This is a genomic window from Enterobacter cloacae complex sp. P15RS, assembly GCF_014895905.1.
Lineage (GTDB): Bacteria > Pseudomonadota > Gammaproteobacteria > Enterobacterales > Enterobacteriaceae > Enterobacter > Enterobacter quasihormaechei.
Genome location: NZ_JADBQL010000003.1, coordinates 3714 through 61384 on the forward strand (window position 1 = coordinate 3714; position 57671 = coordinate 61384).

General features: G+C 56.1%; 44 protein-coding genes (1 of these 44 only partly in view). 11 read left to right on the forward strand and 33 right to left on the reverse strand.

Annotated features, from left to right (window positions below; genetic code table 11):
- The 5 genes from ldtD to cmoM form a co-directional block, all read right to left on the reverse strand.
- Positions 1-887: L,D-transpeptidase (ldtD, locus tag IM267_RS21145; RefSeq protein WP_370551718.1), on the reverse strand; the 887-nt coding region annotated here is incomplete at its 3' end.
- Positions 888-1065: 178 nt separating this feature from the next.
- Entirely contained in the window at positions 1066-5514 is a 4449-nt protein-coding gene (gene mukB / locus IM267_RS01455; protein ID WP_063866284.1) for a chromosome partition protein MukB, read from the reverse strand.
- A complete protein-coding gene (gene mukE / locus IM267_RS01460) occupies positions 5514-6218 on the reverse strand; it encodes a chromosome partition protein MukE (protein WP_049132609.1) in 705 nt (234 codons plus the stop codon). The genes mukB and mukE overlap by 1 nt, the downstream gene beginning before the upstream one ends.
- Positions 6199-7521, reverse strand: a complete 1323-nt coding sequence (mukF, locus tag IM267_RS01465) for a chromosome partition protein MukF (RefSeq protein WP_041910621.1) — start codon at positions 7519-7521, stop codon at positions 6199-6201. The genes mukE and mukF overlap by 20 nt, the downstream gene beginning before the upstream one ends.
- 3 nt (positions 7522-7524) lie before the next feature.
- Positions 7525-8304, reverse strand: a complete 780-nt coding sequence (gene cmoM / locus IM267_RS01470) for a tRNA uridine 5-oxyacetic acid(34) methyltransferase CmoM (RefSeq protein WP_063866283.1) — start codon at positions 8302-8304, stop codon at positions 7525-7527.
- A gap of 120 nt (positions 8305-8424) precedes the next feature.
- Here cmoM and elyC point away from each other — a divergent pair, with 120 nt between their 5' ends.
- Positions 8425-9204: an envelope biogenesis factor ElyC gene (gene elyC, locus IM267_RS01475; protein WP_131638119.1), complete on the forward strand. Its 780-nt coding sequence runs from the start codon at positions 8425-8427 to the stop codon at positions 9202-9204.
- Here the strand turns inward: elyC and IM267_RS01480 are convergent.
- From IM267_RS01480 to IM267_RS01540, 13 genes are all read right to left on the reverse strand, one after another.
- Complete coding sequence (locus IM267_RS01480; RefSeq protein WP_193032541.1) at positions 9181-10074, reverse strand: YcbJ family phosphotransferase; 894 nt, start codon at positions 10072-10074, stop codon at positions 9181-9183. The genes elyC and IM267_RS01480 overlap by 24 nt on opposite strands.
- A 131-nt stretch (positions 10075-10205) precedes the next feature.
- On the reverse strand, positions 10206-10952 hold the full coding sequence (kdsB, locus tag IM267_RS01485) for a 3-deoxy-manno-octulosonate cytidylyltransferase (protein WP_063449160.1): 747 nt from the start codon (positions 10950-10952) through the stop codon (positions 10206-10208).
- Positions 10949-11131 (reverse strand): protein YcaR, encoded by a 183-nt coding sequence (gene ycaR, locus IM267_RS01490; protein ID WP_006174474.1) that lies wholly within the window; start codon positions 11129-11131, stop codon positions 10949-10951. Before ycaR ends, kdsB begins: the two co-directional genes overlap by 4 nt.
- Positions 11132-11176: 45 nt before the next feature.
- Positions 11177-12406 carry a winged helix-turn-helix domain-containing protein gene (locus tag IM267_RS01495; RefSeq protein WP_193032542.1) on the reverse strand — a complete coding sequence of 410 codons (1230 nt, stop codon included), beginning with the start codon at positions 12404-12406 and terminating at the stop codon, positions 11177-11179.
- Positions 12407-12449: 43 nt separating this feature from the next.
- A complete protein-coding gene (lpxK, locus tag IM267_RS01500; protein ID WP_193032543.1) occupies positions 12450-13427 on the reverse strand; it encodes a tetraacyldisaccharide 4'-kinase in 978 nt (325 codons plus the stop codon).
- Complete coding sequence (gene msbA / locus IM267_RS01505; protein ID WP_063449163.1) at positions 13424-15172, reverse strand: lipid A ABC transporter ATP-binding protein/permease MsbA; 1749 nt, start codon at positions 15170-15172, stop codon at positions 13424-13426. The genes lpxK and msbA overlap by 4 nt, the downstream gene beginning before the upstream one ends.
- Before the next feature lie 36 nt (positions 15173-15208).
- Positions 15209-17473 (reverse strand): ComEC family protein, encoded by a 2265-nt coding sequence (locus IM267_RS01510; protein ID WP_193032544.1) that lies wholly within the window; start codon positions 17471-17473, stop codon positions 15209-15211.
- A gap of 212 nt (positions 17474-17685) precedes the next feature.
- Positions 17686-17973 (reverse strand): integration host factor subunit beta, encoded by a 288-nt coding sequence (gene ihfB / locus IM267_RS01515; RefSeq protein ID WP_003858233.1) that lies wholly within the window; start codon positions 17971-17973, stop codon positions 17686-17688.
- Between the two features lie 170 nt (positions 17974-18143).
- Positions 18144-19817, reverse strand: a complete 1674-nt coding sequence (gene rpsA / locus IM267_RS01520) for a 30S ribosomal protein S1 (protein ID WP_003858235.1) — start codon at positions 19815-19817, stop codon at positions 18144-18146.
- Positions 19818-19928: 111 nt separating this feature from the next.
- Positions 19929-20612 carry a (d)CMP kinase gene (gene cmk / locus IM267_RS01525; protein WP_000125020.1) on the reverse strand — a complete coding sequence of 228 codons (684 nt, stop codon included), beginning with the start codon at positions 20610-20612 and terminating at the stop codon, positions 19929-19931.
- 185 nt (positions 20613-20797) lie between these two features.
- The gene (aroA, locus tag IM267_RS01530) at positions 20798-22081 is read right to left on the reverse strand and encodes a 3-phosphoshikimate 1-carboxyvinyltransferase (protein WP_107535052.1); all 1284 of its coding nucleotides are present in this window, start codon (positions 22079-22081) and stop codon (positions 20798-20800) included.
- 68 nt (positions 22082-22149) lie between these two features.
- Positions 22150-23238: a 3-phosphoserine/phosphohydroxythreonine transaminase gene (serC, locus tag IM267_RS01535; protein ID WP_063449166.1), complete on the reverse strand. Its 1089-nt coding sequence runs from the start codon at positions 23236-23238 to the stop codon at positions 22150-22152.
- A 162-nt stretch (positions 23239-23400) separates the two neighbouring features.
- Entirely contained in the window at positions 23401-24093 is a 693-nt protein-coding gene (locus tag IM267_RS01540) for a DUF421 domain-containing protein (RefSeq protein ID WP_063449167.1), read from the reverse strand.
- A gap of 127 nt (positions 24094-24220) precedes the next feature.
- Between IM267_RS01540 and ycaO the strand changes: the two genes are divergently transcribed.
- The 4 genes from ycaO (at position 24221) to pflA (ending at position 30524) form a co-directional block, all read left to right on the forward strand.
- On the forward strand, positions 24221-25981 hold the full coding sequence (ycaO, locus tag IM267_RS01545) for a 30S ribosomal protein S12 methylthiotransferase accessory factor YcaO (RefSeq protein WP_193032545.1): 1761 nt from the start codon (positions 24221-24223) through the stop codon (positions 25979-25981).
- Between the two features lie 406 nt (positions 25982-26387).
- Entirely contained in the window at positions 26388-27245 is an 858-nt protein-coding gene (gene focA, locus IM267_RS01550; RefSeq protein ID WP_017384832.1) for a formate transporter FocA, read from the forward strand.
- Positions 27246-27296: 51 nt separating this feature from the next.
- Positions 27297-29579: a formate C-acetyltransferase gene (gene pflB, locus IM267_RS01555; protein ID WP_015570975.1), complete on the forward strand. Its 2283-nt coding sequence runs from the start codon at positions 27297-27299 to the stop codon at positions 29577-29579.
- Between the two features lie 204 nt (positions 29580-29783).
- Positions 29784-30524: a pyruvate formate lyase 1-activating protein gene (pflA, locus tag IM267_RS01560; protein WP_003858250.1), complete on the forward strand. Its 741-nt coding sequence runs from the start codon at positions 29784-29786 to the stop codon at positions 30522-30524.
- Positions 30525-30560: 36 nt separating this feature from the next.
- On the opposite strand, the gene IM267_RS01565 is transcribed toward pflA, so the two are convergent.
- The 10 genes from IM267_RS01565 to lrp form a co-directional block, all read right to left on the reverse strand.
- Positions 30561-31082 carry an anti-virulence regulator CigR family protein gene (locus IM267_RS01565; protein WP_107535049.1) on the reverse strand — a complete coding sequence of 174 codons (522 nt, stop codon included), beginning with the start codon at positions 31080-31082 and terminating at the stop codon, positions 30561-30563.
- Between the two features lie 123 nt (positions 31083-31205).
- On the reverse strand, positions 31206-32354 hold the full coding sequence (locus IM267_RS01570; RefSeq protein WP_063449171.1) for an MFS transporter: 1149 nt from the start codon (positions 32352-32354) through the stop codon (positions 31206-31208).
- Between the two features lie 275 nt (positions 32355-32629).
- Positions 32630-33493: a dimethyl sulfoxide reductase anchor subunit family protein gene (locus tag IM267_RS01575; RefSeq protein ID WP_193032546.1), complete on the reverse strand. Its 864-nt coding sequence runs from the start codon at positions 33491-33493 to the stop codon at positions 32630-32632.
- Between the two features lies 1 nt (position 33494).
- The gene (locus IM267_RS01580; RefSeq protein ID WP_017384545.1) at positions 33495-34112 is read right to left on the reverse strand and encodes a DMSO/selenate family reductase complex B subunit; all 618 of its coding nucleotides are present in this window, start codon (positions 34110-34112) and stop codon (positions 33495-33497) included.
- A 10-nt stretch (positions 34113-34122) separates the two neighbouring features.
- Positions 34123-36567, reverse strand: a complete 2445-nt coding sequence (gene dmsA, locus IM267_RS01585) for a dimethylsulfoxide reductase subunit A (RefSeq protein WP_193032547.1) — start codon at positions 36565-36567, stop codon at positions 34123-34125.
- 211 nt (positions 36568-36778) lie between these two features.
- Positions 36779-38071 carry a serine--tRNA ligase gene (gene serS / locus IM267_RS01590; protein WP_193032548.1) on the reverse strand — a complete coding sequence of 431 codons (1293 nt, stop codon included), beginning with the start codon at positions 38069-38071 and terminating at the stop codon, positions 36779-36781.
- A 92-nt stretch (positions 38072-38163) separates the two neighbouring features.
- Positions 38164-39507: a replication-associated recombination protein RarA gene (gene rarA / locus IM267_RS01595; protein ID WP_112793205.1), complete on the reverse strand. Its 1344-nt coding sequence runs from the start codon at positions 39505-39507 to the stop codon at positions 38164-38166.
- A 9-nt stretch (positions 39508-39516) separates the two neighbouring features.
- Positions 39517-40131 (reverse strand): outer membrane lipoprotein chaperone LolA, encoded by a 615-nt coding sequence (gene lolA / locus IM267_RS01600; protein WP_003858270.1) that lies wholly within the window; start codon positions 40129-40131, stop codon positions 39517-39519.
- Between the two features lie 127 nt (positions 40132-40258).
- Positions 40259-43927 (reverse strand): DNA translocase FtsK 4TM domain-containing protein, encoded by a 3669-nt coding sequence (locus tag IM267_RS01605; RefSeq protein ID WP_193032549.1) that lies wholly within the window; start codon positions 43925-43927, stop codon positions 40259-40261.
- 135 nt (positions 43928-44062) lie between these two features.
- Positions 44063-44557 (reverse strand): leucine-responsive transcriptional regulator Lrp, encoded by a 495-nt coding sequence (gene lrp / locus IM267_RS01610; RefSeq protein WP_000228469.1) that lies wholly within the window; start codon positions 44555-44557, stop codon positions 44063-44065.
- 543 nt (positions 44558-45100) lie between these two features.
- Here lrp and trxB point away from each other — a divergent pair.
- From trxB to infA, 5 genes are all read left to right on the forward strand, one after another.
- The gene (gene trxB / locus IM267_RS01615; RefSeq protein ID WP_063449177.1) at positions 45101-46069 is read left to right on the forward strand and encodes a thioredoxin-disulfide reductase; all 969 of its coding nucleotides are present in this window, start codon (positions 45101-45103) and stop codon (positions 46067-46069) included.
- A gap of 114 nt (positions 46070-46183) precedes the next feature.
- Positions 46184-47950: a cysteine/glutathione ABC transporter permease/ATP-binding protein CydD gene (gene cydD, locus IM267_RS01620; RefSeq protein WP_193032550.1), complete on the forward strand. Its 1767-nt coding sequence runs from the start codon at positions 46184-46186 to the stop codon at positions 47948-47950.
- A complete protein-coding gene (gene cydC / locus IM267_RS01625) occupies positions 47950-49671 on the forward strand; it encodes a cysteine/glutathione ABC transporter ATP-binding protein/permease CydC (RefSeq protein ID WP_193032551.1) in 1722 nt (573 codons plus the stop codon). The genes cydD and cydC overlap by 1 nt, the downstream gene beginning before the upstream one ends.
- 45 nt (positions 49672-49716) lie before the next feature.
- A complete protein-coding gene (aat, locus tag IM267_RS01630; protein ID WP_193032552.1) occupies positions 49717-50421 on the forward strand; it encodes a leucyl/phenylalanyl-tRNA--protein transferase in 705 nt (234 codons plus the stop codon).
- A gap of 284 nt (positions 50422-50705) precedes the next feature.
- Positions 50706-50924: a translation initiation factor IF-1 gene (infA, locus tag IM267_RS01635; RefSeq protein WP_002211347.1), complete on the forward strand. Its 219-nt coding sequence runs from the start codon at positions 50706-50708 to the stop codon at positions 50922-50924.
- A 71-nt stretch (positions 50925-50995) separates the two neighbouring features.
- Here the strand turns inward: infA and IM267_RS01640 are convergent, their stop codons facing one another.
- The 3 genes from IM267_RS01640 to clpS all read right to left on the reverse strand — a co-directional run bounded on the left by IM267_RS01640 (position 50996) and on the right by clpS (position 54508).
- Positions 50996-51442: a hypothetical protein gene (locus IM267_RS01640; protein WP_193032553.1), complete on the reverse strand. Its 447-nt coding sequence runs from the start codon at positions 51440-51442 to the stop codon at positions 50996-50998.
- Positions 51443-51880: 438 nt separating this feature from the next.
- Complete coding sequence (clpA, locus tag IM267_RS01645; RefSeq protein ID WP_063449189.1) at positions 51881-54160, reverse strand: ATP-dependent Clp protease ATP-binding subunit ClpA; 2280 nt, start codon at positions 54158-54160, stop codon at positions 51881-51883.
- Between the two features lie 27 nt (positions 54161-54187).
- Entirely contained in the window at positions 54188-54508 is a 321-nt protein-coding gene (gene clpS, locus IM267_RS01650) for an ATP-dependent Clp protease adapter ClpS (RefSeq protein WP_006174393.1), read from the reverse strand.
- A gap of 267 nt (positions 54509-54775) precedes the next feature.
- Between clpS and cspD the strand changes: the two genes are divergently transcribed.
- Positions 54776-54997: a cold shock-like protein CspD gene (cspD, locus tag IM267_RS01655; protein ID WP_006809408.1), complete on the forward strand. Its 222-nt coding sequence runs from the start codon at positions 54776-54778 to the stop codon at positions 54995-54997.
- A gap of 70 nt (positions 54998-55067) precedes the next feature.
- Here cspD and macB read toward each other — a convergent pair whose 3' ends face one another.
- Together macB and macA are read right to left on the reverse strand one after the other, a co-directional pair.
- A complete protein-coding gene (gene macB / locus IM267_RS01660) occupies positions 55068-57008 on the reverse strand; it encodes a macrolide ABC transporter ATP-binding protein/permease MacB (RefSeq protein ID WP_102750845.1) in 1941 nt (646 codons plus the stop codon).
- A protein-coding gene (gene macA / locus IM267_RS01665; RefSeq protein WP_063449191.1) for a macrolide transporter subunit MacA crosses the window boundary here: on the reverse strand, positions 57005-57671 show its 3' portion. 449 nt of this gene lie beyond the right edge of the window; only the last 667 of its 1116 coding nucleotides appear in the window; its start codon lies beyond the right edge, outside the window; the stop codon is at positions 57005-57007. The genes macB and macA overlap by 4 nt, the downstream gene beginning before the upstream one ends.

Here is a 57671-nt window from a genome sequence, read left to right on the forward strand (position 1 = left end):
TCTTTTACCGGCGCCGACGGGCTGACGACCGCGTTTTGCGTCTCGTCGCCTGGCAGGGCAATTTTAGGGACGCCGTCAAGCATGCCGGACCGTTTCATGATTTCGCGGATGGCAGGCACATCGCTGCTCCACTGCCCCGGACGAAGCGTTGCTGTTCCACGCAGCTGAGGCCACGGGCGGGAATCCGCAACCAGCTCAAGGAGCGACTGATGCATCGTGGCATATTGCGGATGGGCAGGCGCAAGGCTTGCGATAAAGCGCGGCAGTTCACCGTTATCAAGCGACAGTTGCCACTGATTGATGACGGACAGCGCAGGCGTCGCCAGCTTGTACGGTTTACTGCTGTATAGCCAGCGGTTGCCGTTCACCGAAATGCCCGCCACAAACTGTAAGTAGCCCATCATGGCATCAGACAGCACCACGTCACGCGCCTGTCCGGTCACGGCAGGGTCGGTCAGAAGCTCAACCCAGGTGGTGAACTGTGGCTGAAAACCTGCAATCGCCACTTCAGCCAGCTGCTGCTGGAAGGCACGGACCGCATCGCGATTTTCCCACATCGGCTTCATGTCGCGCGCGGCGTAAAGCAGCGTAAGCTGATTAATATAAGCGGGGGTATAGCCCGAGGGCAGCCCGGTCATCAGCTGCTGGCGTAATGATTCCGTGTCGATGCCTTCCGGCAGCGGTTTGATGCCGGCCATAATGGCCGTCGCCGGAGACTGATCCAGCGGTTGTGACAGCGACGTCGGCTGCGCGCCCATCGTCGCGGAGCTGTCAGTCGGTACAATTTCAGGCTCATCGGCCTGAGCGCTAAACAGTGGAGCAAACATCACCGTCAGGCATAAACTCAGCGCAGACAGCTGATGACCACGATTCTTCTTAAGCAACATCCCTTGCCCCCTGTTTTTCACGACATGCCCATTATTCTGGAGCTTTCCTTCAGTATAGAAAGGCATACACGCTGTTGCCTTACCTTATGTAAAGAAGTTTAAAGATAACGCAGCCCTGAACACAAGTTAAGTGAATAAAAAAAGCGGCGCATACGCGCCGCCTTTTGTCTGAGCCGCCTTACGAGGCGTCAGCCGTGCCGGGTAAGGATTCCGGCGGCTGCGGTGCGAAGCCGCGCAGGCCAACAACGTGCACGTGCTCGGTGTTCTGAAACACCTTACGCACCAGCTTATAAGTCGTCCCTTTTTCCGGACTGATGTTTTCCGGCGCCGCGATAATGAGCTGCATATCAAGACGATCGCAAAGCTCAAACAGCGTGGCGATAGAGCGGGCATCGAGACGCGCCGCTTCATCAAGGAACAGCAGGCGGCATGGGGAGATGTCTTTGCCGCGCAGACGACGCGCTTCATCTTCCCAGCTCTGCACCACCATCACCAGAATCGACATACCGGTACCGATGGCTTCACCGGTGGAGAGCGCGCCGGATTCCGCGCGCAGCCAGCCGTCAGAGCCACGGTTAACCTCAACCTCCATTTCCAGGTAGTTGCGGTAGTCCAGCAGCTCCTCGCCGATGGTTTGCGGCGTACGCTGGCCCATGTCAATCTGCGGATTCAGACGCTGATACAGCTTCGCCAGCGCTTCGGAGAAGGTCAGGCGGTTGCTGTTGAACAGATCCTGATGCTGCTCGTGCTGTTCAGACAGCACGTCCAGCAGCGTGGAGTGCGCCTCGCGCACGTTCACGTTCAGACGCACGCTGTTGACCTGGCCAAACGACACGCTTTGCAGGCCCTGGTTCAGCTGACGGATACGGTTCTGCTCGCGCTGAATGGTTTTACGAATAATATTCGCCACGCTGCGGGAACTGATTGCCAGCTTCTGCTCGCGGGAGGTCAGCTCTTCCGTCAGACGGCCCAGCTCGATCTCCATCTGTTCGATCGCTTCAACCGGATCGTCGGTACGGATGATGTCCTGACGAATACGCTCGCGTAAGTGCTGATACACCGCCACGAAGAACTGGATTTTGCGCTCAGGACGCTTCGGATCTTCGGACATGCGCAGCACGTCGCGCAGGTGTTCGTTATCCGCCACCGCCAGACGCAGCGCGCCCAGCGCCTTATCCGACATAGAACGCAGTTCATCGGCCGACAGATACGCCAGCTCGCGGCGATGCAGACGACGCTCCACGTTATTGTCTTTCACCATGCGCATGACCGCGCACCAGCCCGCCTTCGCGGTCACAACCTGCTCGCGCATCTCGTGATAGTCACGTTCCAGCTTGCGCAGGCGACGCGTCAGGTTGTCCATCTCCGCTTCACAGAAGGTCAGCGCTTTTTCCAGCTGATTACGACGCGCACGGTTGTTGCTGAGCTGCGCATGCAGCTCATCGCGGCGAATACGTGCCCGCTCTTCTGCACCGCTGTCGGCGCGCACGCCAATGTCCTGTAACTCTTTATGCAGGTCGTTTAACAGCTCTTTCTTGGTGTCGAAGGAGCTTTTCAACGACGCCATCACCTGGCTGTACTGGCTCAGCTGTGCGGCGTGAGTACGCATCGCTTCGCGCGCGCGGGTACGTTCCGCTTCCGCCTGCTCAAGGCGCTGGCGCAGCTTTTCATTAAGATCGCTGTTCCCGCTCAGCATTTCTGCTGAATCGGAGTAGCCGAAGTGCGCGCGACGTTGCACCACTTCCGTCAGGGCAAAGGCCTGCTGACGCGCTTCGCGCTGCACCTGCTGTGACCAGGCGTAATCCTCTTTTAACTGCTCAAACTGTTCCGGGTCGCTCTGGAGAACGGAAACCATCGGCTCCAGCTTCGCCAGCTGATTGCCGTGCTGCTGCACAAAGCGCGCGGCTTCCTGCGCCTCGTCCAGTCGTTCCTGAATTTCATCCACGCGGTCGGCGAGCGTATCGTCCGCCAGCAGGTTAAGGCGCGGCAGGATGCGGTTAAGCGCCGCAACGCCCTCTTTCGCCTGCTCGAACTGGACGCGGCTCTGCTGGTTGTCATTTTCATGGCTGGCCAGCGCACGCTCCAGCTCACCGCGGCGGGTGTTGAGCTTGCGAATTTCGGCTTCCGGATCGGGCTCAAAGGCCACGCCCAGATGGCTGCCGATAAAGCGGCTGAACGCCTGATGCAGACGCTGGGTTTTCTGCACGTCAAACGAGAGGGTCGCAAACCGTTCGGAAAGCGTTTCGCGCTCGGCGTGCAGGCTTTCAATGCGGCTTTCACGCGCGGCGCGGCCAAACAGCGGCAGTTCCGGGAAGCGCGAGTAGCGCCACTGGCGATCGGCGATTTTCACCACAACCGCTTTTTCCAGCTCGTCGACGCTGAATACGCTGTCATCAAACGACTGCGGATCCCCTTCGATGAGGTAGAGATCTTCCGGGCAGTCTTCCAGCCCTGCAAGCTGGTCAGAAATCAGCGACAGGTCCGGCACCACAATCGCGTTACGGGACGGACCGTAAAGCGCGGAGAAGTACGGCGCATCGTCCAGGCCAACGTCGTCATAAATCTCAGACAGCAGCACGCCGCCGAAGCGCTCGGCTAAGGCATTCAGGCGCGGATCTTCAGAGCCACCTGGCTGGCTTAAACGCTCGATCTCTTCATCGACGTCACGCTTGCGCGCGCCCACTTCGTCACGCTCAACAATCGCTTCGCGCTCGCGCTCCAGCAGCTGTTGCATGTATTCGGTGACGTCCTGGCTGGACGCAAACTCCTGGCCACACTGCTCGCTGAGCTGGTTCAGGCTGCTTTGTGCCGCCAGCCAGATCGGCGCACGCTGCAAGAGCGTCTTCGAACGGGACTGAAGCTGTTCCAGCTCCTGACGCAGCGTCATACGCTGTTCGCTGGCATTTGATACGGTATCGGACAGGGCCGCAATACGCGCTTCCAGCTCCTGATGCAGGGCCTCAAGCTCGTCAAAATCGTAACGTTTACCCTGGCGTTTGCAGAACTCCGCCAGCAGACGCTCGGCTTCCTGCTGTTCGCGCAGACGCTGTTCCAGCTCGTTGAGGCGCATGCGCAGCGGCTGCACCTGCTCGGCCAGATGGCGCTGATTGACGCCATCGCGCAGCAGTTCGCGGGCAACGTCCCACGCTTCGTTACGCGCGAGCGGACCGTTAATCGCCACCACCAGCTGGTACGCCTGCTCAAACTGGCTGTGCGCGGTTTGCGCCACGCTCATTTTCTGATCGAGAGAAAGCAGTTTTTCGGTGGCTTCCTGCTCTTTGGCCTGGAAGGTATCCAGCCATTCATCAGCGCTTTCCGGGGTCAGGTCCGGCAGGTGGCACAGCTCTTTGGCGCGCTGCAACGCCTGTAGCGCCTGGTTGTACTGGATCGCACGCGTCTGCTGCACGTCCAGCGCCTGTTGGTAATCCGCGAGCTGGCTTTTCAGCTCATCCACTTCCAGCTCGGCGGCTTCAGCGCGGGCTTCGTTCTCTTCCTGCAAATCGGCGGCTTCGGCCACCACTTCATTTTGTTCTTCAAGACGAATTTGCAGCTCGTCAAGATCGGCTTCATAGCGCTCGATTTTTTCCTGCTGACGCAGCGCGGTCTGCACCAGGTTCAGATGATCGCTGGCGGCCTGGTAATCGGCTTCCAGATCCCCTTCTGCACCGTTGTGCTCGCCCAGCTCGCGCGCCATTTCGACATGCTTATACTGCTCGGCCACCAGCTGTTTACGGGAGGTAAACAGCTCGCGGCGGTACTCCAGCGCCTGATCGAGATGAATGCGGCGCTCGTTGGCGTGACGCATGTAATCCGCCGCCACGTAGTTGGTGGCTTCGCTGATCAGGTGCTTAAACAGGTCGCGGTCAGACTGCGTAACGCGAATTGCTTCCAGCGTCATGCGGTTTTCACGCAGCGCAGCTTCCATATCCTGGAAGGCCTTACGCACGCCGCTGTTTTCCGGCAGCAGGTAGTCGCGCAGGGAGCGGGTAATGGCGCTGGAGATACCGCCGTACAGGGAGGCTTCAATCAGACGGTAGTATTTACTACGATCTGACGCGCTGCGCAGTCGACGGGCAACCACGCCGAGATCGAACATCAGGGAGTGGTAGTCGGTGATGGAGTTAAACTGCTTAAACTGTACGCCTTCGATGGCTTCCAGCTTGTCCTTCAGCTCCTGAAGCGTCAGGACGCGCGCCTGGCGTTCATTCAGGGTTTCCGTCAGCAGCGCGGTCGGCTGCACGGAGGTTGGCAGCCCCTGGATCGCAAACGGCTTGATATCCACCTTACGGTCGCGGCCGGCAACCTGTTGCAGACGTACGCCCACAACCACGCGCTGATGACGGGAGTTGATCACGTCCAGCACGGAATAACAGACGCCCGCTTTTAGCTTACCGTGCAGACCTTTATCACGAGAGCCGCTCGTTGCGCCGGCTTCGGTGGTATTACGGAAGTGCAGCAGGGTCAGGTCAGGGATCAGCGCCGTGACGAAGGCCGCCATGGTGGTGGATTTACCCGCCCCGTTACCGCCGGAGAGCGTTGTCACCAGCTCATCCAGATCGAAGGTTCGGGCAAAGAAGCCGTTCCAGTTGATCAGCGTTAGTGAGCGAAATTTACCGCGTTCAATCATTACTCTTCCTCCCCGCTATCCGGCTGATTCTCTTCATGCTCGTCATTGAGCTGCAAATGGTTTTCCACCGGCATCGCTTCACCGTCACGGATCATGCGCAGCTGCGCTTCACGCGCATCGTCACCCGCGCGCACGTCGGCGCCAAAGCGGAAGACCGATTCGGTTATGCGGAATTTGCTGCTGTCGTGGCCCATGAACCACACCATCCCCAGACGGCGCAGGCGGTTGAGGGAGGAACGTACTTTTTCCTGTAATTTCTGACGGTCCAGATCGGACCCCGTCGAACGGTTGTTTACCAGCTTCAGGAGCTTGCTTTCATCCGCCAGCGACAGCAGCTCATCGTAAAGCTCCTGCTGGGTGAAGATCCCTTCATTCGCCAGACGTTCCGGGCTGAGGTAGAGGTAGCAGAGAATTTTGCCGACCATCATATCCAGTTCGGAAAGCACCGAGCGCGGAATAAGCGTGGTAGAGCGCGGGCGCAGGTAGAAAAACCCTTCCGGCGCGCGGATCAGCTCAACGTTATAGCGAGCGTAGAACTCTTCCAGATACTCCTGGAAGTCCATCAAAAAGGCGTGATTATCCAGCTCGTCAAGGCCAATGTGACGACCGGCACGCAGCTGGCTGTCCAGCGCCGGAAACAACGGATTTGCCAGCGCCTGTGCCAGCTTAACTGGCATCACGTTTTCAATATTTGTCAATGACATGCGCCTGTACCTTGGCTCCGTAATCGTTAATCGGCTGCCACTTCGGCGGCAGTCCGGTGAAATCGGCTTGTGCGATGCCCAGGCGCACCGCCTGGTCTACAACAATGCGGGCTACATCGAAGTGGCGCGCTCGCGGATACTGCGCCAGATAGTCGCGCACCACGAGGCCAAGATCCAGCGGCGCTTGTCTGGTTTTGTAGACAGCGAGCTGTTCTTCGATCATCGCCGCAAGCTGCTCGCGAATTTCGTTAAATTCCTCGTATTCCAGATCCGGCGGCAGTTCACCGGTGACCTCTTCATCGCGCAGCGCCATCTCTTCGTCGCGCATATCCAGCAGACGATCGGCGTTGGCGTAGGTCAGCGCCCACGGCGCGTCAAAGTAGGTCTGTACCGACTGGCGCAGACGCTGAGCAAAGACGCGGTTCTTATCCATATCGATAGCGGTACGGATAAATTTATGCACGTGGCGATCGTACCCGATCCACAGGTCGATCGACTGCTGGCCCCAGCTGATAATGCGGTCAAGCTTGCTTTGCAGATCGAACACCAGACGGTCGATAAAATGCAGATCGTCGTGCGCCAGCGTCGCGTCCTGGATGCGCAGCAGGTTGGCCTGTAGCTTGTCACCCGCCGCCTCCAGCGTATCCTGCAACTCACGCAGCGTACCGGACGTTTCTGACAGTAAGAGTTCACAGCTGGAAATGGCCGCGCGCCAGTCTTTATTCAGCAGCTGGGCAATATCGTCTTTCACCTGCTGCTGCTGTTCGTCCATCAGACGCTGAGTCAGATCGATACTGTCGAAAATCTCAGCGACCGAGTATTTCAGCGGCGCGTAAACGTTGCGGTGCCAGTGGAACTCGTCACCGTTTTCATCGGCCGCGTCGGCGGCACGCTTCAGCTCGCCTGCAACAATGGAGAGCTGCATGGAGAGACGCAGCGTGGAAAATTCGCGCTGGCGGATGTAGTAATCGGTAATGCCAATGCCCAGTGGCGTCAGACGATAGATGGCGTTTCCTTCCGCCTGCTCGCTGGTAAAGCGGTTCAGCAGACGTTGACGCACCATATCATTGATTGCGTTATTGGCACGCACGCTAATGGTTTCGCTGGTTTGCTCAAACGCATCACTGACGTGGCGGAACGCGTCCACCAGTTCGCCTTCACTCATTTCGCCATCCAGGCGTTCGCCGTTCAGCGTCGCAACCGCCAGCAGGAAAGAGAGTCTGTCTACCGGCAGCGAGATGGAGAAATCGTTTTTCCTGGCCCAGGCAACCAGTTCGGGGACTGTCTGGGAAAATTCACTCATAGATTATCCTTGCATCTGCGGCTTGCGCGCGGTGACGTGGATATAGCGACCAAGGCTCAGGTAAGGCTCCTGGCGGCAGTACCGCGTCTCTATTTCTGTTAAGGCGTCTAAACAGTCGTCCTGTTTTTGTTTATCACGCAGATAATCATGAAACACCCTCACGCCGGTTTTGCCGGTAATTTCCCAGCCGATCTCCTCCAGCCAGCCATAGACCTGCTGCGGTTCACGGGGGAAATCCGGTGACAGCGTGCGTCGTTTCTTTTTATACATGCCCTGCTGTACGTAGCCAAAATTGCCCACCAGCACGTTTCGCATCAGCAGGCCGTTGGCGTTGTAGAACATCAGCGATAACGCACCGCCCGGGCGCAACATCGACCACAGCGTTTTTAACATCGCCTGCGGTTCGGCGACCCATTCGAGCACAGCATGAAACAATATCAGATCAACCTGCGTTTCCAAATGCTGCGGAATGTCCTGAGCGGCGCAATGTATAAAATGCATGTTGTCGCTCACACCTTTCTCTTCTGCCGCTCGCTCGGCGCGCGCAACCATCTCGGCAGAGAGATCGCACAGCGTGACGTGATGCCCCCGCTGCGCCATCAGAATTGCAGTCTGACCTTCCCCACCGCCGGCATCAAGCACGCGCAACCGTCGGTCACCGAATTCCGCCAGCAGCTTGTCCAGATCCTGCCAGAGGATCGTCTGACGAAGCTGACCTTTGGTGGTGCCATAAATGTTGCGCGAAAACTTTTCCGCGATGTCATCAAAATTGCGATCCCGCATTGGGAGGGTTCCACTCACTGCAAAACCGCTATTTTGTCACACCCGCGCGGAGAATGAACCACTCTGGTGTAATATCACGGGCAATCACCTGCTGTATGGTTAAAAAAGGAACCAAAAAGGATGCTTTTTACCCTAAAAAAATATATCGGAGGCATGATGCTTCCCCTTCCCCTGCTGCTGCTCGTCATCGCCCTGGGGCTGGGATTGATATGGTTTAGCCGCTTTCAGAAAAGCGGTAAATCTCTCGTCACCGCGGGCTGGCTGGCGCTGCTGTTGCTCAGCCTGCAACCGGTCGCTGACGGTTTATTACGCCCGATAGAGAACACCTACCCGACGTGGCAGGGAAACCAGAAGGTGGACTATATCGTGGTGCTGGGCGGCGGGTATACCTGGGACCCTGACTGGGCCCCCAGCTCAAACCTGATCAATAACAGCCTGCCGCGCCTGAACGAGGGGATCCGCCTGTGGCTTGCCAACCCGGGATCGAAGATGATCTTCACGGGCGCTGCGGCAAAAACCAACCCGGTCAGCACCGCTGAAGCAGGGGCAAGAGTGGCTGAATCGCTTGGCGTACCGCGTTCCGCCATCATCACGCTGGATAGCCCAAAAGATACCGAAGAAGAGGCGGCGGCGGTGAAACAGGCTATCGGTGACGTACCGTTCCTGCTGGTGACCTCTGCTTCACACCTGCCACGCGCAATGATTTTCTTTGAGAAGCAGGGTCTGCATCCGCTTCCTGCTCCGGCAAACCAGCTGGCCATTGACGCCCCGCTCAACCCGTGGGAACGGATAATCCCGTCCCCGGTCTGGCTTATGCACAGCGACCGCGTCGGCTACGAGACGCTTGGCCGCCTGTGGCAGTGGCTCAAGGGTTCGTCAGGCAAGCCAGGGCAAGAGTGACGTTGCGGCAAGATCGAAACTGGCGCGATTAAAGCGCCCGGTGTTGACCAGCTGCGCCACCTCATCCCAGAGCAGATAGAGCCAGCGCCGCCAGAGAAAGGCTTCCGCAACGGGGGCGCGCTGAAGATAATGCCAGAGCAACTCTTCCGCCGCCCCGCCCTCGCTCAGCCTGAACAGCTCGTACTCGCGCGGCGCCCAGAGCATTATCCCCGGTCCGACCATCGCCAGAAGCTGATCGCTGCGCGAGTCTTTTAGCATGCTGCGCAGCGTGAAGTTGCCATGCACCAGCACACAGTTGTCGTTAAAACCCTCAAACAGCGCGGGCAGACATTCCCGGGTGCGGAACAGGATGCGTTTGTCCTGCATCGTCAAACCGGTGTTGTTGAACTGGTTGAGCGTGCCCCATAGCACTTCAACGCGCTGGCGATACCACAGCGGCCAGAGGTTTTCCTGGGTGCTGTCTACCGCGCCAACCAGACCGCGGCTGTCGTGCCGGTGCCAGCCAAGCAGGGCTTCGACAATCTGGTCCTTGAGCTGCTCCCAGCGCGCCGGCGTCCGCGTCGGGGCTTCTACAGAAACCCCGTGTAAGCGCTCAATCAGCAGAACATCCGGGCCGGGATGCTCCTCATGGGTCATTACGCCGTAAACCGTTGGCATACGGACTGTTCCTTCCCGCGCCAGCATCGACGTTTTCCAGGCCAGCTGTCTGGCGACGCCCGGCGAGCTAAAACTTCTGGCCATCAGCGGCATGGGGTTTCCCTGACTGTCATACAACGCCCAGAGCGCGGTATCAGCCTTTTCATTTACGCACTCCACCCGGCTTAGCTTTTCGCCAAGGAGATGGCTCAGTTCAGCACGCAGTTGTTCCATATGAGATTACCCCCATTAAGACTACTGCTTTTATAATGAGCGTGCGAAACCCGGATGTCACCCGGTCGAGATCAATAATGAAAAAGAAAAGGGAGAAGAACATCCCCTCAGAACGAGGGGATGGCTGCGAATTAACGCATTTCGACGCGTACGCGCTCAAGATCTTCAGGGGTATCCACGCCGGTGCCAGGGACTTCCTGGGCTACCGCAACGTGAATTTTCTCGCCGTACCACAGCACGCGAAGCTGTTCGAGCATTTCGATATGCTCCAGCGGGCTTGGCGCCCAGGCGACATAGCGGCGAATAAAGCCGGCGCGGTATCCGTAAATACCGATATGGCGCAGGAAGGTTTCGCCGATCGTCTCTTTCGACTGCGCGAAACGATCGCGATCCCACGGAATGGTAGCGCGGGAGAAATAGAGCGCGTAGCCCTCGGCATCCATGACAACCTTCACCGCATTCGGATTGAACGCCTCTTCTGCGTGGTGAATCGGCACCGCAAGTGTCGCCATGCCGACCTGACGCTGGGCCAGATTGTCGGCCACCTGACGGATAATTGCCGCCGGAATCATCGGCTCATCGCCCTGCACGTTTACAATCACCGTCTCGTCGCTGAAACCGCATTTTTCGACGACTTCCGCCAGGCGCTCGGTGCCTGACTGATGGTCGGCACGGGTCATGCATACTTCCCCACCTGCGGCCTCAACCGCACGCGCAACGTCCGGGTGATCGGTAGCGACAATAACGCGACCAGCACCCGATTCGCGCGCCCGTTCAAGGACGTGCACAATCATCGGCTTACCGTTGATATCCACCAGCGGTTTACCCGGCAGGCGCGTTGAAGCATAACGCGCAGGGATAATGACAACAAAACTCATGGTTTGCTCTCTTCTGCCACCAGCGAACGGGCTTCGTTTTCCAGCAGGACCGGAATACCGTCACGCAGCGGGAACGCCAGGCTGTCCAGTTTGCAAATCAGCTCTTGTTTATCCTGGCTGTAGTACAGTTTGCCGTTGCACACCGGGCAGGCAATAATTTCAAGTAAACGGTGATCCATAGTTCCTCCGTATGGGTAATCCCTAAAGCTTATCACATTCCCTTTTCAGGGAGTGTCTGTTTCCCAGCCACCTCGACAGGCCGTAAACAGCCCCGCAGGCACGCGGCCCAGTACAATGTTGTGCGCCCCCTGCCAGCGCGCAAAGTCACTGAGCGCGGTCGTTAATCCTTTTTCCAGGCCAGCCGTCACCTTTATGCCCTCTTCAAGCCAGAGGGCGATAATTTCAAGCATGCCGGTTTTACGGTGCATTTTAGCGTCCATGCGCCCGACCAGCTGGCCTTTATGCAGCAGCGGCAAAACAAAATAACCGTACTGACGCTTTGGTGCCGGGGTGTAGCATTCCAGACGGTAATTAAAATTAAACAGCTGCCCGGCCCGCTTTCTGTCCCAGACAACCGGATCGAACGGCGACAGCACGGTGCTGTGCGTTGCCTGTAGCTTTCCCTCAAGCGCCTGAGGCAGCAGCGGGAACAAATCCGCATGCAGCCACATATCACCTAGCGACGCTACCGAGACCGGCAAGACGCGCTGTTGGCGCTGCCACGTTTCCAGCAGCGGTTTGAGCTGCGGCTGACGCAGGCGATAATAGTCCGCCAGCCACTGTGGTCGAAATATGCCCAGGCTGCGGGCGCTGTTCTCGAGCATAACGGCTTCGGCTGCGTCCTGAGACAGCAGATCGCGCGTATCGTCCCAGTGCGGCATAACGCGGTGCGTAAGGTCATAGACGCGCTGAAAGTTGCGGCGCTCAACCACCATCACTTTGCCGGACGTAAACAGCCCTTCCAGATGGCGCTTGTGCGGTTTCCACTCCCACCATCCGCTTGCGCCTTTTCGCGGGTGCTCAAAATCCGCGGAGCGTACCGGACCGTTTTCCTGAATATGGGCAATCAGCTGCTCTATTTCAGCCGCGTGTTCCACCATCCACTCCTGACGGTATTTCCAGCCCATTTTGTCCGGGGCGAGCATTCGGTGACGCACCAGCGCAAAATCGCTGCGCGGGAGAAAACAGGCTTCATGCGCCCAGTACTCCATCAGTTCGCCCTGACGCAGCGCATCATCCAGCCATTGTGGTGGATAGTTTCCCAGGCGGCTAAACAGGACGAGATACGGGCTACGCGCCACGATGTTAATGGTGTCGATTTGCAGCAACGACATGCGTTGCACGGTAGAGAGGATATCGGCTGGCTGCGCGCGACGGCGGGGCTTTTTCAACAGCCCCTGGGCGGCAAGATGCAGGTTACGTGCGGCTGCAAGTGAGAGTTGCGGTAGAGACATGCGTTTTCCTGTCAGTCAAAGCGCCACCGGAACCGCGTTGAAGTTACTGCACTAACGCGAGCAGTTCCCTGAGCAAATGTTCCGGCTGTTCACCGCTGAGTTCAGCGTCAACCGGCAGATACCACCAGTTTTCTTTCGCAAAGGCCCGGCATTTTACCGCGTCTTTTTCCGTCATGATTAGCGTCTGCCCCGGTGCTGCCAGCCTGTCGACCTCGTCGGCCACCAGCGCCTGGTGATCGGCCAGCGGCACCCGTTTTTCAAGCCTTGCGCCACACTGCTCCAGCGTCGTGAAAAAACGCGGAGGATGACCAATCCCGGCCATCGCAACCAGACGATCCAGCTGCGCGACGTCTTTACGCTCGCCGGTCAGCATATTCACTGCCTGTCCGGGACGAAGATGCATCGGGATCTCGCCCGCTTTGGCTTCACCGCCGTTTACAATCACAGCATCAACGGTCTTCAGGCGCGACACACGCTCACGCATTGGACCGGCTGGCAGCCACCAGCCGTTGCCAAAACGCCGCACGCCGTCAATAACCACGATCTCTTTGTCACGCGCCAGCGCATAATGCTGCAAGCCATCATCGGTAATAATGATTTGTACGCTATGCTGCGCAAGCAGTGCCTTTACGGCACCACTGCGCACCGGCGATACCGCAACCGGCGCACCCGTGCGCTGGTAAATCAGTACCGGCTCATCACCGGCTTCAGCGGTTGTCGTGTCCGGCCTCAGCACCAGAGGATACTGAGCCGCTTTACCGCCGTAACCGCGTGAGACCACGCCCGCGCGGATACCGCGCTTCTGGAGCTGTTCTACCAGCCAGATCACCACCGGGGTTTTGCCGTTTCCACCCGCTGTCAGGTTACCGACCACCACCACCGGTACCGGTGCGCGCCAGGCGCGCTTGATCCCGAGGCGGTAAAGCAGACGAATAGCACCGCTCACCAGGCCATACAGCCAGGAGAGCGGGAGAAGCAGCACCCACAGGGGGGATTCACCCGACCAGATGCGTGCAATCATTGACCGAACTGCATTTTATGGAGCTGCGCGTAAACACCACGCTGTTCCAGCAGGTCCGCATGGCTGCCGCGTTCAACGATAACGCCGTCTTCCACCACCACGATTTCGTCAGCCTGTTCGATTGTCGACAGACGGTGCGCGATAACCAGCGAAGTACGGTTTTTCTGCAATTCATCCAGAGCCGACTGGATAGCGCGTTCAGATTCCGTATCCAGTGCGGATGTCGCTTCATCCAGGATCAGAATCGGACTGTTGCGCAGCAGCGCACGGGCAATCGCGATACGTTGACGCTGACCACCGGAGAGCAGCACGCCGTTTTCGCCAATGATCGTATCCAGACCATTATCCATTTTGTTAATAAAGTCCATCGCATAGGCCATGCGCGCCGCGTTTTCAATCTCTTCACGGCTGTACTCTTCGGTACGGGCATACGCAATGTTGTTTGCCACCGTGTCGTTGAACAGGTGCACGTTCTGCGATACCAGCGCGACCTGGTTACGCAGCGACTGTAGGGTATATTCCCGCAGGTCGTGACCATCCAGCAGGATCTCGCCCTGGTCGATGTCGTAGAAACGGGTAATCAGGCTGGCAATGGTCGACTTGCCCGAACCGGAACGCCCCACCAGCGCAACGGTTTTACCCGCCGGAATGGACAGGCTGATATCACGCAGTGCCGGCACTTCGCGGCCTGGATAGGTAAAGGTGACGTTACGGAACTCGAGGTCGCCTTTAGCACGTTCGATCACGCGTGTACCTTCATCTTTTTCCTGTTCGGAATCGAGGATGCTGAACAGCGTCTGGCAGGCTGCCATCCCGCGCTGGAACTGGGCGTTGACGTTGGTCAGCGATTTCAGCGGACGCATCAGCGCAATCATGGATGAGAACACCACGGTAATGGTACCCGCAGTCAGGGTCTCCATGACGCTCGGGAAGCTTGCGGCATACAGGACAAAGGCCAGTGCCAGAGAGGCAATCAGCTGAATGATCGGATCGGAAATCGACGAGGCCGATACCATTTTCATCCCTTGCAGACGCATTCTGTTGCTGACCTTGTCAAAGCGTTTGGTTTCGACTCCCTGACCGCCGAAAATCAACACTTCTTTATGGCCTTTCAGCATCTGCTCGGCGCTGGTAGTAACCTGCCCCATCGTATTCTGCATATTTTTACTGATGTTGCGAAAACGCTTGGACACCACGCGGATAGCGATGGAGACAATCGGCGCCAGCACAATAAGGATGAGCGACAGCTGCCAGCTGTAATAGAACATCATCGCAAACAGACCGATGATGGATGCCCCCTCACGCACAACGGTAATCAGTGCGCTGGACGACGATGATGCCACCTGCTCTGAATCGTAGGTAATACGTGACAGCAGCGTACCGGTTGACTGTTTGTCAAAGAAAGAGACGGGCATCCCCATCATATGGCTGAACAGCCGGCGGCGCATGGTCATCACCACTTTACCGGATACCCAGGAGATGCAGTAGCTGGATACATAGCTGGAGATTCCGCGTAAGATCATCAGCCCAATAACCACCAGCGGCATCCATAGCAGCACTGAACGATCCGTTTTACCAAAACCGTCATCCAGTAACGGTTTGAGGAGCGATAACATAAACGTATCGCTGGCTGCGTTGAGGATTAACGCTACGCCCGCCACGATCAAGCCTGCTTTGAAAGGAGCAATCATCGGCCATAGCCGGCGGAACGTTTGCCACGTGGAGAGATCTTTGTCGTTATGCATTCAAAAAACCAGCATTTGTTGAAATAGCCGCATATTCTACCCGTTATCTACGGGCGCGCCAAACCACTGATGATACCAACGCGGTAAATAGTGTTCACGTAAGCGGCGAATGTGCCGACTATGGTGCGAAAACGTCACAGATATCTGCCCTGACTGAGGGGTATCAAGCCACTGATATCCCTCAGTTCGATAGCGCCGGACCACTTTTTTGGAAGGGAAACGCCATGCGTTATAGCGGGCCATTGAGGCCAGCGAAACCTGCCCCTCTACGCGCTGTAGCAGCGGCGTTGAGGATGACGTGTTACTTCCATGATGCGGCACCTGAATCAGTGTAGACGCAAGTTGACGCCAGCGGTGGCTCAGCATTTCCAGCTCTGCCTGCGCTTCAATATCTCCGGTCAGTAAAACACTCTGTTCGCCGTCATCAATTTTTACCACGCAGGAGCGGTTGTTACCCTTCACAGCGGTGTTTTCTGGCGGCCAGTGCGCGGTGAACGTTAGCCCCTGCCACTGCCATCGCTGCCCACGAAAGCAGGGGAGATGCCCGACCCAGGCCAAAGGGCTCCTGATCCACATTGTGGGCCAGGCGGTTTTTAGCGATGCCAGTCCCCCCGCGTGATCGAGGTGTTCATGGCTGAGGATCACCCCTTCCGGGCTCAGATGATGCCAGCGTAGCCAGGGGATAATCAGCTGTTGCGCGCTGTCCCCACCGGGCCACGCCAGCCCGGTGTCATACAGAATGGCCTTACCGTGACGCTCAATGACCATCGCCAGCCCCTGCCCTACATCAAGCATATGCAGTGACCAGCTATCGGTTTTATCCCTGTGCCAGAGTGGAAATGCCAGCACCACGCTGCCTGCCAGACAGGCGGCGGGAACTGCGCTGAAAGCCCTGAATCGCCAGCCAATAATCAGTAGCCACGGCAGTAACGTCAGGTATTGCCAGCGCTCATCAACGTCCTGCCAGCCATTTGGTAAACGCATCAACAGCCAGAAAAGCCCTGCCAGAGATTTATCCGCAGCCAGCCAGACGATACTTTCCAGCGCAGCGACCGGAAACAGATGCAGAAACATGCCGAGCAGGATAAGAGGAACTGAAATAAAGGTGACCAGAGGAACGGCAAACAGGTTCGCCACCAGCGAGGATACACTGAAACCATGGAAAATCAGGACCTGAAGCGGCAACAAAAGCAGCAGCATTCCAACCTGCAAATACACTAGCGTCGCCAGCGGCCGCAGGCCCCGACTCCGTTGCCAGGATGGAAGAGGCAACCACTGATACCAAAAAATAAGCGCGGCGACCGCAAACGCGGATAACGCCAGGCTTTGTGACAGCACCGCCAGAGGATCGAAAATCAGGATCGCCGCCACGCAGGTAAGCCAGACCTGCCAGGGCGACCACTGGCGACCGCTCATCTTTAATGCGGCCAGGACCACAAGCGCGATAACCGTGCGCAGCGCAGGCGGCTGCAATCCCGTTAGCCACGCGTAAAATGCGGCAAAAAGAAGACCTGCCAGCAGGGGCATTTGCCAGATAATCCAGCGGCCCGGCAGGAAAAACTGGATGCCCCGAGCCAGTAGCCAGACAGCAGAAGCTGCCAGCGCAATATGCAGTCCCGAAATGGCCATGAGATGCATCGTTCCGGTCTCACGCATCAGGTTTTTTATCTCCCGCGAGACAGACAGGCGCTCTCCCATCCCCAGCCCCAGGATCACGGGCCCCCACTGATATGCGGAAAGCGTATTCTGTAGCGACGTCAGGTATTGCGAACGCAGGCTACACCGTTCGTCAACGATCGCCGCATGGGTAAACCGTCCGCTCAGCGTCTGGTGTCGGGCGAAGGCATTTTTCTGCGAATCATAGCCGCCATCGTTGAGCTCTCCGTGTACTGCCCTGAGCCGCAGGGTCATCGCCCAGCGTTGGCCGACGCAGACGTTTTGCGGCAGGTAATTGCCATACAGCACCACGCCCATGTTAGCCCATACGCGTTCGCCATTGAGGCTGACAATCTTTCCCTGATGCATCGTTGCGCCGTCCGTTGCGGTAATGACTACCTCGGCCTGCTGAGGCCCTTTCGTTAAATGGTTCATCGGCCACACGCTCTCCTGAGCGGCCAGAAATCCCCAGCACAAAAAGAGCACTGCGAGGCCTGAAAACGTAAGCCACTTTTTTTGCCGCAACGGTAACGCAATTCCTGCTGCAATCAGCATCCAGACAGTCTGCAAATCGGGCAAAACGGGTAACCAATAGAGCGGGATTATGGCCAGAATGGCGCAGATACTGATGACGTGGATCCCCATCTTCACCTCCATGTTTCAGGTGATTATGCGGCGGGGCTGGCGCGTCGTCAGACAGAAAAGGCGTGATTTACAGCGAGCGCTGCAACGTTTTTAAGTACTTGCAGAAAAGAGAAGCTGAGAATGCGGCGCGTATTCAGAAACGCAGAGGCGAGAGACAAAAAAAGCACCCTAAGGTGCTTTCTTTAAACTCAGTTTAACCCTGATGATTAAACTCAGTTGCCGTAAATATTGGCGCGATCGCGCAGCTCTTTACCCGGCTTAAAGTGCGGAACATACTTTCCTTCCAGCTCCACTTTATCGCCAGTCTTCGGGTTACGCCCGGTACGTGGTGCACGATAGTGCAGAGAAAAACTACCGAAACCGCGGATTTCAATGCGCTCGCCCTGGGCAAGAGTGGTAGCCATATGCTCCAGCATCTCTTTAACGGCATCTTCCACAGCCTTAGCAGGGATATGCGGTTGCTGACTGGCAAGTCTTTCAATCAATTCTGACTTGGTCATGATTCCTCCGGTTCCTTTCAAACCAATTAGCTGAACAGCTCATTAAACAAGGGCGGCCGTAGCCGCCCTTTGTTATTGATTACAGGACGAATCCTGCAATCTGTCAAGTCTGCTCTCCATCCTTCGCGCTGTAAATGCGTTACAGCTCAAATGATGGTGCGAACCTGAACTTACTCGCCTTTAGCTGCTTTGAAAGCTTCAGCCATTGCGTTGTTAGAGAAGTTTGCATCTTCCTGTTTGTTAACAGTTGCGATTGCATCTTTCTCATCAGCTTCGTCTTTAGCACGAACAGACAGGCTGATTGCACGGTTCTTACGGTCAACACCGGTGAACTTAGCTTCAACGTCGTCGCCAACGCTCAGAACCAGAGTTGCATCTTCAACGCGGTCACGTGAAGCTTCGGAAGCGCGCAGGTAACCTTCAACGCCGTCAGCCAGTTCTACGGTTGCGCCTTTAGCGTCAACAGCAGTCACTTTACCGTTTACGATTGCGCCTTTCTTGTTCAGTGCAACCCAGTTGTTGAACGGATCTTCTGCGAGCTGTTTAACGCCCAGGGAGATACGCTCACGCTCTGCGTCAACTTGCAGAACAACTGCTGCGATTTCGTCGCCTTTTTTGTATTCACGAACTGCTTCTTCGCCTGCAACGTTCCAGGAGATGTCAGACAGGTGAACCAGGCCATCGATGCCGCCGTCCAGGCCGATGAAGATACCGAAGTCAGTGATAGACTTGATTTTACCTTCAACACGGTCGCCCTTGTTGTGGGTTTCCGCGAACTGCTGCCATGGGTTGTTTTTGCACTGCTTCAGGCCCAGGGAGATACGACGACGTTCTTCGTCGATATCCAGAACCATCACTTCCACTACATCACCAACGTTAACAACTTTGGATGGGTGGATGTTTTTGTTGGTCCAGTCCATTTCGGAAACGTGCACCAGACCTTCAACGCCTTCTTCGATTTCAACGAAGCAGCCGTAGTCAGTCAGGTTGGTCACGCGACCAGTCAGTTTAGTCCCTTCTGGGTAACGCTTAGCGATAGCTACCCATGGATCTTCGCCCAGCTGTTTCAGGCCGAGGGATACACGAGTACGCTCGCGGTCGAACTTCAGCACTTTAACAGTGATTTCGTCGCCCACGTTCACGATTTCGCTTGGGTGCTTAACGCGTTTCCACGCCATGTCGGTGATGTGCAGCAGGCCATCAACGCCGCCCAGGTCAACGAATGCGCCGTAGTCAGTGAGGTTCTTAACGATACCTTTGACTTCCATGCCTTCCTGCAGGTTTTCCAGCAGCTGATCGCGTTCTGCGCTGTTTTCGGATTCGATAACGGCACGACGGGAAACAACAACGTTGTTACGCTTCTGGTCCAGCTTGATTACTTTGAACTCAAGCTCTTTGCCTTCGAGGTGCAGGGTGTCACGGACTGGACGAACGTCTACCAGTGAACCTGGCAGGAACGCACGAATACCATTCAGCTCAACAGTGAAGCCACCTTTAACTTTGCCGTTGATAACACCGACCACAGTTTCAGCTTCTTCGTAAGCTTTCTCCAGCGTGATCCATGCTTCGTGACGTTTAGCTTTCTCACGAGACAGCAGGGTTTCGCCGAAGCCGTCTTCTACTGCGTCCAGAGCAACGTCAACTTCGTCACCTACCTGGATTTCCAGCTCGCCCTGGGCGTTTTTGAACTGCTCAGCCGGGATGGCAGACTCAGATTTCAGACCGGCGTCAACCAGTACTACGTCTTTGTCGATAGCAACAACAACACCACGAACGATGGAACCCGGACGGGTTTCGATTTCTTTTAAGGATTCTTCAAACAGTTGAGCAAAAGATTCAGTCATGTTTAATCTTCAGGTTAATATTAACGTCCACCTGGCTCCGTGCCGGATGGGGTTGTTTCACATACCCGCCGTCAATCCATTGCAGCGGGGGTACTGCTAAATCGGTCGCGATTACGCGAGTGCCAGTTTTTGGCGCGCATATTGTAGCGCTTTTTCAATCACTTGCTCAATAGTTAAACTGGTAGAATCCAGCACTAATGCATCTTCTGCGGGAACAAGCGGTGCGACGGCGCGGTTACGATCGCGGTCATCGCGCTCTTTTATCTCGGATAAAAGGCGATCAAAGTTAACACTAAACCCCTTTTCCTGCAACTGAAGCATACGGCGTTGAGCACGTTCTTCCGAAGAGGCGTCAAGGAAAATTTTCACTGGCGCATCAGGGAATACCACGGTACCCATGTCGCGGCCGTCGGCGATCAGCCCCGGCGCTTCGCGGAAACCGCGCTGGCGACGTAACAGCGCCTCGCGAACGCGAGGGAAAGCCGCCACCTGAGAAGCCGCATTGGCCACTTCCTGCGTACGGATTTCACCGCTGACATCTTCCCCTTCCAGGATCACTTCAAGGTTGCCATCAGTAGAGACAAAGCGCACATCCAGATGCGCAGCCAGCGGTACCAGCGCTTCCTCGGACGCAACATCCACATGATGATGCAGCGCAGCCAGCGCCAGCACGCGATAGATTGCTCCCGAATCTAAAAGATGCCATTGCAATGCTTCCGCCATCGCTTTGCACAGAGTACCTTTCCCTGCGCCACTCGGCCCATCAATGGTGATTACCGGGGCAATTGCCGTCATCTTTTTCTCCTTAATTAAGGCATACCGTTAACATGAACGCCGCGCATTATACGCGCCAACGTGCGCAACTGTTAACTTTGCGTGCAAATTCCGAAATGATTGAAGCAGAGTGTAGAAGAAATGAAAGAGGATGACTGTCAGAAAGCGTAAGGAAATGCCGCATCGGGTGATGCGGCATAAGATCATCAGGCCAGGGTGCTAATGCGCGCCAGCTGCTCGAAGTAGTCCGGGAAGGTCTTTGCCGTACATTTCGGATCGAGAATAGTGACCGGCGTATCTGACAGCGCCACCAGCGAGAAACACATCGCCATGCGGTGATCGTTGTAGGTGCCAATTTCGGCAAATTGCAGTTTTGCCGGCGGCGTGACGCGAATGTAGTCTTCGCCCTCTTCGACCTCCGCCCCCACTTTACGCAGCTCGGTTGCCATTGCGAACAGGCGGTCCGTCTCTTTTACGCGCCAGTTGTAAATGTTCCGCAGCGTGGTGGTGCCTTTCGCAAACAGCGCAGCGGTGGCAATAGTCATCGCCGCATCAGGAATGTGGTTCATGTCCATATCGATAGCGTTCAGCTCACCGTGGGTACAGGCGATGAAGTCATCGCCCCAGGTCACCACCGCGCCCATTTTTTCCAGTACGTCGGCAAAACGGATATCGCCCTGCACGCTGTTGCGGCCAATCCCGGTCACCTTGACGGTACCGCCCTTGATCGCGCCCGCGGCCAGGAAGTAAGAGGCCGATGACGCGTCGCCTTCGACAAGGTACTGACCCGGAGACTGATACTGCTGCCCACCGCGCACCACGAAGCGCTGGTAAGACTGGTTTTCCACCTCAACACCGAAGGTATTCATCAGGTGCAGGGTGATATCAATGTACGGCTTAGAGACCAGGTCGCCTTTAATGCTGATAACGGTATCCTGTGGGGCCAGCGGTGCGGTCATCAGCAGCGCGGTCAGGAACTGACTGGAGACGCTACCGTCCACCTCAACGTTACCCCCGGTAAATCCACCGCGCAGACGCAGTGGCGGGTAATTTTCCTGCTCAAGATAATCAATCTGCGCGCCGCCCTGACGCAGGGCATCCACCAGATGGCCGATCGGGCGCTCTTTCATTCGCGGCTCACCGGTCAGCACAATATTGTTGTTCCCCAGACACAGCGCTGCGGCCAGAGGACGCATTGCCGTACCGGCGTTACCCAGGAAAAGCTCCAGCGCTTCAGCAGAACGTAACGCGCCGCCGTTACCGGTGACTTCACAACGGGTACGATCGTCGGACAACGTATAATGAACTCCCAACGCTTTCAGCGCATTGAGCATATGGCGCACGTCATCGCTGTCCAGCAGGTTGGTGAGGACGGTGGTGCCGTGTGCCAGAGCTGCCAGCAGCAGAGCGCGGTTCGAGACACTTTTTGAACCAGGCAGATTAATGGTGCCATCTACCCGCGCGATAGGTTGTAACGTCAGGGATTCCATGAAACTCAACTCTCAACTCAACATAATAAAAACCCCGCAGCAACGCTGCGGGGGTGAAAAACAGCCCGTTAACCGTGACGACGTTCGAAGTCGATCATGAAATCGGTCAGGGCTTTAACGCCTTCCAGCGGCATGGCGTTATAGATAGAGGCACGCATCCCGCCAACCACGCGATGGCCTTTCAGCGCGTGCAGACCCGCCGCGAACGACTCTTCCAGGAATACGCTGTCCAGGCTGCTGTCTGCCAGCTGGAACGGTACGTTCATGCGCGAACGGTTAGCTTTCGCCACATCGTTACGGTAGAAATCGCTCTTGTCGATCGTGCCGTACAGCAGTTCGGCTTTCTGCTGATTGATCTTGTCCATCTGCGCCACGCCGCCGTTTTGCTTCAGCCATTTGAAGACCAGGCCGGAGAGATACCAGGCAAACGTAGGTGGGGTGTTGAACATGGAGTCGTTGTCATTCAGGACGGTGTAATCCAGAATTGACGGGCAGGATTTATGGGCTTTCCCCAGCAGGTCTTCACGGACGATGACAATTGTCAGCCCCGCAGGACCGATGTTTTTCTGAGCACCTGCGTAAATGACGCCGTAGCGGCTGACGTCCAGCGGGGTGGACAGAATGGTTGAAGAGAGGTCCGCCGTCACAATGACATTGTCGCCAAAGTCTGGCTCTTCGTGAATGGCGATGCCGTCGATGGTTTCGTTCGGGCAGTAGTGGAGATACGCGGCGTTGTCAGACAGCTGCCACTCGCTCATCGGCTTCACGGCGCGCAGGCCGTCGACGGTGACCTTGGCATCGATGACATTCGGCGTGCAGTATTTGTGCGCTTCTTTTACCGCACTGGCTGCCCAGTAGCCGGCATCGACGTAATCAGCGGTGGTTTTGTCGCCCAGCAGATTGAGCGGGATACCCGCAAACTGGCCGCGTCCACCGCCGTGACAGAACAATACTTTGTAGTTCGAGGGAATGTTCAGCAGATCGCGAAAATCCTTTTCTGCCTCTTCCGCCACCTGAATAAACGCTTTACCCCGGTGGCTGATTTCCATCACCGACGTACCCAGACCGTTCCAGTCACAAAGTTCCTGTTGAGCCTGTTTAAGCACGTCTGCCGGTAACATTGCCGGACCTGAACTGAAATTAAAGACTTGAGCCATTTCCCCTCACCACGCTAAAAGCCATAAGTTATAACTGTGGATATCGGTTTTATCATTCAGTGACACGCGCCGCAATGTCTAAAACTTATGGCCGGAGAAATGTGTCCCTCGTCACACAAAACAATCTGCCGTACCGTTGTCACAAAACCGACAAAATCGCTGTCAGGTAATGCGCTTAGCCCGGCTAACCTTCGTCCATTCTGGATTCGTACAGCGAGGACATAATTGATGATCGCCCGCCTGCATGCCCACCACATGGCTACATTTTATGCAGGCATACTCGCCCGCCTCAGGTACGGTTTTGTATCGCTCGATGAGCATATCCGGCAGGATGCACAGCCCAGGCCTGACCTCATCGTCGGAATAGTAATAAATGCTGATTTGACCGTTCGTTTCCATAATCGCCAGACGCACCTGCCCCAGCTGTTCAACGCTGCTGATGCGAAGCTCCATAAAGAACTCAAACTCCGTCATATTGGCGCGTTGCACGTTCTCCCAGGCCAGTTGACCATCTTCGACAATCACCACCGGCTTCCCTTCGAACAGATCTTCTAGCTTTTCGCTTTTCGACATCAGCCACATGACCAGCCGGTAGAGCAGCGCGAGCGTCACGAAGACGACAAAGACCGGCACCATAGGCACATCGTCATAAAAGGCAACGTCCCCCGCCGCCGACCCCAGCGTCAGGATGATCAGCACCTCAAACAGCGACATCTGCCGGACGCCGCGGCGTCCGGTGATTTTCAGAAACAGGAAGACGAGAACAAAGGTGTAGAAGCTGCGCAGCGCCACTTCACCTAAAAACTCGGGGGGAACTTTATCAAACGCCATCCGCTGGAGATCAAATGCTTTCATTTTTCTATGCCTTAACAGTAGGTTACTGCTTATAAGCATAGCCCAGCCATTTATTTTCGCCGGAGATAGCACCCGTCACGCAAAACCCGTATCATTGCGCGCTTTACGTACGATAAAAGTGAACGCCATGACTCAAACGTTTATCCCCGGCAAAGACGCCGCTCTGGAAGATTCCATCGCTCGCTTCCAGCAGAAACTGACCGACCTGGGCTTTAATATCGAAGAAGCCTCCTGGCTGAATCCGGTGCCTCACGTCTGGTCCGTGCATATTCGCGACAAAGACTGTGCGCTGTGCTTTACCAACGGTAAAGGCGCAACCAAAAAAGCGGCGCTGGCCTCTGCGCTGGGTGAGTATTTTGAACGTCTGTCGACCAACTACTTCTTCGCCGACTTCTGGCTGGGCGACACCATCGCCAACGGTCCGTTCGTTCACTACCCGAATGAAAAATGGTTCCCGCTGACCGAGGACGATGAACTGCCGGAAGGTATTCTGGATGCGCGTCTGCGTGCGTTCTACGATCCGGAAAACGAACTGACCGCCAGCATGCTGATCGACCTGCAATCCGGCAATGAGGAACGTGGGATCTGTGCCCTGCCGTTTACCCGCCAGTCTGATGAGCAGACCGTCTATATTCCGATGAATATCGTTGGCAACCTGTACGTGTCTAACGGCATGTCCGCCGGTAACACCCGCAACGAAGCACGCGTGCAGGGGCTGTCTGAAGTTTTCGAGCGTCACATCAAAAACCGCATTATTGCCGAATCCATCAGCCTGCCGGAGATCCCGGCTGACGTGCTGGCCCGCTACCCGGGCGTGGTGGAATCCATCGCTAAACTGGAAGCGGAAGGTTTCCCAATCTTTGCCTACGACGGTTCTCTGGGCGGCAAATATCCGGTTATCTGCGTAGTGCTGTTCAACCCGGCCAACGGCACCTGCTTCGCCTCCTTCGGCGCGCACCCTGACTTCGGCGTGGCGCTGGAGCGTACCGTGACCGAACTGCTGCAAGGTCGTAGCCTGAAAGACCTCGACGTGTTTACGCCGCCGACCTTTGATGATGAAGAGGTCGCCGAGCACACCAACCTCGAAACGCACTTCATCGACTCCAGCGGTTTGATCTCCTGGGATATGTTCAAGCAGGACGCGGACTATCCGTTCGTGGACTGGAGCTTTGCCGGTACGACGGAAGAAGAGTTCGCCACGCTGATGGCGATCTTCAACGCGGAGGATCAGGAAGTCTATATTGCCGACTATGAACACCTTGGCGTTTACGCGTGCCGTATCATTGTACCGGGCATGTCCGACATTTATCCGGCAGAAGATCTGTGGCTGGCGAACAACAGCATGGGCGCACATCTGCGTGAAACCCTGCTGGCCCTGCCGGGCAGCGAGTGGGAAAAGGAAGATTATCTGAACCTGATCGCCCAGCTGGACGACGAAGGTCACGATGATTTCACCCGCGTACGCGAACTGCTGGGTCTGGCAACCGGAAAAGATAACGGCTGGTACACGCTACGCATTGGCGAACTGAAAGCGATGCTGGCGCTGGCGGGCGGCGATCTGGATCAGGCTCTGGCCTGGACCGAGTGGACGATGGAGTTTAACCAGTCCGTCTTCTCCGCCGAGCGCACTAACTATTACCGTTGCCTGCAAACGCTGCTTCTGCTTTCTCAGGAAGACGAGCGCGAGCCATTGCAGTATCTGAACGCCTTTGTCCGCATGTACGGTGCAGATGCCGTTGAAGCTGCCAGCGCGGCACTGAGCGGTGAAGAGCCGTTCTATGGCCTGCAAGCGGTTGACAGCGATCTGAAAGCCTTCCCGGCGCATCAGTCGCTGCTGAATGCGTATGAAAAATTGCAGAAGGCTAAAGCCGCTTACTGGTCAAAATAAGCGCATATAACATTAATGGCAGTAGGCGTATTCAATCGCCTGAGCTATATTACGGGGCAATTTCATTGCCCCTTTTTTTTTATTTTTAGGCAATGACATTTAAATGTAATAGTTAAGTTAACCATGGGTAAATATAAAAATACTTACCTGTGTTTTACTGTTACTAATTATAATAAATACTCCATTTTAATTAACTGTTTTAAGGGAGGCTGAAGGAAAAAATTCAACTCTTTTCATAACTTTTAAAATTTATTTTTATACGGATAATCAAACACTTACTCCGCTTTTGCTGTAAAACCATACACACTGCGGGCCTATAAGCCAGGCGAGATATGATCTATATCAATTTCTCTTCTATAATGCTTTGTTAGTATCTCGTCGCCGACTTAATAAAGAGAGAGTTAGTGTGAAAGCTGACAACCCTTTTGATCTATTACTCCCCGCTGCGATGGCGAAAGTTGCCGAAGAAGCGGGTGTCTACAAAGCAACGAAACATCCGATGACGACGTTCTTTCTGGCCATCACGGCTGGTGTGTTCATCTCCATCGCTTTCGTCTTCTATATCACAGCCACCACCGGCACGGCCGGGATGCCTTTCGGCATAGCGAAACTGATTGGTGGTATTTGCTTCTCACTGGGTCTGATTCTTTGCGTCATCTGCGGTGCCGACCTCTTCACCTCAACGGTGTTGATTGTTGTGGCAAAAGCCAGCGGAAGAATTACCTGGGGTCAACTGGGGCGCAACTGGCTCAACGTCTACGTTGGTAACCTGATTGGCTGTCTGCTCTTTGTTCTGTTGATGTGGCTCTCTGGCGAGTACATGACCGCCAACGGCGGCTGGGGGCTTAACGTCCTGCAAACCGCTGACCACAAAATGCACCATACATTTATCGAAGCTGTTGCTCTCGGCATCCTTGCAAACCTGATGGTCTGCCTGGCGGTCTGGATGAGCTACTCTGGTCGTAGCCTGATGGATAAAGCCATGATTATGGTTCTGCCGGTTGCGATGTTTGTTGCCAGCGGCTTTGAGCACAGTATTGCGAATATGTTCATGATCCCGATGGGGATTGTTATCCGCAACTTTGCAAGCCCGGAGTTCTGGACTGCTGTTGGTTCAACCCCGGAAAGTTTTTCACACCTGACTATTATGAATTTCATTACTGATAACCTGATCCCCGTCACTATCGGGAACATTATCGGTGGGGGTCTGTTAGTTGGGTTGACATACTGGGTCATTTACCTGCGTGGCGGCGATCATCATTAATGGTTGTCTCAGGCAGTAAATAAAAAATCCACTTAAGAAGGTAGGTGTTACATGTCCGAGCTTAATGAAAAGTTAGCCACAGCCTGGGAAGGTTTTACGAAAGGTGACTGGCAGAATGAAGTCAACGTCCGTGACTTTATTCAGAAAAACTATACCCCGTATGAAGGTGACGAATCCTTCCTGGCTGGTGCAACTGACGCAACCACCAAGCTGTGGGACAGCGTAATGGAAGGCGTTAAACTGGAAAACCGCACTCACGCGCCAGTTGATTTTGACACCTCCGTTGCTTCCACCATCACTTCTCACGATGCTGGCTACATCAACAAAGCCCTTGAGAAAATCGTTGGTCTCCAGACTGAAGCACCACTGAAACGCGCAATCATCCCGTTCGGTGGCATTAAAATGGTTGAAGGTTCCTGCAAAGCGTATAACCGCGAGCTGGACCCAATGCTGAAAAAAATCTTCACCGAATACCGTAAAACCCATAACCAGGGCGTATTCGATGTTTACACCAAAGACATTCTGAACTGCCGTAAATCTGGCGTTCTGACCGGTCTGCCAGATGCCTATGGCCGTGGCCGTATCATCGGTGACTACCGTCGCGTTGCGCTGTACGGTATCGACTTCCTGATGAAAGACAAATACGCACAGTTCGTCTCTCTCCAGTCTGACCTGGAAAACGGCGTAAACCTGGAAGCGACTATCCGTCTGCGTGAAGAGATTGCTGAACAGCACCGTGCGCTGGGTCAGATCAAAGAGATGGCGGCTAAATACGGCTGCGATATCTCTGGTCCTGCAACCAACGCTCAGGAAGCTATCCAGTGGACCTACTTCGGCTACCTGGCCGCTGTTAAGTCTCAGAACGGTGCAGCAATGTCCTTCGGCCGCGTATCCACCTTCCTGGATGCGTACATCGAACGTGACCTGAAAGCAGGTAAAATCACCGAGCAAGACGCTCAGGAAATGATTGACCACCTGGTCATGAAACTGCGTATGGTTCGCTTCCTGCGTACTCCAGAATATGATGAGCTGTTCTCTGGTGACCCAATCTGGGCAACCGAATCTATCGGCGGTATGGGCGTAGATGGCCGTACTCTGGTAACCAAAAACAGCTTCCGCTTCCTGAACACCCTGTACACCATGGGTCCTTCTCCGGAGCCGAACATCACCGTTCTGTGGTCTGAAAAACTGCCTCTGAACTTCAAGAAATTCGCCGCTAAAGTGTCCATCGACACCTCTTCTCTGCAATACGAGAACGATGACCTGATGCGTCCGGACTTCAACAACGACGACTACGCTATCGCGTGCTGCGTAAGCCCAATGGTTGTTGGTAAGCAAATGCAGTTCTTCGGTGCGCGTGCAAACCTGGCGAAAACCATGCTGTACGCAATCAACGGCGGCGTTGATGAAAAACTGAAAATGCAGGTTGGTCCTAAGTCTGAACCTATCAAAGGCGACGTGCTGAACTATGACGAAGTCATGGAGCGCATGGACCACTTCATGGACTGGCTGGCTAAGCAGTACGTGACCGCGCTGAACGTTATCCACTACATGCACGACAAGTACAGCTACGAAGCCTCTCTGATGGCGCTGCACGACCGTGACGTGGTTCGTACCATGGCGTGTGGTATCGCAGGCCTGTCCGTTGCGGCTGACTCCCTGTCTGCAATCAAATATGCGAAAGTTAAACCAATTCGTGACGAAGACGGTCTGGCTATCGACTTCGAAATCGAAGGCGAATACCCGCAGTTTGGTAACAACGACGCTCGCGTGGATGACATGGCAGTTGACCTGGTAGAACGTTTCATGAAGAAAATTCAGAAACTCACTACCTACCGTAACGCTATCCCGACTCAGTCTGTTCTGACCATCACCTCTAACGTTGTGTATGGTAAGAAAACCGGTAACACCCCAGACGGTCGTCGTGCTGGCGCGCCATTCGGCCCAGGTGCTAACCCAATGCACGGTCGTGACCAGAAAGGTGCGGTTGCCTCTCTGACCTCCGTTGCTAAACTGCCGTTTGCTTACGCGAAAGATGGTATCTCTTACACCTTCTCTATCGTGCCAAACGCGCTGGGTAAAGATGACGAAGTACGTAAAACTAACCTCGCGGGTCTGATGGATGGTTACTTCCACCACGAAGCGTCCATCGAAGGTGGTCAGCACCTGAACGTGAACGTGATGAACCGTGAAATGCTGCTCGACGCGATGGAACATCCTGAGAAATATCCTCAGCTGACCATTCGTGTATCAGGTTACGCAGTACGTTTTAACTCCCTGACTAAAGAACAGCAGCAGGACGTTATCACCCGTACTTTCACTCAGTCCATGTAAGTGGAATTGACTGAAATCACGCGTTAAAAAGCGTACAATAAAGGCTCCACGTCAGTGGGGCCTTTTTAGCACCCTCTTCTCCTCAGTCTCTTTTGTCAGCTATCTATACTTTATGGATAACAGCCAAAACAGACTTCAACACAGCCGGCTTTGAGCTGTGCATACTCAGGCCCCGGACGGGCCGATGCTGGAGATATCACCGCAATGTCAATTATTGGTCGCATTCACTCCTTTGAATCCTGTGGCACCGTCGATGGCCCGGGGATCCGTTTCATCACCTTTTTCCAGGGCTGCCTGATGCGCTGCCTGTACTGCCACAACCGAGATACCTGGGATACCCACGGCGGCAAAGAAGTCACCGTTGAGGATCTGATGAAAGAGGTGGTGACCTATCGCCACTTTATGAACGCGTCCGGCGGTGGCGTGACGGCATCCGGCGGTGAAGCCATTCTTCAGGCTGAGTTTGTGCGCGACTGGTTCCGCGCCTGCCACAAAGAAGGCATTCATACCTGCCTCGACACCAACGGCTTTGTACGCCGCTACGATCCGGTTATTGATGAACTGCTTGAGGTAACCGATCTGGTGATGCTCGATCTCAAACAGATGAACGATGAAATTCACCAGAACCTGGTCGGCGTCTCGAACCACCGTACGCTGGAATTTGCCAAATACATTGCCAACAAAGGCGTCAAAACGTGGATCCGCTACGTGGTGGTGCCGGGCTGGTCAGATGATGATGATTCCGCACATCGTCTGGGCGAGTTTACCCGGGATATGGGCAACGTGGAGAAAATTGAACTCCTGCCCTATCACGAGTTGGGTAAACACAAATGGGTGGCGATGGGCGAAGAGTACAAGCTTGATGGCGTGAAGCCGCCGAAAAAAGAGACGATGGAACGCGTCAAAGGCATTCTTGAGCAGTACGGCCACAAGGTCATGTATTAAGAAAAAGGCCCGGTGAGAACCGGGCCTTTTTATATTCTATTCAAAGACGCCGTTAATAACGGCAGTCACAATCGCGGTACTCAGGGCAATTAAGACGAGGTCGTCTCCCACCACGCGCCATTCATACCCCGGATAGGAAGGAAGCTGGCCGAGCATTGAGGCCGGCACGGTTTTCTTTGCAATGCCCGGAGGCAGCGGTTTACCGCGCGCAAGATTTTTCGCAATGCCCGGAGGCAGAGAGTCATAGCCCGTTAAGCCATAATTCAGCGCCAGATGGCGGGCGCGGTCGAAGCTCACGCGCACATCGACGTCGTTACCGACATCTTTACTGTTTTTGACGCTTTTATCCGATTTTCCTGGATTATCCTGACCCTTATTTTGCTTATTACCATGGTTGCCGGCGTTGCCGTTACCATGATTGCCGCTATTACCTTGTCCGCCACCGTTTCCGTGGCCACCGCCATTCCCGTTCCCGGGATTAGCCATGACCGGAGCCGTTGCAAACGTTAAGGACAACACTACGGCAAGTGCGGTAGTGGTAAAACGACGAGTAGACATGATGGCTGCCTTTTAGTGGTAGTACGCATTTGAATTATCGCCAGGCAGTAAAAACGCACAATAAGCAAAAGTCTTATATGTGACAGGGACAAAAAAGCCTGGCATCGACAGGCTTTTAATTCATCAGGCGTGTGCCACCGGCGTGGGATGTTCGCCGACTTTGCGAAGCAGCATTAGCAGATAGATAAACGACACGCTGGCAATCATGATAAACAGCAGGTTATCAGAGTAGTTTTGCATGAGCATGGAGGTGAAAGTCGGCCCCAGCAAGCTGCCGATGGTGTAGCTCAGCAATAAAGCCTGGTTCATCGCCACCAGCTGATGATGCTCTACTTTCTCACAGGCCCAGGCCATCGCGACGGGATAGAGTGTAAAGCCCGCTGCCCCCAGAATGAACAGCGCAGGCGCCATCGCGGCGTTACTGAGCATGGCGAGGCAGCCCATGATCACCACAAAAACCTGCACGCGCAGCACCAGCAGGCGACCAAAACGATCGGCCAGACGACCGATCGGCCATTGACCTACAATCCCAGCGCTGACCATGACCGCCATCCAGAAACCGATCCCGGAATCGCTGACGCCCTGATGGTTGAGATAGAGCGGCATCAGGCCATAGAGTGAACCCAGCACAATCCCGGAGATAATGCAGCCGTTAACGCCTAAACGCGCCTGACGAAGCCTGAGCATCGGCCAGACGTGCGTAGCTTCCTGATGCTCACTGCTCTGGTTCACGATTCGGGTAAAGAGCAGCGGCAGGACCGCAGCCAGCACCATGCCCGTTACCCACGGCAGTACGCTCATCAGGTCGGTTGGGAATTTGCTGACCATCAGTTGTCCCAGAACGGTACCGACGTAATACACCATCATGTAAGCCGCCAGCAGACGCCCGCGGTTACGCGAGGTGCCGCTGCACATCAGCGCACTTTCCACCACTACCCAAATCATTGCGCAGCCGACGCCCGCAATAAAGCGCCAGACCATCCAGCTCCAGAAGCCGACCATCAGGCCTAAACCGGCGCATCCGACGGCAAAGATCAGCGACGCCAGATAATAACTACGGTTAAAACCAAAACGTTTAATAAGGCTACCCGTTAATAAGGTGCCCAGCAGATTTCCCGTAAAAAAGGACGAGCTAACCATACCCACCTGCCAGGTCGGTAAGTTTTCATGGGCCAGCCAGAGCGGGACGAGTGTGTTTAACACCGCGATCGCCAGGGTCAGCAAAAGCAGGCCACAGAGCAACAAAAGCACCGGGCGGGTATAGGTGGTCATGGATTAAAAACCGTGAGGAAGTTCAGATTTCGTGCGCATCATGCCACTGGCAAAAACAAAGTCAATCCACCGATTCAGGCGTCACGCACGATATGCGCCACGTCGATTTAAAAAACTCATCCTGCTAATGCAAAGCCTGCTACAGATATTAATTATCTATTTGTTTTTATTTATATCCGGGAAATTCTTAAGCGAAACATCAGTTGAAAAATTTCATGAATGAAAAAAGAAAAGCCGGGCGCTATGTCCCGGCTTTATATAACAAAAAATAAAAACTAGCTGGCGATAGCCATACCGACCGTCATATGCAGACCGTAAAACACGCCGCGGCCAATCAGTTCCCCGGCCAGCACCAGTACAAACGCCAGCGACACTAACGGCAGCGCGGGCTGGTAGCCTTTAAGCTGAGGGGCAACCCAGCAGACCAGCGCCGCCGTCAGCAGCACCACGCGCCAGGCCATCAGCGAACCGTATTCAGGAACCAGGGCCGAAGCCTGTTGGATAGAGCTGTGAATCGTCGCCAGCTCCGCTCCCTGCATCAGCGCCACAACGGTACTGATGACCAGTGCCAGCAGCGAGACCGCAGGCAGCAGGCGCATCGCCCAACCCGTAACGCCGGCCACGCGGAGCAGCAGATAACCCAGCAGCGGGCCGCCAATGAACATCGTCAGGAAGAAGCTCATCGGTGTCCAGACGCTGTACCAGGTCGGAACGGTGTCAATCGTGTTGTACACCCGAATCATCATCCAGACGAATACCACGCCCAGTACCATGGTGACGATAAGCCACAACGCGCGTAACACTGACGGCAGCTTGTTCACCGCTGCCAGCAGCCACCCCAGCCCGCCTACGGCAAAGAAGATTGCGCCGCTGGCAATCTCATTACTCAGCGAAGAGGCGCCCACGCGATTCAGGGAGTTGAACGCGCGCATTGGCGAACCCAGGTGCAGCGTGGAGGCGATAAAGCCAATGCCCATCAGCACCCACAGACCAAACATACTGAGCACCAGACGCTGCTGCCGTTCTGCACTGAGATTACCTTTCATAAGCGCCAGCGCGAGGACAATAAACCCGCCCACCACGCACTGTCCAAAGACCGTGAAGATCATCAGCGGCCATTCATGCCATCCACTTCCCATCTCACACCTCCTTCGGGTTTGCCAGGTAGCCGGTGGTGTCACCCGTCGGACGGCTGTTGGCGTTAGGTTTGATCACAATACTCGGCTTCGTGAAGTGCGCAGACGGCAGCGGCGCGACGGCGGCAAGCTGGCCGTGTTTTTTACGCAGCTCCTCAATCGGGCCAAAGTCCAGCGCGCGCAGCGGGCAGGACTCGACGCAGATGGGCTTTTTGCCGTCCGCGACGCGGCTGTGGCAGCCGTCGCACTTGGTCATGTGGCCTTTAGCGGCGTTGTACTGTGGCGCGCCGTACGGGCAGGCCATGTGGCAGTAGCGACAGCCGATGCAGACGTCCTCGTCCACCACCACAAAGCCGTCGTCGCGCTTGTGCATTGCCCCGCTCGGACAGACCTTGGTACAGGCCGGATCTTCGCAGTGGTTGCAGGCAATCGACAGGTAATAGGCGAAGACATTCTGATGCCAGACGCCGTTGTCCTCCTGCCAGTCGCCGCCCGCGTATTCATAAATACGACGGAAGCTGACGTCCGGGGTCAGGTCCTTATAATCCTTGCAGGCCAGCTCGCAGGTTTTGCACCCGGTGCAACGGCTGGAATCAATAAAAAATCCATACTGGGTTGTCATCGGTTACTCCTTACGCCTTTTCAACCTGAACGAGGTTCGTGTGGGATGGGTTGCCCTTCGCCAGCGGCGATGGACGCTGCGTAGTGAGAACGTTGATGCAGCCCGCCTGATCGATGCGATTCGCATCCGGGTTATACCAGGCCCCTTCCCCCAGCGCGACAACGCCCGGCATCATGCGCGGCGTCACTTTGGCTTCGATATGCACCTCGCCACGCCCGTTGAAGATACGTACGCGATCGCCATTACTGATGCCGCGCGCTTTCGCATCCATCGGGTTGATCCACATCTCCTGCCGGCAGGCCGCTTTCAGTACGTCAACGTTGCCGTAGGTGGAGTGAACACGCGCTTTATAGTGGAAACCGGTCAACTGAAGCGGGAATTTCTCCGTCAGCGGATCGTTGTAGTTTTCGAAACCAGGCGTATAGATCGGCAGTGGATCGATAACGTCCCCTTCCGGCAATTCCCAGGTCGCGGCAATTTTTGCCAGCTCTTCCGAATAGATCTCGATTTTGCCCGACGGCGTGGTCAGCGGATTGGCTACCGGATCCTCGCGGAAGGCTTTGTACGCCACGTGATGCCCGTCCGGGTCGCGCTGTTTGTACATCCCCTGCTTGCGGAAGGTATCGAAGTCCGGCAGGTCTGGAATGGCTTTGCGGGAGAGCTCATGCAGATGGCGCATCCACCCTTCCTGAGTGCGTCCCTCGGTGAACTGCTGCTCAACGCCAAGACGTTTCGCCAGCTCGGACGTCATCTCATAGATGGTTTTGCACTCGAAGCGCGGTTTGATGGCCTGGTCAGTGAAGATCACATAGGACATGTTGCCGCAGGAGGCGTCCAGCGCAAAATCCATCTGCTCAGAGGCGGTGCAGTCTGGTAGCAGGATATCGGCATACTTCGCCGACGAGGTCATATGGCAGTCGATCACCACAATCATTTCGCACTTCTTATCGTCCTGCAAGATTTCGTGGGTGCGGTTGATTTCGGAGTGCTGGTTGATCAGGCAGTTGCCGGCATAGTTCCAGATCATTTTGATCGGCACATCCAGCTTATCTTTGCCCCGAACGCCGTCGCGCAGCGCGGTCATTTCCGGGCCGCGCTCGATCGCGTCAGTCCACATAAACATAGAGATGCTGGTCTGAACCGGATTGTCCAGCGTTGGCATACGTTCAAACGGTACTTCATACGAGCCTTCACGCGCGCCGCTATTACCGCCGTGAATGCCGACGTTGCCGGTCAGAATTGAGAGCATAGAAATGGCGCGAGTGGCAATCTCACCATTCGCGTGGCGCTGTGGTCCCCAGCCCTGGCTGATATAAGCCGGTTTGGCTGAACCGATTTCACGTGCCAGCTGAACAATACGTTCGACAGGAATGCCGGTGATAATGGATGCCCACTCCGGGGTTTTCGCCACGCCGTCGCTGCCCTGGCCAAGAATATAGGCTTTATAGTGCCCGTTAGCCGGTGCGCTGGCTGGCAGCGTCTTCTCATCATAACCAACGCAGTATTTATCCAGGAACGGCTGGTCGACGAGGTTTTCAGTAATCATCACATACGCCAGCGCATTGACCAGCGCCGCGTCGGTACCAGGGCGAATGGGGATCCACTCGTCTTCACGCCCGGCGCCGGTATCGGTGTAGCGCGGATCGACGATGATCATTCGTGCGTTGGATTTGGCGCGCGCCTGCTCAAGGTAATAGGTTACCCCGCCGCCGCTCATGCGCGTTTCGCCCGGGTTATTGCCGAACAACACCACCAGTTTACTGTTTTCGATATCTGACGGGCTGTTGCCGTCTGCCCAGCCGCCGTAGGTGTAGTTCAGGCCCGCGGCAATCTGTGCGGAAGAGTAGTCGCCATAATGGTTGAGATAGCCGCCGCAGCAGTTCATCAGGCGCGCTACCAGCGTTTTACCCGGCGGCCAGGAACGGGTCATGGTGCCGCCAAGCGTCCCGGTGCCGTAGTTCAGGTAGATGGATTCGTTGCCGTACTCTTTGATCAGGCGCTGCATGTTGGTCGCGATAATATCGTAGGCTTCGTCCCAGCTAATGCGCTCGAACTTCCCTTCCCCACGCTTACCGACACGCTTCATCGGATATTTCAGACGATCCGGGTTATAAACGCGACGGCGCATTGAGCGGCCACGCAGACAGGCACGAACCTGATGTAACCCTTCGTAGTTATCATCGCCGGTATTGTCGGTTTCTACGTATTTGATTTCACCGTCCACGACGTGCATACGCAGCGGACAACGGCTACCACAGTTAACGGTACAGGCACTCCACACCACTTTTTCCGGGGCTGAAGCGGGAGACAGAGCCTCCGCCGCCGACGCCAGTCGGGTAAAGGGGAGCGTAAAGGCGCTGCTGGCAACAGCCAGGCCGCCTATTGCCGTGGTTTTCATCAACCCACGGCGAGTGACCTCGGCAGCCATTAACGCTTCAGGCGCTTTGATTTTCATAAAGACTCACTTTGGTTGCTCACAAAGAAAAGAGAGGCGGTGCAAACCGCTATGTAGTTTTATATATAACGAAAAGCTACGTTATCGGTGTTTTATGCTAACTTTCGTTCGGAGGAGTATTACTACTTTAGAGGGAGGAGGTATTGCGTCGTATCAAATCAGGGATATAAAAAAAGCGCCCTGAGGCGCTTTTTTGTTTTGAAGCAAAATATTAACCGATGAACTGCTGGCCTTTCATGTAAGGACGCAGCACCTCAGGGATCTCAATGCGACCGTCTGCCTGCTGGTAGTTCTCCAGCACGGCCACCAGCGTACGGCCAACCGCCAGACCAGAACCGTTCAGGGTATGAACCAGACGGGTCTTCTTGTCGGACTTGCTGCGGCAACGCGCCTGCATACGACGCGCCTGGAAATCCCAGACGTTAGAGCAGGAAGAGATTTCACGGTAGGTGTTCTGCGCAGGCACCCACACTTCGAGGTCGAAGGTTTTGCAGGCGCCGAAGCCCATATCCCCGGTGCACAGCGCCATACGGCGGTAAGGCAGCCCCAGCAGCTCCAGCACTTTTTCCGCGTGGCCGGTCATCTCTTCCAGCGCATCCATCGATTCTTCCGGACGAACGATCTGCACCATCTCAACTTTATCGAACTGGTGCATACGGATCAGGCCGCGAGTATCACGACCGTAAGAGCCCGCTTCAGAACGGAAGCAAGGAGAGTGCGCGGTCAGTTTGATTGGCAGATCGTCTTCGTCGATGATCTCGTCACGCACCAGGTTGGTCAGCGGCACTTCCGCGGTTGGGATCAGCGCGTAGTTACTGCTGTCTGCTTCCTCGTCCAGCGGACGGGTGTGGAACAGATCGCCGGCAAATTTCGGCAGCTGGCCTGTACCGTACAGCGTATCGTGGTTAACCAGATACGGTACGTAGGTTTCGCTGTAGCCGTGCTGCTCGGTGTGCAGATCCAGCATGAACTGAGCCAATGCGCGGTGCAGGTGAGCAATTTGCCCTTTCATCACCACGAAGCGAGAACCGGTCAGCTTAACCGCTGCCGCAAAGTCCAGGCCCGCGTGCATTTCGCCCAGCGTCACGTGGTCGCGCACTTCGAAGTCAAATTCGCGAGGCGTACCCCAGCGTTTCACTTCAACGTTGTCGTTTTCGTCTTTGCCGACAGGCACGCTGTCGTCAGGAATGTTCGGGATCGCCAGAGCAATATCGCGAATTTCAGCCTGAAGAACGTCCAGTTCAGCTTTCGCCTTATCCAGCTCTTCACCCAGCTTGTTCACTTCCAGGCGTAATGGCTCAATGTCTTCCCCGCGCGCTTTCGCCTGGCCAATGGATTTCGATCGAGAATTACGCTCTGCTTGCAGATTTTGAGTTTGTACCTGCAAAACTTTACGACGCTCTTCGAGAGCGCGCAGCTTATCTACATCCAGCTTAAAGCCCCGGCGTGCCAGTTTTTCAGCGACTGCGTCTGGCTCATTACGCAGCAGATTGGGATCGAGCATGCTTATCCTGTGCTTATCGAATTAAAAAAGGAAAAAGTGACCACAGCCTGCGGCCACAGAGATATATTGCCAACATTACCGCAACGATTGAACTAACGGTAGCGTTTTATAGGGCTATTTTGATCCTGTCCGGCAAGCCAGGCGAGCTTTTCGCCAATCTTACCCTCAAGACCTCTGTTTGTGGGGTGATAATAGCGGGTTTGTGCCATCTCCTGCGGGAAATACTCCTCCCCGGCGGCGTAGGCATTGGGTTCATCATGGGCGTAGCGATACTCCTGCCCGTAACCCATCTCTTTCATCAGCTTAGTGGGGGCATTGCGAAGATGTACCGGAACGTCGTAATCCGGACGTTCACGTGCATCCGACATCGCCGCTTTGAAGGCGGTATACACCGCATTGCTTTTCGGTGCGCAGGCCAGATAGACAATTGCCTGAGCAATGGCGCGCTCACCCTCCGCAGGCCCGACGCGGGTAAAGCAATCCCAGGCGGAAAGCGCGACCTGCATGGCGCGCGGATCGGCATTGCCTACGTCTTCCGAGGCAATCGCCAGGCAGCGGCGCGCGACATATAACGGATCGCCACCGGCGGTGATGATACGCGCATACCAGTAGAGCGCCGCATCCGGCGCGCTGCCGCGCACGGACTTATGCAGCGCAGAGATAAGGTCGTAGAAACGGTCGCCTTTATTATCGAAGCGCGCGCTGCGTTCACCGGCAATTTCGGTGAGCAGTTCAGGCTTCAATACGCGCTTGCCCGCATCGTCCACTTCGGCCATATCGGCCATCATTTCGAGCGTGTTCAGCGCCCGACGGGCATCACCGTTCACCAGTTCGGCGATCGCACGACGCGTCTCGTCCGGCAGAACGATATCCTGCCCGCCGTAACCCCGCGCTTTGTCGTCCATCGCTTGCGTCAGAACCTTTTCGATATCTTCCGTGGTCAGCGATTTAAGCAGATACACGCGCGCACGGGACAGCAGCGCAGAGTTCAGTTCAAACGACGGGTTTTCCGTGGTGGCGCCGATGAAGAAAATCGTACCGTCTTCAATGTGCGGCAGGAAGGCATCCTGCTGGCTCTTGTTGAAGCGGTGAACTTCGTCGACAAACAGAATGGTGCGACGTCCGGCATTGCGGTTTTGTCGCGCCCGTTCGATCGCCTCGCGGATCTCTTTCACCCCCGACGTGACCGCCGAGATGCGCTCAACGTCCGCGTTGGCATAGCGGGCAATCACTTCAGCGAGCGTGGTTTTTCCGGTGCCGGGAGGCCCCCAGAGGATCATGGAGTGCAGATGCCCGGCCTCGATGGCGCGCGGCAAGGGTTTCCCCGCAGCCAGCAGATGTTGCTGACCGATGTACTGCGCTAAATTTTCTGGCCGCATACGGGCGGCCAGAGGTTGAAACGCATTATCTGAAAAATCGAGCGACAGGTTGCTCACTCATGCCTCTTACTTATTGCGTTGGTCATCCACCGTTACGCCCTGCGGCGGGGTAAAGGTGAATTTCGATGCATCAACAGCGCCGTTTTGCTGAGACTTCAACTGATAGCTGCTGCGCTGATCGTCCTGCTCAACCGCGCCAAACTGATTGATGGTGCCGTTGCTGCTCACGTTAATGGTGAACTGCTTCAGGTTACCGTTGCTGCCTTTTGGCGTCAGGACAAACTCGTCGCCGTTTTGTTTAATGTTGTACTGCTGCCAGTCGCTGGACTGGTTACGGGCAATGAGCATAAACGGCGTATTGCTGGTCGCGTCTTTCAGCCAGGTGGCGGTCGCCTGCTCAACAAACGGGTTGTAGAACCACAGGGTTTTACCGTCAGACACCAGAACGCTTTCATCCGGCTGGGTCATGTGCCAGTTGAACAGATTTGGGCGCTTCACCCACAAATCTCCCTGCCCTTCCTGCACCGCGTTGCCGCTGCCGTCAGTCACTTTTTGCGTGAAGCTGGCGTGGAAGCTGCTCACTTTATCCAGTCGGCTTTTAAGGTCGCTGGCTGCATCAGCCCAGACGCTGCTGGCAACAAAACTGGAGAGTAATGCACAGGCGATGGCGATTTTTTTCATTGTTATTCCTTAAAATACGTCTTCCCGATATGGGGGTTCCGTTTCCATTCTGTACCTGCCCGAAGGCAGGCGACAGAAGAATATGCTTAATTTTTGCTGATTTACCCTTCTTTGCAATCGCTGAAGGTTACTCAAACGGCGGTGGCGCCAGCACCTCACGGTTACCGTTGTGCCCCTGTTCGCTCACGATGCCCTGCGCTTCCATCTGCTCAATGATACGCGCCGCGCGGTTGTAGCCGATACGGAACTGGCGCTGCACGCCCGAGATGGACGCTTTACGTTTTTCGGTGACGAAATTAACCGCCTGGTCGAATAACGGATCCAGCTCTTCGCCGCCGTCAAAACCACCGCCGCCACCTTCGCTTTCGCTGTCGGAGGTGATGCCGTCAACGTATTGCGGACGCCCGCGCGCTTTCCAGTCCTGCACAACCGCGTGCACTTCCTGGTCGCGAACAAACGCACCGTGAACACGCACCGGCGAGGTGGAGTTCGGCCCGGAGTAGAGCATATCACCCATCCCCAGCAGCGACTCTGCTCCGCCCTGGTCAAGGATAGTACGCGAGTCAATTTTACTCGACACGGTAAACGCGATACGGGTCGGGATGTTTGCCTTAATGAGACCGGTGATAACGTCCACGGACGGACGCTGCGTAGCCAGAACCAGGTGGATACCCGCCGCACGCGCTTTCTGTGCCAGACGTGCAATCAGCTCTTCCACTTTCTTACCAACGGTCATCATCAGGTCGGCAAATTCATCCACCAGCACCACGATGTAAGGCAGTTTTTCCAGCACCGGATGTTGGGCATCCATGCTGTCACCCGGCTTCCAGTATGGGTCCGGAATCGGACGACCCATGCGCGCCGCCTCGGCGATCTTCTCGTTATAACCGGCAAGATTACGCACGCCCAGCGCCGACATCAGCTTGTAGCGACGCTCCATTTCATTGACGCTCCAGCGCAGTGCGTTGGCGGCGTCCTTCATGTCGGTGACCACTTCCGTCAGCAGGTGCGGAATACCTTCGTAGACGGACAGTTCGAGCATTTTCGGGTCGATCATGATGAAACGCACGTCTTCAGGCTGCGCTTTGTAGAGCATGCTGAGGATCATGGCGTTCACACCGACCGATTTACCGGAACCGGTAGTACCCGCAACCAGCAGGTGCGGCATTTTCGCGAGATCGGCAACCACCGGATCGCCCGCAATGTCTTTCCCCAGCACCACGGTCAGCGGGGAAGGATTATCGCGGAACTTGGTGTTGTCCAGCACTTCACGCAGATAGACGGTCTGGCGTTTCTTGTTTGGCAGCTCAAGGCCAACGTAAGGCTTGCCTGGAATCACTTCCACCACGCGAACAGCCACAGTCGACAGGGAACGCGCCAGGTCGCGGGAGAGGTTAGAAATACGCGCCGCTTTTACGCCCGGTGCCAGGTTCAGTTCGAAACGGGTGATCACCGGGCCCGGTGAGTAGTTCACCACGTCCGCTTTAATACGGAAGTCAGCCAGACGCGCTTCCACCAGACGGGCCATCTGCTCGAGGGCAAAAGTATCAACCGGCTCGACTTCAGCCGGCGGCGGCGTTAACAGATCCAGCGACGGCAGCGGCGTGCTTGGACGTTGCAGCGGTCGGCTGTCTCCGTTACGCATCAGCAGCGGATGAATCAGGCTCTCCTGCGGCTGCGGCTGCGGTGCCGGCTGCTGGAACTGCGGCTGTGGCGGTTGGGCAGGCGTCTGCGGCTGAGCATACGCCTGCGGCGCCGGTTGTTGCGGCTGCGCGTAAGCCTGTGGCGCTGGCGCCTGACGCACCGGCTCCACTTCCGGCATTACGCTCGGCGTGAACAGCGGTTCGCTTGGGCCATCATCCACCAGATCTTTCATTGGTGAGAATTCGAAATCCGACAGCGAGAACGGGTTTGCCCCCGAAGGCTGCTCACCGGAATAACGCTGCTGCTGCGTAGCGGCAAACTGGCGCGCCAGCTCCGCTTCGGCCGCAACGTCGTCGTCCTGCTGTGAAGGCACGTCGTGCTGATACTCGTCGCCGTAACGCTGATTCTGCTGGGCGGCAAACTGACGCGCCAGCTCGTCCTGATGCAGTTCGTCTGCATCATCTTCGTAGTCAGAACCACGCATTTTCTCTTCTGCCATACGCTGGGAAGGCAGTTTAATGCCATAAGAGGCCAGCTCCCGGCGAGTCGGTACGCGCACGCGGTTAGGGCGCGGCAGCTGTGGACCAATGCCCTCTTTCACCTGAGGACGCGGGGCGCTGTCGGTTGCCGGGCTGAATAGCGGAGCGGACGCGGCAGCGGCTGCCGTTGCCTGCTTCACGGCTTCAGTACCCGACGCAACGGCTGGCGTAGGGTCTACAGGTGGAACGCTGACCGAAGGCGCTTTTGCAACTAGCTCCTGTACCGGCTCGGGCACGGGCTGATACCAGGCGGCAAGCTGCTCGCGCTCACGGGCGCGGCGCTCTTCCACTTCTTCAAAATAGTACAGTGGCGGACGAGACGGCTTCGCTTCCTCGACCACTTCAGGTTCAGGCTCCGGCGCAACGTAGGGCTGTTCATGTACAACGGGTTCTGGCGTATAAGCCTGATACGGTTGTTGCGGCTCGGTGACAGGCTCAGGCGGCTGATACGGCTGCTGCCACTGCTCCTGCTGAACGGGAATATAGCTTTCTGGCTCAGGCGCAATGGTCGGCTCAGGCGTATGGACGCCAGGCGCAGTCTGCCAGTCTACCTGCGGTTGCTGAATCGCGGACTCCGGGGCAGGCACAGGCGAGGACGGCATCACGGCTTCAACAGGTGCAACATAGGCCTGCGCCGCCGTCGTTGCGGCAGCAGCAGCGGCTACCGGTTCAGTCACGGAATGACCATTCAGCAGCGGATCGTATTCGTCATACTCACCCGGCGTGGCGCGATGACCAGAGAACAGCACGTCATCAGGATCGACGACCGCACCGCGATACTCAATCTGCTCGTCTTCATCCATACGTTTGCCGGAGAACAGCGCGGCGTCCGTTTTACGGCCTAACGGGTTCGCAAATTTTTCAGCGACGCGCTGGCGGCGCGCCAGGGCACCGCGCAGAATACGCGCGCGACGAGACTCACGACGCTCATCAGGCGCATCGTCTTCGTCATACTCATCTTCGTATTCATCTTCATCGACCCACGTATCGTCACGACGGGTACGGTTGCTGGCGAACGTCAGTAGCGTCAGAATAAAGCTGCCGATCTTCTCAGCAATGCTCACCCAGGACCAGCCGGTAAACAGCGTCAGCCCCGCCGCCCAGATACACAGCAGCGCCAGCGTGCCGCCGCTGCTGTGAAGCATCGGTTGCAGCGCGGAGCTCAGAAGGCTGCCGATCACCCCGCCGGAGGCGAAATACCAGATATCATCGGCGTTGATCGCCGCCAGTCCACAGGAGGTGAGGATCAGCGCCAGGGCGCCAATCAGGCGCAGCGAAACGGCAAAATAATCGATGTAGTCGTCGTTCTGTCGATGACGCCAGGCAAACCAGCATCCGCCAATAATGATGACGGGCAGGGTATAGGCCATCACACCGAAAATGAAAAAGAGCGTGTCCGCAAGCCAGGCGCCGGGAACGCCACCTAAGTTATGGATAGGCTCATGCCATGCGGTTTGTGACCAGCTGGGATCTGAGGGGTTGAAACTGAGTAAGGCGGCCATCAGCCAGACGGCAAAAAGGGCAATAACAATCAGCAAAGCCTCGAGGAGACGACGTCCGCTGCTTAGCTTCGATAGTGTGACTTCTTTGTCTTCAGTGTATTCCTGGCTCAAGAAAGGCTCTCCAGGTATCAGGCATGTCCTGCCTGTGTGCTAAAACGGACAACAGCGCCGGGTATCCCCGGCACTGTTGCTGTATGGATTAACAGGAGTGTAATCAAACTACACTGATTTTGCACCTGTTCCGTGTTAGCGCGTCTTAATAACCAGACGATTGCTCTGTTTGACCTCTTCCATCACCACATAAGTACGGGTGTCGTTCACGCCTGGCAGACGCAGCAGGGTTTCACCCAGCAGCTTACGGTAGGCGGACATATCGGGCACACGGGTTTTCAACAGGTAGTCGAAATCACCGGAAACCAGATGACACTCTTGAATTTCTTCAAGTTTTTGTACAGCGGCGTTAAATTGCTCAAACACATCCGGTGCACCACGATTCAGAGTAATCTCAACAAATACCAGAAGTGAGGCATCCAGATAATGCGGGTTCAGCAGAGCCGTATAGCCCTGGATAAAACCCTGTCTTTCCAGTCGACGCACACGCTCAAGGCACGGCGTCGGGGAAAGTCCCACACGTTTTGAAAGCTCGACGTTGGAAATACGCCCATCCTTTTGCAATTCATTAAGAATGTTACGATCGATACGGTCGAGATCTTTGCCAGGGCGCTTCTTGCTATCTACCATTATTATTGTCTCTCTGTATTCCTTCCCTACTCCTGCCTGGACCCTGTGCACATCACTGTTCAGAGCCTGCACCCGTTATTCATCACATCGCCTGGTTATGTATTTGACGCGATGTGGATTCGGGTTCTGCGGTAAGAAGACCGTTGCCCGAAAGCAGTCACAGACATCACGTATGGCGTCTGTCCACACCATGCGTAGATTTCACTGACCCGGTAAAAATGGCATTTACGTGCATGTCTATTCGGCATGCAGTTCATGCGTCTTTTTTTCTTCCTTGAATGTTTTCGCAAAAGCGCAGGGGATTGTCAAAGCAAAACATCGATTTTTAGTACAAGATGCCGGATATTCATTACGGAGGGGTATTAATCCTCATTTTATTGCCTTATAAACGCGCGATTTTCAGTAGCAGACGTGATATGAACGCATCTGATTCATAGGGCGCGGCTATTGCATATATCGGAAGCAAAACTGCCGTGCTCTTTTTTTACGGCAACAAATTCCCTACAATCCAGCCCATTGCCTGCCAACAACAATGGGGATCTCATGGGCACGACCAAACACAGTAAGCTGCTAATCCTTGGTTCTGGACCTGCGGGATATACCGCAGCGGTCTATGCTGCACGCGCTAACCTGCAACCGGTACTGATCACCGGGATGGAAAAAGGCGGTCAGCTGACCACCACCACGGAAGTGGAGAACTGGCCGGGCGACCCGAACGACCTGACCGGGCCGCTGCTGATGGAGCGCATGCACGAGCATGCCGCCAAATTCGAAACCGAAATCCTGTTCGACCACATTAACAAAGTGGATTTGCAGAACCGTCCGTTCCGCCTGACGGGTGACAGCGGTGAATACACCTGCGATGCGCTGATCATTGCCACCGGCGCCTCTGCCCGTTATCTCGGCCTGCCGTCTGAAGAAGCGTTCAAAGGCCGCGGCGTGTCAGCCTGCGCAACCTGCGACGGTTTCTTCTATCGCAACCAGAAAGTTGCGGTGATCGGCGGCGGTAATACCGCGGTCGAAGAAGCGCTGTACCTGGCGAACATCGCCTCGGAAGTGCACTTGATCCACCGTCGCGACACCTTCCGCGCCGAGAAGATCCTGATCAAACGCCTGATGGATAAAGTGGCGAGCGGCAACATCGTGCTGCACACCAACCGTACGCTGGAAGAAGTGACCGGCGACCAGATGGGCGTGGCGGGTCTGCGTATTCGTGATACGCAGAACACCGACACCGTCGAAACGCTGGAGGTGGCGGGCCTGTTCGTGGCCATCGGCCATAGCCCGAACACGGCTATCTTCGAAGGTCAGCTGGAGCTGGAAAACGGCTACATTAAAGTGCAGTCCGGCATTCACGGCAACGCGACCCAGACCAGCGTTCCGGGCGTCTTTGCGGCAGGCGACGTCATGGACCATATTTATCGTCAGGCGATCACCTCTGCGGGCACCGGCTGTATGGCCGCGCTGGACGCAGAACGCTATCTGGACGGACTGGCTGAACAAGGTAAATAATCTTTACAAGTCAGTAACAAACGTAAATAAAGGCGGCCATTGGTCGCCTTTATTTTTGCTCACGTGTAACATGCAGAGGTCTAATTTCTTATAACGTCACCTGCAAAGTACGCAATGGAAAAAACCCGTCAACAAGAGTTAACACGCTGGCTGAAACAGCAAAGCGTTCTATCCCGCCGCTGGCTTATGATTTCCCGCGTTTTGGGATTCATCAGCGGTCTGTTGATTGTTGCCCAGGCATGGCTGCTGGCCCGCATTCTCAATCATATGATCATGGAGAACATTCCGCGCGAAGCACTGCTGTTGCCGTTTATCATTCTGGTGCTGGTTTTCATTCTGCGTGCGTGGGTGGTCTGGCTGCGCGAGCGGGTTGGGTTCCACGCCGGGCAGCACATCCGCTATGAGATTCGCCGCAAGGTGCTCGATCGGCTTTCGGAAGCCGGGCCTGCGTGGATCCAGGGTAAGCCAGCCGGCAGCTGGGCGACGCTGATCCTTGAGCAAATCGACGATATGCACGATTACTACGCGCGGTATCTTCCCCAGATGGCGCTGGCGGTATTTGTGCCCCTGTTGATTGTTATCGCCATCTTCCCGGTTAACTGGGTGGCAGCGCTGATCCTGCTGGGGACCGCCCCGCTGATCCCGCTATTTATGGCGATGGTCGGCATGGGCGCGGCAGATGCAAACCGCCGCAACTTCCTGGCGCTGGGCCGGTTAAGCGGTCATTTCCTGGACCGTCTGCGCGGCATGGAAACCCTGCGTATCTTTGGTCGCGGTGAAGCGGAAACCGAAAACATTCGCCTGGCGTCGCAGGATTTTCGTCAGCGCACCATGGAAGTATTGCGCATGGCCTTCCTCTCGTCCGGCGTGCTCGAGTTCTTCACCTCCCTGTCGATTGCGCTGGTGGCGGTTTACTTTGGCTTCTCCTACCTCGGCGCGCTCGACTTTGGCCACTACGGTACGGCGGTCACGCTTTCCGCCGGGTTCCTGGCGCTGATCCTCGCCCCGGAATTTTTCCAGCCGCTTCGCGATCTCGGCACCTTTTACCATGCTAAAGCGCAGGCGGTTGGCGCTGCCGACAGCCTGAAAACCTTCATGGAAACGCCGCTGGCGCATCCTGAGCGTGGTGAAGTGACGCTGAATACGAACGATCCGGTGACCATTGAAGCACAGGATTTTTCTGTTCTGTCGCCTGAAGGCAAAGTGCTGGCAGGTCCGCTGAACTTTACCCTGCCCGCCGGGCAACGTGTGGTGCTGGTGGGCACCAGCGGTTCAGGTAAAAGCTCATTGCTGAATGCGCTATCAGGCTTTATGGCCTACACCGGATCGCTGCGTATTAACAAAACGGAGCTGCGCGAGCTTGATCCTGATGCCTGGCGTAAGCAGTTGAGCTGGGTGGGTCAAAACCCGCAGCTGCCTGCCCCGACGCTGCGCGAGAATGTGCTGCTGGCACGTCCGGATGCGCGTGACGATGAGCTGCAATCGGTCCTCGACCGCGCCTGGGTCAGCGAGTTTCTGCCGCTGCTTGCGCAGGGCGTCGATACGGTCATTGGCGATCAGTCTGCCGGGCTGTCGGTGGGCCAGGCACAGCGTGTCGCGCTTGCCCGTGCGCTGCTGAACCCCTGTTCGCTAATGCTGCTGGACGAACCCGCGGCCAGCCTGGATGCACACAGCGAGCAGCGCGTGATGGATGCGCTTAACGCCGCCTCACGCCAGCAAACCACCCTGATGGTGACCCACCAGCTGGAAGGTATTGCCGACTGGGATCGGATCTGGGTGATGGAAAACGGACACATTGTTGAGCAAGGCGATTACGCCGCGCTTGTTGCCGCGCAGGGGCCGTTTGCGAACCTGCTGGCGAATCGTCAGGAGGACATCTGATGCGCGCCCTGCTTCCCTATCTTGCACTGTATAAACGCCACAAATGGATGCTGACGCTCGGGATTGTGCTGGCGATCGTCACGCTGCTCGCCAGCATCGGCCTGCTTACGCTTTCCGGCTGGTTCCTCTCCGCGTCTGCGGCCGCAGGCTTTGCCGGGCTGTACAGCTTTAACTATATGCTGCCAGCCGCCGGGGTGCGCGGCACGGCGATTACGCGAACTGCCGGGCGCTACTTCGAGCGTCTGGTCAGCCACGACGCGACCTTCCGCGTGCTGCAACACCTGCGCATTTATACGTTCAGCAAGCTGCTGCCCCTCTCCCCTGCCGGACTGGCACGTTTTCGTCAGGGCGAATTACTCAACCGCGTGGTTGCGGATGTAGATACGCTGGATCACCTCTATCTCCGCGTCATTTCGCCCATGGTGGGCGCGTTTGTGGTGATTGTCGTGGTCACGCTGGGGTTGAGTTTCCTTGATGTTCCTATCGCGCTGACGCTCGGCGGCATCATGCTGATGACGTTGATTATTCTGCCCCCCCTGTTTTATCGTGCAGGTAAAACCACCGGGGAAAACCTGACGCGTCTGCGTGGAGAATACCGCCAGCAGCTCACCTCCTGGTTGCAGGGACAGGCCGAGCTCACCATTTTTGGCGCCAGCAAACGCTACCGCGCCCGTATGGAAAATACGGAACTTAACTGGCATGAAGCCCAGCGTCGCCAGTCTGAGCTGACCGCGTTTTCCCAAGCGCTGATGATGTTAATTGGTGGGATTGCCGTCATCGCCATGCTCTGGATGGCCTCCGGTGGCGTGGGCGGTAACGCGCAGCCCGGTCCGCTCATTGCGCTGTTTGTTTTCTGTGCCCTGGCTGCCTTCGAAGCCTTGGCCCCGGTCACGGGCGCGTTTCAGCATCTCGGCCAGGTCATCGCCTCTGCGCTGCGCATTACGGACATTGCCGAGCAGGAGCCGGAAGTGAAGTTTAGCGCCGGTCAAACCGCCGTGCCGGAGCAGGTCGCGCTGACGCTCAGCAACGTCACCTTCGCCTACGACAAGCAGGCGCAAAACGCGCTGGAAGACATCAGCCTGTCTGTTGATGCCGGGCAGCGCATTGCGATCCTTGGCCGTACGGGATGTGGCAAATCGACGCTTCTGCAACTTCTCACGCGCGCGTGGGATCCGCAGCAGGGCGAGATTCGGCTTAACGACATTCCGCTTCCTCGTTTTAGCGAAGCGGCCTTGCGTAAAACGGTCAGCGTCGTGCCTCAGCGGGTGCATCTGTTCAGCGCTACGCTGCGCGATAATCTTCTTCTGGCGGCACCAGACGCCTCCGACGATACGCTGCGGGCGATGCTGGAACAGGTTGGGCTGCACAAGCTGCTTGAGGACGACGGGTTAAACAGCTGGCTGGGTGAAGGGGGTCGACAGCTTTCCGGCGGCGAACTGCGTCGTCTGGCCATCGCGCGCGCCCTGCTGCACGATGCGCCGCTGATGCTGCTGGATGAACCAACAGAAGGTCTGGATGCGACAACAGAGAGTCAAATTCTTGATTTACTCACAAATGTGATGAAAGGCAAAACCGTGCTGATGGTCACTCACCGCCTGCGCGGGCTGGTGAATTTCGATCGGATAATTGTGATGGACAACGGACACATAATTGAGCAAGGTAATCACGCAGAGCTGCTGGCAAAACAGGGTCGCTACTACCAGTTTAAACAGCGCCTGTAGACTATATTTGTAGCGTCCTCTCTCGCGTACTGGAGTTCTGTTGTCATGCGCCTGGTGCAGCTTTCTCGCCATAATATTGCGTTCCCTTCTCCGGAGGGGGCGCTGCGTGAACCTAACGGATTGCTGGCTCTGGGCGGCGATCTCAGCCCGGCGCGTCTCCTGATGGCTTACCAGCGCGGCATCTTCCCGTGGTTTTCCCCCGGCGACCCGATTTTATGGTGGTCTCCCGACCCGCGAGCCGTGCTATGGCCTGGGCAGTTTCACCTGAGCCGCAGCATGAAGCGTTTTCACGCAAAATCGCCCTATCGCGTTACGCTCAACCACGCCTTCGGGCAGGTCATTGAAGGCTGCGCTGAAGATCGTCACGAAGGCACCTGGATAACCCGCGACATCATTATCGCCTACCACCAGCTTCATGAGCTGGGCTACGCGTACTCCATCGAAGTATGGAAAGAGGATGAGCTCGTTGGCGGAATGTACGGCGTGGCGCAGGGCACGCTGTTCTGCGGCGAGTCGATGTTCTCCCGCGCTACCAATGCGTCGAAAACCGCGCTGCTGGTGTTTAGCGAGGAATTTGCCCAACGTGGCGGACAGCTGATGGATTGCCAGGTGCTGAATGAGCACACCGCCTCGCTGGGCGCCGTGGAAATTTCCCGCCGACGCTATATCGAACACCTTGAACAGTGCCGACAGGAGACCCTTCCGCGCGATTTTTGGGTACCCAGAACGCTCTTTATGCCCAATGCCTAAATGTTTTCCGCATATTTTTTATGAGGGTGTTATAATTACGCCGCAGAGTAGCTTCTGCCTGTTGCCCCGCCGCCGTTTGGGACCCCCGCTTCAGATAACGTCCTGACGTTTATCCTGTCGTCTCCCCTTTACGAATGCGCTTTCCGTTCGGTTGTACCGTGACGCTTGGGCAATACGCTGAAATTGTTTTGCTGCGTTTTAAACGCGCAATTCTTTACTTAATTGATGAATTTCGGCATTATCTTGCCGGTTCAAAACTTGGTAGTGATACCCCAGAGGATTAGATGGCCAAAGAAGACAATATTGAAATGCAGGGTACCGTACTTGATACGTTGCCTAATACCATGTTTCGCGTAGAACTGGAAAACGGTCACGTGGTAACTGCGCACATCTCCGGTAAAATGCGCAAAAACTATATCCGCATTTTGACGGGCGACAAAGTGACTGTTGAACTGACCCCGTACGACCTGAGCAAAGGCCGCATTGTCTTCCGTAGTCGCTAATTGTTTTCGCCTGTAATGGCAGATGAATATTTAAAAGGTCGGGATAATCCCGGCCTTTTTTATTTAGGGTCTTAGTGTGGCTGTGTCGGCAGATGTATTGTCATCCATGGTTGTACAGGAGCGATTAAATCCCCCGCCATAGAATGAGCCATGTCATGGAGTAATCCCGTCAGGTGCGGCAACATATCGCGGTCAAAATGCGACACCAGCAGCACGTGGTTTAACGCCCGGCAGTAGTCGCACTTCGTTTCGGTATCTTCCAGTAGCCACTCTTTTTGTCGCGGTTGTTCCGCTTCGTCCTCAAGTTCCACCACCTGAAAATCACGCATGGATTCTGCGAGTCCGGTTTTAACTACTTCCAGATAAGCTCCGAGACAGCGGCAAACGGGCTGCGTTTGTGGGAGCGAATGACAGTCGAGCAGGATTTCAGTGAGCAGGTTGCAGCGTTCGGCAAGAGTTGGGAGATCGGGGTTGAGTGAGAGTTCGCTATAGAGCTGAGAAAGATTGTTATTTTCCATTTGATTATGACTCCGTGTGAAATGATGAGATCTCCACCCGAACGCCAACTCAGGTGGCAGACTGAACCGGTTTGGCGTACCGACCCACACGGGAAAATCGGCGCTTCAAAAGAAGCCCCGGTTCAGCCCACCATAATTGAGTCTGCGGATTATATCGCTAGCTTTCAAAAGTGTGAACGAACCTGATGATAGTTGAACGTATCAACATCATTTCTCGTGTGTAATCAGGACGCCAATCCCGGCACCTGATTTTGCAGGTGCGCCGCCATTTTATTACTGTGGATTTATCCAGCAACCAACTTCGAACGAAACTGGAAAGCGCCTCGCAAAATCGCTGCGGCCTGATGCCCTCACCCCAGCCCTCTCCCACAGGGAGAGGGAGAAAGGCAGGCATAAAAAAACCGGGCTATTGCCCGGTTTTTAGACCTACGTTAGAAATCAGTGAGCCGCTTCCGGCTTGTGCTTCGCCGCGCTCTGGAAATCGTACGTCAGCTCGTTCTTCGCCTGATCCAGCGCTACGGTCACCTGGCCGCCGTCCACAAGCGAGCCAAACAGCAGCTCGTTCGCCAGCGGTTTCTTCAGGTTGTCCTGAATCACGCGCGCCATCGGACGGGCACCCATCGCACGGTCGTAGCCTTTCTCAGCCAGCCAGTTGCGGGCCTCCTGGCTCACTTCCAGCGACACGCCTTTCTGATCCAGCTGAACCTGCAACTCGACGATGAACTTGTCCACCACCTGATGGATCACCTCGGTAGACAGGTGATCGAACCAGATAATGTTGTCCAGTCGGTTACGGAACTCCGGCGTGAAGATCTTCTTGATCTCCTCCATCGCATCGGTGCTGTTATCCTGGTGGATCAGGCCGATGGATTTGCGCTCGGTTTCACGCACCCCGGCGTTGGTGGTCATCACCAGCACCACGTTGCGGAAGTCCGCCTTGCGCCCGTTGTTATCGGTCAGCGTTCCGTTGTCCATCACCTGCAACAGGATGTTGAACACGTCCGGGTGCGCTTTCTCGATTTCATCGAGCAGCAGTACCGCGTGCGGATGCTTGATCACCGCGTCGGTGAGCAGGCCACCCTGATCAAAGCCCACGTATCCCGGAGGGGCACCAATCAAACGGCTGACGGTGTGACGCTCCATATACTCGGACATGTCAAAGCGCAGCAGCTCGATGCCCAGCGCCTTAGAGAGCTGAACCGTCACCTCGGTTTTCCCCACGCCGGTCGGGCCGGCGAACAGGAAGGAACCAACAGGCTTGTGGTCATGCCCCAGGCCAGCACGGGCCATCTTGATCGCTTCGGTTAAGGCCTCAATGGCTTTATCCTGACCAAAGACCAGCATTTTCAGGCGATTGCCGAGCGTGCGCAGCGTATCGCGATCGCTCTGAGAAACGCTCTTCTCAGGAATACGCGCGATGCGGGCGACCACGGACTCGATATCCGCCACGTTCACGGTTTTCTTACGTTTGCTGGCCGGCATCAGGCGCGCACGCGCACCCGCTTCATCAATCACGTCGATCGCTTTATCCGGCAGATGACGATCGTTGATGTATTTCACCGCCAGCTCCACCGCCGCACGCACCGCTTTCGCGGTGTAACGCACGTCGTGGTGCGCTTCGTACTTCGTTTTCAGGCCGTTGATGATCTGCACCGTTTCGTCAACCGACGGCTCGGTGACGTCGATTTTCTGGAAACGACGCGCCAGCGCACGGTCTTTCTCGAAAATGTTGCTGAACTCCTGGTACGTCGTGGAGCCCATCACGCGGATCTTGCCGCTGGAGAGCAGCGGTTTGATCAGGTTGGCGGCATCCACCTGTCCACCGGAGGCTGCGCCTGCGCCGATAATGGTGTGGATCTCATCGATAAACAGGATGCTGTTGGTATCCTGCTCCAGCTGTTTTAACAGCGCTTTGAAACGTTTTTCAAAATCACCGCGGTATTTAGTGCCCGCCAGCAGCGAACCGATGTCCAGCGAGTAGATGGTGCAGTCAGCGATCACTTCCGGCACGTCGCCCTGCACAATGCGCCAGGCCAGCCCTTCGGCAATCGCGGTTTTACCCACGCCAGATTCCCCCACCAGCAGCGGGTTGTTCTTACGGCGACGGCACAGCACCTGGATGGCACGCTCCAGCTCTTTGTCGCGGCCAATCAGCGGGTCGATACCGCCGACGCGAGCAAGCTGGTTAAGGTTGGTGGTGAAGTTTTCCATACGATCCTCCCCGCCTGCTTGCTCTTCACTGTTGTTGATCTGCCCGCTGGGATCCGACGCCTGGTTAGGCTCGTCTTTTCGCGTTCCGTGAGAGATGAAGTTGACCACGTCGAGCCGGCTGACTTCGTGTTTGCGCAGCAGGTAGGCCGCCTGGGACTCCTGTTCGCTGAAGATGGCGACCAAGACATTTGCGCCAGTCACTTCGCTACGTCCGGAAGACTGGACGTGGAAAACCGCGCGCTGCAATACGCGCTGGAAGCTGAGCGTCGGCTGCGTGTCGCGCTCTTCTTCACTGGCGGGCAGCACCGGTGTGGTTTGTTCGATGAAGGCTTCGAGTTCCTGACGTAGCGCCACCAGATCCACGGAGCAGGCTTCCAGCGCTTCGCGGGCAGATGGGTTGCTAAGCAATGCGAGCAGCAGGTGCTCGACGGTCATAAACTCATGTCGGTGCTCACGCGCTCTGGCGAAAGCCATGTTTAAACTGAGTTCCAGTTCTTGATTGAGCATAGGCACCTCCCCCAATTTTATGCCTTATCAGGCCTTTTCCAGCGTACACAGCAACGGATGCTCGTTCTCCCTTGCATAGTCGTTCACCATCGCTACTTTGGTTTCCGCGACTTCGGCAGTGAAGATGCCGCAGATCGCTTTCCCACGATAATGAACGGTAAGCATCAGTTGCGTTGCACGTTCAACATCATAAGAAAAGAACTTTTGTAGCACGTCAATAACAAATTCCATTGGCGTGTAATCATCGTTCATTAACATAACTTTATACATAGATGGCGGTTTTAGCGCGTCGCGCACTTTATCTTCCGCCAGCTGGTCAAAATCCAGCCAGTCGTTGGTCTTACCCATGATGCATAACCACTTTGAATCTACCTCAGATGTTAGATAACAATCATCTATTACTGTCATCCGCGATGTCTGTCACAAACTGTTGCAATAGCGTTAACTGCCTCAAATTTTGGTTGATTATTGTCCCAACTCCAGCGCCAAACGCTTGACGGCGTCTTCCGATTCTCTAAATTGTACAAGCGTGAGTTGGCGAGGTTTTGAACAGCCCCCACTCCACCACCGGTTCATTCCATCTTAATTTATAAGATTTACGAAGGATGTCGAAGCATGGAAATGGGTACTGTTAAGTGGTTCAACAACGCCAAGGGGTTTGGCTTCATCTGCCCCGAAGGCGGCGGCGAGGATATCTTCGCTCACTATTCCACCATTCAGATGGATGGTTACAGGACGCTCAAAGCCGGGCAGTCCGTCCGGTTCGATGTACACCAGGGGCCAAAAGGCAATCACGCCAGTCTTATCGTGCCCGTTGAAGCAGAAACGGTTGCATAGCTCTCTGATTCATTGTGTACACCCCGCAGGCAAAATGCCAGCCCGATCGGCTGGCATTTTTATTTTCGGGTTATTCTCGCGCCAGCGCATCCACCGGATCAAGCCGCGCCGCGTTTCGCGCCGGCAACCAGCCGAACAGAATACCGGTGAAGGTGGAACATAAAAACGCCGTCAGGATCGCCATCGGCGAGAAGCCAATCTCCCAGCCCGGTAAGAAGAGCTGGAGCGCAAAGGCGATCATCATCGAGAGCGCAATTCCCATCGCACCGCCCACCAGGCAGACCAGCACCGCTTCAATCAAAAACTGCTGAAGCACGTCGCTGGCTCTGGCCCCGACCGCCATGCGGATGCCAATCTCCCGCGTACGCTCCGTCACCGACACCAGCATAATGTTCATCACCCCGATCCCGCCGACGACCAGCGAAATCACCGCCACCAGCGTCAGGAACAGCTGAAGAGTACGTGTGGTCTTTTCCGCCGTTTTCAAGAGGCCGTCCATGTTCCAGGTGAAGAAATCCTTCTTCCCGTGGCGCAGGGTTAACAGCCGCTCCAGCTGCTGTTCCGCCAGCGCGCTGTCGTAGCCCTCCTTCACCCGTACGGTGATGGAGTTGAGCCAGGACTGCCCCATAATGCGCCCGGAAATGGTGCTGTACGGCAGCCAGACGCGCAGGATCTTGCTGCTGCCAAACATCGACTGCTTCTCCTCCGCCACGCCAATCACCGTGGCAGGCATGTTGCCGACGAGGATCACCTCGCCCACTACGTTCGTTTTATTGGGGAAAAGCTGCCTGCGCGAGTTGGCATCCAGCACCACCACCTGCGCCCTGCCCGCCAGCTGTTCGGCGTTAAAGGTCGCCCCTTCGCTGAAGGTCATGCCGTAGACGTTGAAGTAATCTCCGCTGACGCCGTTAGCGCTGGCCGCCACGTCAATGTTGCCGTAGCGCAGACGCAGATTTTGCGAGACGGCAGGCGTGGCGGAATTGACCCACGGCTGCTTCTGAATCGCCGCCAGATCGTCATACTTCAGCGCCTGCTGATACTGCGGCTCGTCGTCGCCAAAATCTTTGCCGGGATAGACGTCGATGGTGTTGGTCCCGATGGCGCGAATATCCGCCAGCACCAGCTGCTTCGCCGCATCGCCCACCACCACAATCGACACCACCGAGGCAATACCGATGATGATGCCGAGCATGGTCAGCAGCGTGCGCATTTTGTTGGCTGCCATCGCCAGCCAGGCCATGGTCAGCGCCTCGCGAAAGCCGCTGGAGAACTGTCCCCAGCCGCCAGACGCGGGCAAGGCTTCCTTCGGCGCGGCCGCTCTGGACTGACGCGGCGGAGGGTTGCTAACAAGCTCCCCGTCGCGGATCTCAATGATCCGTTCGGCCTGTGCCGCCACCTGCGGATCGTGGGTGACGATAATCACCGTATGCCCCTGATCGCGAAGCTGGTGGAGGATCGCCATCACCTCTTCACCGGAATGGCTGTCGAGCGCCCCGGTTGGCTCATCGGCGAGGATCACCTGTCCGCCGTTCATCAGCGCGCGGGCAATGCTCACGCGCTGCTGCTGACCGCCGGAAAGCTGCGAGGGCTGATAATCCACCCGCTCCGCCAGCCCAAGACGCGTTAACAGCGCCTTTGCGCGCTCAAGGCGCTTTTTCCGCTCCACGCCCGCATACACCGCCGGCACTTCCACGTTCTGCGCCGCGCTCAGGTGTGAAAGCAGATGGTAGCGCTGGAAGATAAAGCCAAAATGCTCGCGGCGCAGCTTCGCCAGCGCGTCGCCATCCAGGGTGGACACGTCCGTGCCGGCCACGCGATAGGTGCCGCCGGTGGGTTTATCCAGACAGCCGAGGATGTTCATCAGCGTTGATTTACCCGAGCCTGACGCCCCGACAATCGCCACCATTTCTCCGGCTTCGACGCGCAGGGAGATGCCCTTCAGCACCTCCACCGGCCCGTCGCCGGACGGGTAGCTACGGCGAATGTCATTCAGCTCAAGCAGCGCCGTCATTGCGCGGCTCCGGGCAGGCTTTCGCTGGTAACCACTTCCTCACCCGCTTCCAGCCCTTTCACCACCACCACGTCGGTATCGTTACGCGCGCCAATCACCACTTCCCGCTCGCGGGTTTCGCCGTTGCGCAGCACTTTCACCTTGTAGCGATTATCCCCGGCGGATTCGCCCAGCGCGGAGAGCGGAACCGTCAGCACGTTTTTCACGCCGGTCAGCTGAATATGCACCTGGGCGGTCATGTCCAGACGCAGCACGCCCTGCGGGTTTGGCACCTCGAAACGCGCGTAGTAGAAGATGGCGTCGTTTACCTTTTCCGGCGTCGGCAGGATATCTTTCAGCACGCCCTCATAGCGGGTTTGTGGATCGCCCAGCACCGTAAACCAGGCTTTCTGCCCCGGCTTAAGGTGAATGACGTCCGCTTCGGACACCTGAGCTTTCACCAGCATGGTGCTCATGTCTGCAAGGGTCAGGATGTTCGGCGCCTGTTGCGCGGCGATAACCGTCTGGCCTTGCAGGGTGGTGATCTGCGTCACTTCCCCGGCCATAGGCGCAACGATTTGCGTGTAATCAAGGTTGGTTTTCGCCGTATCCAGCGAGGCCTGATTCCGCTTAATCTGCGCGTCGATGGTGCCAATCTGCGCCTGCTTCACCGCCAGCTCCGTG

Coding starts and splice junctions, on each gene's coding strand:
- mukB (WP_063866284.1), bottom strand. CDS start 5,514: ATGATTGAACGCGGTAAATTTCGCTCACTAACGCTGATCAACTGGAAC.
- mukE (WP_049132609.1), bottom strand. CDS start 6,218: ATGTCATTGACAAATATTGAAAACGTGATGCCAGTTAAGCTGGCACAG.
- mukF (WP_041910621.1), bottom strand. CDS start 7,521: ATGAGTGAATTTTCCCAGACAGTCCCCGAACTGGTTGCCTGGGCCAGG.
- cmoM (WP_063866283.1), bottom strand. CDS start 8,304: ATGCGGGATCGCAATTTTGATGACATCGCGGAAAAGTTTTCGCGCAAC.
- elyC (WP_131638119.1), top strand. CDS start 8,425: ATGCTTTTTACCCTAAAAAAATATATCGGAGGCATGATGCTTCCCCTT.
- IM267_RS01480 (WP_193032541.1), bottom strand. CDS start 10,074: ATGGAACAACTGCGTGCTGAACTGAGCCATCTCCTTGGCGAAAAGCTA.
- kdsB (WP_063449160.1), bottom strand. CDS start 10,952: ATGAGTTTTGTTGTCATTATCCCTGCGCGTTATGCTTCAACGCGCCTG.
- ycaR (WP_006174474.1), bottom strand. CDS start 11,131: ATGGATCACCGTTTACTTGAAATTATTGCCTGCCCGGTGTGCAACGGC.
- IM267_RS01495 (WP_193032542.1), bottom strand. CDS start 12,406: ATGTCTCTACCGCAACTCTCACTTGCAGCCGCACGTAACCTGCATCTT.
- lpxK (WP_193032543.1), bottom strand. CDS start 13,427: ATGATTGCACGCATCTGGTCGGGTGAATCCCCCCTGTGGGTGCTGCTT.
- msbA (WP_063449163.1), bottom strand. CDS start 15,172: ATGCATAACGACAAAGATCTCTCCACGTGGCAAACGTTCCGCCGGCTA.
- IM267_RS01510 (WP_193032544.1), bottom strand. CDS start 17,473: ATGGGGATCCACGTCATCAGTATCTGCGCCATTCTGGCCATAATCCCG.
- ihfB (WP_003858233.1), bottom strand. CDS start 17,973: ATGACCAAGTCAGAATTGATTGAAAGACTTGCCAGTCAGCAACCGCAT.
- rpsA (WP_003858235.1), bottom strand. CDS start 19,817: ATGACTGAATCTTTTGCTCAACTGTTTGAAGAATCCTTAAAAGAAATC.
- cmk (WP_000125020.1), bottom strand. CDS start 20,612: ATGACGGCAATTGCCCCGGTAATCACCATTGATGGGCCGAGTGGCGCA.
- aroA (WP_107535052.1), bottom strand. CDS start 22,081: ATGGAATCCCTGACGTTACAACCTATCGCGCGGGTAGATGGCACCATT.
- serC (WP_063449166.1), bottom strand. CDS start 23,238: ATGGCTCAAGTCTTTAATTTCAGTTCAGGTCCGGCAATGTTACCGGCA.
- IM267_RS01540 (WP_063449167.1), bottom strand. CDS start 24,093: ATGAAAGCATTTGATCTCCAGCGGATGGCGTTTGATAAAGTTCCCCCC.
- ycaO (WP_193032545.1), top strand. CDS start 24,221: ATGACTCAAACGTTTATCCCCGGCAAAGACGCCGCTCTGGAAGATTCC.
- pflB (WP_015570975.1), top strand. CDS start 27,297: ATGTCCGAGCTTAATGAAAAGTTAGCCACAGCCTGGGAAGGTTTTACG.
- pflA (WP_003858250.1), top strand. CDS start 29,784: ATGTCAATTATTGGTCGCATTCACTCCTTTGAATCCTGTGGCACCGTC.
- IM267_RS01565 (WP_107535049.1), bottom strand. CDS start 31,082: ATGTCTACTCGTCGTTTTACCACTACCGCACTTGCCGTAGTGTTGTCC.
- IM267_RS01570 (WP_063449171.1), bottom strand. CDS start 32,354: ATGACCACCTATACCCGCCCGGTGCTTTTGTTGCTCTGTGGCCTGCTT.
- IM267_RS01575 (WP_193032546.1), bottom strand. CDS start 33,493: ATGGGAAGTGGATGGCATGAATGGCCGCTGATGATCTTCACGGTCTTT.
- IM267_RS01580 (WP_017384545.1), bottom strand. CDS start 34,112: ATGACAACCCAGTATGGATTTTTTATTGATTCCAGCCGTTGCACCGGG.
- dmsA (WP_193032547.1), bottom strand. CDS start 36,567: ATGAAAATCAAAGCGCCTGAAGCGTTAATGGCTGCCGAGGTCACTCGC.
- serS (WP_193032548.1), bottom strand. CDS start 38,071: ATGCTCGATCCCAATCTGCTGCGTAATGAGCCAGACGCAGTCGCTGAA.
- lolA (WP_003858270.1), bottom strand. CDS start 40,131: ATGAAAAAAATCGCCATCGCCTGTGCATTACTCTCCAGTTTTGTTGCC.
- lrp (WP_000228469.1), bottom strand. CDS start 44,557: ATGGTAGATAGCAAGAAGCGCCCTGGCAAAGATCTCGACCGTATCGAT.
- trxB (WP_063449177.1), top strand. CDS start 45,101: ATGGGCACGACCAAACACAGTAAGCTGCTAATCCTTGGTTCTGGACCT.
- cydD (WP_193032550.1), top strand. CDS start 46,184: ATGGAAAAAACCCGTCAACAAGAGTTAACACGCTGGCTGAAACAGCAA.
- cydC (WP_193032551.1), top strand. CDS start 47,950: ATGCGCGCCCTGCTTCCCTATCTTGCACTGTATAAACGCCACAAATGG.
- aat (WP_193032552.1), top strand. CDS start 49,717: ATGCGCCTGGTGCAGCTTTCTCGCCATAATATTGCGTTCCCTTCTCCG.
- infA (WP_002211347.1), top strand. CDS start 50,706: ATGGCCAAAGAAGACAATATTGAAATGCAGGGTACCGTACTTGATACG.
- IM267_RS01640 (WP_193032553.1), bottom strand. CDS start 51,442: ATGGAAAATAACAATCTTTCTCAGCTCTATAGCGAACTCTCACTCAAC.
- clpA (WP_063449189.1), bottom strand. CDS start 54,160: ATGCTCAATCAAGAACTGGAACTCAGTTTAAACATGGCTTTCGCCAGA.
- clpS (WP_006174393.1), bottom strand. CDS start 54,508: ATGGGTAAGACCAACGACTGGCTGGATTTTGACCAGCTGGCGGAAGAT.
- cspD (WP_006809408.1), top strand. CDS start 54,776: ATGGAAATGGGTACTGTTAAGTGGTTCAACAACGCCAAGGGGTTTGGC.
- macB (WP_102750845.1), bottom strand. CDS start 57,008: ATGACGGCGCTGCTTGAGCTGAATGACATTCGCCGTAGCTACCCGTCC.